The organism is Leifsonia araucanica (genome assembly GCF_051161895.1).
GTDB lineage: Bacteria > Actinomycetota > Actinomycetes > Actinomycetales > Microbacteriaceae > Leifsonia.
Genome location: NZ_JBMBTW010000002.1, coordinates 2,145,177 through 2,200,236 on the forward strand (window position 1 = coordinate 2,145,177; position 55,060 = coordinate 2,200,236).

59 protein-coding genes and 3 tRNA genes (2 of these 62 only partly in view) are annotated in these 55,060 nt (G+C 69.2%); 29 read left to right on the plus strand and 33 right to left on the minus strand.

Features of this window, described 5'->3' with window-relative positions; all coding sequences use genetic code 11:
* On the plus strand, positions 1-543 hold the final stretch of the coding sequence (gene radA / locus ACN6M5_RS10260; protein ID WP_434949565.1) for a DNA repair protein RadA. It extends 819 nt beyond the left edge of the window; only the last 543 of its 1,362 coding nucleotides appear in the window; the start codon falls outside the window, past its left edge; the stop codon is at positions 541-543.
* A 497-nt stretch (positions 544-1,040) separates the two neighbouring features.
* Here radA and ACN6M5_RS10265 read toward each other — a convergent pair whose 3' ends face one another.
* From ACN6M5_RS10265 to ACN6M5_RS10280, 4 genes are all read right to left on the minus strand, one after another.
* Entirely contained in the window at positions 1,041-1,673 is a 633-nt protein-coding gene (locus tag ACN6M5_RS10265; RefSeq protein ID WP_434949566.1) for a hypothetical protein, read from the minus strand.
* Positions 1,674-1,717: 44 nt separating this feature from the next.
* Positions 1,718-2,236 carry an amino-acid N-acetyltransferase gene (locus ACN6M5_RS10270; RefSeq protein WP_085368986.1) on the minus strand — a complete coding sequence of 173 codons (519 nt, stop codon included), beginning with the start codon at positions 2,234-2,236 and terminating at the stop codon, positions 1,718-1,720.
* A 134-nt stretch (positions 2,237-2,370) separates the two neighbouring features.
* Positions 2,371-4,896, minus strand: a complete 2,526-nt coding sequence (locus tag ACN6M5_RS10275) for an ATP-dependent Clp protease ATP-binding subunit (protein ID WP_085368987.1) — start codon at positions 4,894-4,896, stop codon at positions 2,371-2,373.
* A gap of 129 nt (positions 4,897-5,025) precedes the next feature.
* On the minus strand, positions 5,026-5,457 hold the full coding sequence (locus tag ACN6M5_RS10280) for a hypothetical protein (protein WP_247597154.1): 432 nt from the start codon (positions 5,455-5,457) through the stop codon (positions 5,026-5,028).
* Between the two features lie 58 nt (positions 5,458-5,515).
* Here ACN6M5_RS10280 and ACN6M5_RS10285 point away from each other — a divergent pair, with 58 nt between their 5' ends.
* On the plus strand, positions 5,516-6,496 hold the full coding sequence (locus ACN6M5_RS10285) for a pirin family protein (RefSeq protein ID WP_434949567.1): 981 nt from the start codon (positions 5,516-5,518) through the stop codon (positions 6,494-6,496).
* Between the two features lie 75 nt (positions 6,497-6,571).
* Here the strand turns inward: ACN6M5_RS10285 and cls are convergent, their stop codons facing one another.
* Both cls and ACN6M5_RS10295 read right to left on the minus strand, forming a co-directional pair.
* On the minus strand, positions 6,572-8,035 hold the full coding sequence (cls, locus tag ACN6M5_RS10290) for a cardiolipin synthase (RefSeq protein WP_085368990.1): 1,464 nt from the start codon (positions 8,033-8,035) through the stop codon (positions 6,572-6,574).
* Positions 8,036-8,139: 104 nt separating this feature from the next.
* Entirely contained in the window at positions 8,140-8,313 is a 174-nt protein-coding gene (locus ACN6M5_RS10295; RefSeq protein WP_179150758.1) for a hypothetical protein, read from the minus strand.
* 127 nt (positions 8,314-8,440) lie between these two features.
* On the opposite strand from ACN6M5_RS10295, the gene ACN6M5_RS10300 reads away from it, so the two are divergent.
* Positions 8,441-9,238 carry a cytochrome c oxidase assembly protein gene (locus ACN6M5_RS10300; protein ID WP_434952373.1) on the plus strand — a complete coding sequence of 266 codons (798 nt, stop codon included), beginning with the start codon at positions 8,441-8,443 and terminating at the stop codon, positions 9,236-9,238.
* A gap of 18 nt (positions 9,239-9,256) precedes the next feature.
* On the opposite strand, the gene lysS is transcribed toward ACN6M5_RS10300, so the two are convergent.
* From lysS to tilS, 13 genes are all read right to left on the minus strand, one after another.
* Positions 9,257-10,771: a lysine--tRNA ligase gene (gene lysS / locus ACN6M5_RS10305; RefSeq protein WP_434949568.1), complete on the minus strand. Its 1,515-nt coding sequence runs from the start codon at positions 10,769-10,771 to the stop codon at positions 9,257-9,259.
* 31 nt (positions 10,772-10,802) lie between these two features.
* On the minus strand, positions 10,803-11,690 hold the full coding sequence (panC, locus tag ACN6M5_RS10310; RefSeq protein WP_434949569.1) for a pantoate--beta-alanine ligase: 888 nt from the start codon (positions 11,688-11,690) through the stop codon (positions 10,803-10,805).
* Positions 11,691-11,750: 60 nt separating this feature from the next.
* Positions 11,751-12,509: a Rossmann-like and DUF2520 domain-containing protein gene (locus ACN6M5_RS10315; RefSeq protein WP_210724098.1), complete on the minus strand. Its 759-nt coding sequence runs from the start codon at positions 12,507-12,509 to the stop codon at positions 11,751-11,753.
* Positions 12,509-14,293, minus strand: coding sequence for a PH domain-containing protein (locus ACN6M5_RS10320; protein WP_434949570.1), 1,785 nt, complete (start codon positions 14,291-14,293; stop codon positions 12,509-12,511). The genes ACN6M5_RS10315 and ACN6M5_RS10320 overlap by 1 nt, the downstream gene beginning before the upstream one ends.
* Positions 14,290-14,775 (minus strand): PH domain-containing protein, encoded by a 486-nt coding sequence (locus ACN6M5_RS10325; protein WP_085368994.1) that lies wholly within the window; start codon positions 14,773-14,775, stop codon positions 14,290-14,292. Before ACN6M5_RS10325 ends, ACN6M5_RS10320 begins: the two co-directional genes overlap by 4 nt.
* The gene (locus tag ACN6M5_RS10330) at positions 14,759-15,238 is read right to left on the minus strand and encodes a DUF3180 domain-containing protein (RefSeq protein ID WP_434949571.1); all 480 of its coding nucleotides are present in this window, start codon (positions 15,236-15,238) and stop codon (positions 14,759-14,761) included. Before ACN6M5_RS10330 ends, ACN6M5_RS10325 begins: the two co-directional genes overlap by 17 nt.
* Positions 15,235-15,765 (minus strand): 2-amino-4-hydroxy-6-hydroxymethyldihydropteridine diphosphokinase, encoded by a 531-nt coding sequence (gene folK / locus ACN6M5_RS10335; RefSeq protein ID WP_434949572.1) that lies wholly within the window; start codon positions 15,763-15,765, stop codon positions 15,235-15,237. Before folK ends, ACN6M5_RS10330 begins: the two co-directional genes overlap by 4 nt.
* Before the next feature lie 11 nt (positions 15,766-15,776).
* Positions 15,777-16,163 (minus strand): dihydroneopterin aldolase, encoded by a 387-nt coding sequence (folB, locus tag ACN6M5_RS10340; RefSeq protein WP_085368997.1) that lies wholly within the window; start codon positions 16,161-16,163, stop codon positions 15,777-15,779.
* Complete coding sequence (gene folP, locus ACN6M5_RS10345) at positions 16,156-16,959, minus strand: dihydropteroate synthase (protein WP_434949573.1); 804 nt, start codon at positions 16,957-16,959, stop codon at positions 16,156-16,158. The genes folB and folP overlap by 8 nt, the downstream gene beginning before the upstream one ends.
* Positions 16,956-17,531 carry a GTP cyclohydrolase I FolE gene (gene folE / locus ACN6M5_RS10350; protein WP_434949574.1) on the minus strand — a complete coding sequence of 192 codons (576 nt, stop codon included), beginning with the start codon at positions 17,529-17,531 and terminating at the stop codon, positions 16,956-16,958. The genes folP and folE overlap by 4 nt, the downstream gene beginning before the upstream one ends.
* 13 nt (positions 17,532-17,544) lie before the next feature.
* Positions 17,545-19,551, minus strand: a complete 2,007-nt coding sequence (gene ftsH, locus ACN6M5_RS10355; protein ID WP_434949575.1) for an ATP-dependent zinc metalloprotease FtsH — start codon at positions 19,549-19,551, stop codon at positions 17,545-17,547.
* Between the two features lie 96 nt (positions 19,552-19,647).
* Complete coding sequence (hpt, locus tag ACN6M5_RS10360) at positions 19,648-20,199, minus strand: hypoxanthine phosphoribosyltransferase (protein WP_055899140.1); 552 nt, start codon at positions 20,197-20,199, stop codon at positions 19,648-19,650.
* A gap of 16 nt (positions 20,200-20,215) precedes the next feature.
* The gene (gene tilS, locus ACN6M5_RS10365; RefSeq protein WP_434949576.1) at positions 20,216-21,307 is read right to left on the minus strand and encodes a tRNA lysidine(34) synthetase TilS; all 1,092 of its coding nucleotides are present in this window, start codon (positions 21,305-21,307) and stop codon (positions 20,216-20,218) included.
* Between the two features lie 11 nt (positions 21,308-21,318).
* Here tilS and ppa point away from each other — a divergent pair, with 11 nt between their 5' ends.
* Complete coding sequence (ppa, locus tag ACN6M5_RS10370; protein WP_256921931.1) at positions 21,319-21,843, plus strand: inorganic diphosphatase; 525 nt, start codon at positions 21,319-21,321, stop codon at positions 21,841-21,843.
* 87 nt (positions 21,844-21,930) lie between these two features.
* On the opposite strand, the gene ACN6M5_RS10375 is transcribed toward ppa, so the two are convergent.
* Together ACN6M5_RS10375 and ACN6M5_RS10380 are read right to left on the minus strand one after the other, a co-directional pair.
* Complete coding sequence (locus tag ACN6M5_RS10375) at positions 21,931-23,217, minus strand: C40 family peptidase (RefSeq protein ID WP_434952375.1); 1,287 nt, start codon at positions 23,215-23,217, stop codon at positions 21,931-21,933.
* Positions 23,218-23,251: 34 nt separating this feature from the next.
* Positions 23,252-24,556, minus strand: coding sequence for a M23 family metallopeptidase (locus tag ACN6M5_RS10380; protein WP_434949577.1), 1,305 nt, complete (start codon positions 24,554-24,556; stop codon positions 23,252-23,254).
* A 427-nt stretch (positions 24,557-24,983) separates the two neighbouring features.
* On the opposite strand from ACN6M5_RS10380, the gene ACN6M5_RS10385 reads away from it, so the two are divergent.
* The 3 genes from ACN6M5_RS10385 (at position 24,984) to ACN6M5_RS10395 (ending at position 25,322) form a co-directional block, all read left to right on the plus strand.
* Positions 24,984-25,056, plus strand: a tRNA-Glu gene (locus ACN6M5_RS10385).
* 51 nt (positions 25,057-25,107) lie between these two features.
* Positions 25,108-25,184, plus strand: a tRNA-Asp gene (locus tag ACN6M5_RS10390).
* A 62-nt stretch (positions 25,185-25,246) separates the two neighbouring features.
* Positions 25,247-25,322, plus strand: a tRNA-Phe gene (locus tag ACN6M5_RS10395).
* A gap of 79 nt (positions 25,323-25,401) precedes the next feature.
* Here the strand turns inward: ACN6M5_RS10395 and ACN6M5_RS10400 are convergent.
* Positions 25,402-25,986 (minus strand): dihydrofolate reductase family protein, encoded by a 585-nt coding sequence (locus ACN6M5_RS10400; RefSeq protein ID WP_434949578.1) that lies wholly within the window; start codon positions 25,984-25,986, stop codon positions 25,402-25,404.
* Between the two features lie 27 nt (positions 25,987-26,013).
* Positions 26,014-27,237 carry an MFS transporter gene (locus ACN6M5_RS10405; protein ID WP_434949579.1) on the minus strand — a complete coding sequence of 408 codons (1,224 nt, stop codon included), beginning with the start codon at positions 27,235-27,237 and terminating at the stop codon, positions 26,014-26,016.
* Between the two features lie 80 nt (positions 27,238-27,317).
* Here ACN6M5_RS10405 and pdxR point away from each other — a divergent pair, with 80 nt between their 5' ends.
* Positions 27,318-28,703 (plus strand): MocR-like pyridoxine biosynthesis transcription factor PdxR, encoded by a 1,386-nt coding sequence (pdxR, locus tag ACN6M5_RS10410; RefSeq protein ID WP_434949580.1) that lies wholly within the window; start codon positions 27,318-27,320, stop codon positions 28,701-28,703.
* Positions 28,704-28,765: 62 nt separating this feature from the next.
* Positions 28,766-29,323 carry a hypothetical protein gene (locus ACN6M5_RS10415; protein WP_434949581.1) on the plus strand — a complete coding sequence of 186 codons (558 nt, stop codon included), beginning with the start codon at positions 28,766-28,768 and terminating at the stop codon, positions 29,321-29,323.
* Here the strand turns inward: ACN6M5_RS10415 and ACN6M5_RS10420 are convergent.
* Positions 29,283-30,263 (minus strand): hypothetical protein, encoded by a 981-nt coding sequence (locus tag ACN6M5_RS10420; protein ID WP_434949582.1) that lies wholly within the window; start codon positions 30,261-30,263, stop codon positions 29,283-29,285. The genes ACN6M5_RS10415 and ACN6M5_RS10420 overlap by 41 nt on opposite strands.
* A gap of 135 nt (positions 30,264-30,398) precedes the next feature.
* Here ACN6M5_RS10420 and ACN6M5_RS10425 point away from each other — a divergent pair, with 135 nt between their 5' ends.
* Positions 30,399-30,917, plus strand: a complete 519-nt coding sequence (locus ACN6M5_RS10425; RefSeq protein ID WP_434949583.1) for a DUF2127 domain-containing protein — start codon at positions 30,399-30,401, stop codon at positions 30,915-30,917.
* On the opposite strand, the gene ACN6M5_RS10430 is transcribed toward ACN6M5_RS10425, so the two are convergent.
* Together ACN6M5_RS10430 and ACN6M5_RS10435 are read right to left on the minus strand one after the other, a co-directional pair.
* Positions 30,907-31,926 carry a cation diffusion facilitator family transporter gene (locus ACN6M5_RS10430; protein ID WP_434949584.1) on the minus strand — a complete coding sequence of 340 codons (1,020 nt, stop codon included), beginning with the start codon at positions 31,924-31,926 and terminating at the stop codon, positions 30,907-30,909. The genes ACN6M5_RS10425 and ACN6M5_RS10430 overlap by 11 nt on opposite strands.
* A complete protein-coding gene (locus ACN6M5_RS10435) occupies positions 31,923-32,303 on the minus strand; it encodes an ArsR/SmtB family transcription factor (protein ID WP_434949585.1) in 381 nt (126 codons plus the stop codon). Before ACN6M5_RS10435 ends, ACN6M5_RS10430 begins: the two co-directional genes overlap by 4 nt.
* A 106-nt stretch (positions 32,304-32,409) precedes the next feature.
* Between ACN6M5_RS10435 and ACN6M5_RS10440 the strand changes: the two genes are divergently transcribed.
* Positions 32,410-33,081: a Type 1 glutamine amidotransferase-like domain-containing protein gene (locus tag ACN6M5_RS10440; protein ID WP_434949586.1), complete on the plus strand. Its 672-nt coding sequence runs from the start codon at positions 32,410-32,412 to the stop codon at positions 33,079-33,081.
* A gap of 9 nt (positions 33,082-33,090) precedes the next feature.
* Here ACN6M5_RS10440 and ACN6M5_RS10445 read toward each other — a convergent pair whose 3' ends face one another.
* A complete protein-coding gene (locus ACN6M5_RS10445) occupies positions 33,091-33,705 on the minus strand; it encodes a TetR/AcrR family transcriptional regulator (RefSeq protein WP_434949587.1) in 615 nt (204 codons plus the stop codon).
* Between the two features lie 138 nt (positions 33,706-33,843).
* On the opposite strand from ACN6M5_RS10445, the gene ACN6M5_RS10450 reads away from it, so the two are divergent.
* On the plus strand, positions 33,844-34,278 hold the full coding sequence (locus ACN6M5_RS10450) for a DUF6069 family protein (RefSeq protein ID WP_434949588.1): 435 nt from the start codon (positions 33,844-33,846) through the stop codon (positions 34,276-34,278).
* Here ACN6M5_RS10450 and ACN6M5_RS10455 read toward each other — a convergent pair.
* Together ACN6M5_RS10455 and ACN6M5_RS10460 are read right to left on the minus strand one after the other, a co-directional pair.
* Positions 34,251-34,925, minus strand: a complete 675-nt coding sequence (locus ACN6M5_RS10455; RefSeq protein ID WP_434949589.1) for a phosphatase PAP2 family protein — start codon at positions 34,923-34,925, stop codon at positions 34,251-34,253. The genes ACN6M5_RS10450 and ACN6M5_RS10455 overlap by 28 nt on opposite strands.
* A gap of 107 nt (positions 34,926-35,032) precedes the next feature.
* Complete coding sequence (locus ACN6M5_RS10460) at positions 35,033-35,746, minus strand: SDR family NAD(P)-dependent oxidoreductase (RefSeq protein ID WP_434949590.1); 714 nt, start codon at positions 35,744-35,746, stop codon at positions 35,033-35,035.
* A gap of 74 nt (positions 35,747-35,820) precedes the next feature.
* Here ACN6M5_RS10460 and ACN6M5_RS10465 point away from each other — a divergent pair, with 74 nt between their 5' ends.
* Entirely contained in the window at positions 35,821-36,360 is a 540-nt protein-coding gene (locus tag ACN6M5_RS10465; RefSeq protein ID WP_085369031.1) for a TetR/AcrR family transcriptional regulator, read from the plus strand.
* A gap of 25 nt (positions 36,361-36,385) precedes the next feature.
* On the opposite strand, the gene ACN6M5_RS10470 is transcribed toward ACN6M5_RS10465, so the two are convergent.
* The gene (locus ACN6M5_RS10470; RefSeq protein WP_434949591.1) at positions 36,386-36,853 is read right to left on the minus strand and encodes a hypothetical protein; all 468 of its coding nucleotides are present in this window, start codon (positions 36,851-36,853) and stop codon (positions 36,386-36,388) included.
* 263 nt (positions 36,854-37,116) lie between these two features.
* On the opposite strand from ACN6M5_RS10470, the gene ACN6M5_RS10475 reads away from it, so the two are divergent.
* The 10 genes from ACN6M5_RS10475 to ACN6M5_RS10520 all read left to right on the plus strand — a co-directional run bounded on the left by ACN6M5_RS10475 (position 37,117) and on the right by ACN6M5_RS10520 (position 48,032).
* A complete protein-coding gene (locus tag ACN6M5_RS10475; protein WP_434949592.1) occupies positions 37,117-37,362 on the plus strand; it encodes a hypothetical protein in 246 nt (81 codons plus the stop codon).
* Positions 37,363-37,450: 88 nt separating this feature from the next.
* Entirely contained in the window at positions 37,451-37,888 is a 438-nt protein-coding gene (locus ACN6M5_RS10480) for an Hsp20/alpha crystallin family protein (RefSeq protein WP_085369034.1), read from the plus strand.
* Positions 37,889-38,057: 169 nt separating this feature from the next.
* Positions 38,058-39,314, plus strand: a complete 1,257-nt coding sequence (locus tag ACN6M5_RS10485; protein ID WP_434949593.1) for an ABC transporter substrate-binding protein — start codon at positions 38,058-38,060, stop codon at positions 39,312-39,314.
* Positions 39,311-40,261 carry a carbohydrate ABC transporter permease gene (locus ACN6M5_RS10490; protein WP_434949594.1) on the plus strand — a complete coding sequence of 317 codons (951 nt, stop codon included), beginning with the start codon at positions 39,311-39,313 and terminating at the stop codon, positions 40,259-40,261. Before ACN6M5_RS10485 ends, ACN6M5_RS10490 begins: the two co-directional genes overlap by 4 nt.
* Positions 40,251-41,105, plus strand: coding sequence for a carbohydrate ABC transporter permease (locus ACN6M5_RS10495; protein ID WP_434949595.1), 855 nt, complete (start codon positions 40,251-40,253; stop codon positions 41,103-41,105). The genes ACN6M5_RS10490 and ACN6M5_RS10495 overlap by 11 nt, the downstream gene beginning before the upstream one ends.
* Positions 41,102-42,427, plus strand: a complete 1,326-nt coding sequence (locus ACN6M5_RS10500; RefSeq protein ID WP_434949596.1) for a family 1 glycosylhydrolase — start codon at positions 41,102-41,104, stop codon at positions 42,425-42,427. Before ACN6M5_RS10495 ends, ACN6M5_RS10500 begins: the two co-directional genes overlap by 4 nt.
* A 2-nt stretch (positions 42,428-42,429) precedes the next feature.
* Positions 42,430-44,259, plus strand: coding sequence for a glycoside hydrolase family 2 protein (locus ACN6M5_RS10505; protein ID WP_434949597.1), 1,830 nt, complete (start codon positions 42,430-42,432; stop codon positions 44,257-44,259).
* Between the two features lie 49 nt (positions 44,260-44,308).
* Positions 44,309-45,415, plus strand: coding sequence for a LacI family DNA-binding transcriptional regulator (locus tag ACN6M5_RS10510; protein ID WP_434949598.1), 1,107 nt, complete (start codon positions 44,309-44,311; stop codon positions 45,413-45,415).
* A gap of 106 nt (positions 45,416-45,521) precedes the next feature.
* Positions 45,522-47,435, plus strand: a complete 1,914-nt coding sequence (locus tag ACN6M5_RS10515) for an arabinofuranosidase catalytic domain-containing protein (protein ID WP_434949599.1) — start codon at positions 45,522-45,524, stop codon at positions 47,433-47,435.
* 81 nt (positions 47,436-47,516) lie between these two features.
* Positions 47,517-48,032, plus strand: a complete 516-nt coding sequence (locus ACN6M5_RS10520) for a hypothetical protein (RefSeq protein ID WP_434949600.1) — start codon at positions 47,517-47,519, stop codon at positions 48,030-48,032.
* A 10-nt stretch (positions 48,033-48,042) separates the two neighbouring features.
* On the opposite strand, the gene ACN6M5_RS10525 is transcribed toward ACN6M5_RS10520, so the two are convergent.
* Complete coding sequence (locus ACN6M5_RS10525) at positions 48,043-50,619, minus strand: winged helix-turn-helix domain-containing protein (protein WP_434949601.1); 2,577 nt, start codon at positions 50,617-50,619, stop codon at positions 48,043-48,045.
* Positions 50,620-50,808: 189 nt separating this feature from the next.
* On the opposite strand from ACN6M5_RS10525, the gene ACN6M5_RS10530 reads away from it, so the two are divergent.
* From ACN6M5_RS10530 to ACN6M5_RS10545, 4 genes are all read left to right on the plus strand, one after another.
* Positions 50,809-51,021: a DUF8691 family protein gene (locus ACN6M5_RS10530; protein ID WP_434949602.1), complete on the plus strand. Its 213-nt coding sequence runs from the start codon at positions 50,809-50,811 to the stop codon at positions 51,019-51,021.
* A gap of 117 nt (positions 51,022-51,138) precedes the next feature.
* Positions 51,139-51,270, plus strand: a complete 132-nt coding sequence (locus ACN6M5_RS10535; RefSeq protein WP_434949604.1) for a hypothetical protein — start codon at positions 51,139-51,141, stop codon at positions 51,268-51,270.
* Positions 51,267-51,668: a DUF7144 family membrane protein gene (locus ACN6M5_RS10540; protein ID WP_085369044.1), complete on the plus strand. Its 402-nt coding sequence runs from the start codon at positions 51,267-51,269 to the stop codon at positions 51,666-51,668. The genes ACN6M5_RS10535 and ACN6M5_RS10540 overlap by 4 nt, the downstream gene beginning before the upstream one ends.
* Before the next feature lie 2 nt (positions 51,669-51,670).
* On the plus strand, positions 51,671-52,051 hold the full coding sequence (locus ACN6M5_RS10545) for an SHOCT domain-containing protein (protein WP_085369106.1): 381 nt from the start codon (positions 51,671-51,673) through the stop codon (positions 52,049-52,051).
* On the opposite strand, the gene ACN6M5_RS10550 is transcribed toward ACN6M5_RS10545, so the two are convergent.
* Complete coding sequence (locus ACN6M5_RS10550; RefSeq protein ID WP_434949607.1) at positions 52,048-52,713, minus strand: HxlR-like winged helix-turn-helix transcriptional regulator; 666 nt, start codon at positions 52,711-52,713, stop codon at positions 52,048-52,050. The two genes, ACN6M5_RS10545 and ACN6M5_RS10550, sit on opposite strands and share 4 nt — an antisense overlap.
* Before the next feature lie 78 nt (positions 52,714-52,791).
* Between ACN6M5_RS10550 and ACN6M5_RS10555 the strand changes: the two genes are divergently transcribed.
* Positions 52,792-54,297, plus strand: a complete 1,506-nt coding sequence (locus tag ACN6M5_RS10555; protein ID WP_434949609.1) for a DHA2 family efflux MFS transporter permease subunit — start codon at positions 52,792-52,794, stop codon at positions 54,295-54,297.
* A 77-nt stretch (positions 54,298-54,374) separates the two neighbouring features.
* A complete protein-coding gene (locus ACN6M5_RS10560) occupies positions 54,375-54,770 on the plus strand; it encodes a dihydrofolate reductase family protein (RefSeq protein WP_434949611.1) in 396 nt (131 codons plus the stop codon).
* On the opposite strand, the gene ACN6M5_RS10565 is transcribed toward ACN6M5_RS10560, so the two are convergent.
* On the minus strand, positions 54,748-55,060 hold the 3' portion of the coding sequence (locus tag ACN6M5_RS10565; RefSeq protein ID WP_434949613.1) for a VOC family protein. 101 nt of this gene lie beyond the right edge of the window; only the last 313 of its 414 coding nucleotides appear in the window; its start codon lies off the right edge, out of view; the stop codon is at positions 54,748-54,750. The genes ACN6M5_RS10560 and ACN6M5_RS10565 overlap by 23 nt on opposite strands.

Consider the following 55,060-nt stretch of genomic DNA (forward strand, 5'->3'; position numbering starts at 1 on the left):
GAGGTCGCCGACCCGAGCGGGCTGTTCCTCAGCCGCACCAACACGCCGGTCTCCGGCACCTGCGTCACGGTCGCGATGGAGGGACGCCGTCCGCTCCCGGTCGAGGTGCAGGCCCTCGTCGTGGCCACCACGGCCCCCAACCCGCGCCGCGTCACGAACGGCGTCGACTCCTCCAGGGTCGCCATGCTGCTCGCCGTCCTCGAACGCCGAGCCGGCATCCGCCTCGGCGACAAAGACGTCTACGTCTCCACGGTCGGCGGCGTGCGCCTCACCGAGCCGGGTGCCGACCTCGCCATCGCCCTCGCCATCGCGTCCGCCGCCAACGAGAAGGCCATCCCGCACACGCTCGCGGCGTTCGGCGAGATCAGCCTGGCGGGCGAGATCCGTCCCGTCGCCAGCGGCAAGCAGCGGGCGGCGGAGGCCACCCGCCTCGGCTTCACCACCCGGGTGGATGCGCGCAGCGAGAGCATCCGCGAAGCCCTCCGCGTGGCGTTCACGGCCGCGATCTCCGACCGCGAGCGGGAGCTCGACGCCGCGTTCTGACCCGCGGGGCGCGCGCAGTTTCGGCGAGATGCCACTAACTGTCGCGAAACGCCCGGGATGCACGACAGTTCCTGGCATCTCGCGAACGCGAGCGGGCGCTCGACGCCGCACCCTGACCCGAGGGGCGCGCAGGTGCGCGAGATGCCAGTAACTGCAGCGAAACGCCCGGGATCGGCCACAGTTCGTGGCATCTCGCGACCGCGAGCGGGCGCTCGACGCCGCATCCTGACCCGAGGAGCGCGCAGTTTCGGCGAGATGCCAGTAACTACAGCGAAACGCCCGGGATCCGCCACAGTTCGTGGCATCTCGCGACCGCGAGCGGGCGCTCGACGCCGCATCCTGGCCCGCGGGCGCGCGCAGGTTCGCGAGATACCAGTAGCTGTCGCGAAACGCCCGGGATGCGCGACAATTACTGGCATCTCGCATTCGCAACAGCGACCCCAGCCGCCACCGCCGCCCCAACCGCAACCGTCACGGTCACCGCAACCGGCGCGGCCTCAGTTCAGGATGAACTGCTTCGACTCCGCCGACTCGATGCCGGACACCGACGTGGTCAGGTGGTACGACGCTCCTCCGGCCGGAACCTGCTCGCGCGTCTGCTGGCAGGTGGCGGGGTCGGAGCGCGTCCTGTCCCACTCGATCGGCGTCTGCGACGACACCGTCTTGCCCGGTTGCAGCAGCACTTCCGCATCCACCTTGTCCGACTGGCAGTCTGTCGACTTCCAGTACGTCTCGGTGCCGCTGGTGATCGTGAACACCTGCTGCGCCGTTCCGGCGTCGATCTTGCAGGACACCGTGCCCGTGTTCGTGATCGACACTGTCAGTTTCGGCAGCTCGCCGGCGGCGTACGTGCTCGCGTCGGTGTTCGCCGTCACCTTCACGTTCGCCGGTTTGCAGGGCTGGCCGCTCGCCGTCGTGTTCTCCGTCGGGATGCTCGTGCCGTCCGCGCCCGGGGTCGCCGGCTTCGAGTTCGTTGCGGCCGGCGTCGGCGTGCCCTGGGAGGAGCCGGGCCGCACGACGATCAGCACGACGACGACGATCACGGCGATCACGCCGAGGGCGAGGATGAGCCGGCGTCGCCAATAGACGGTGCTCGGCTGCGGGCCGACAGGATGCTTGAACGTCGACATGCCTGCAGGATAGCGGCGGCCGCGACGAATGCCGCGGCAACGCGCTAGAGCCGCTTTAACATACGAGTATTTCCCAAGGTGTTGGGCTTCACCCGAGCCAGGTCGAGGAACTCCGCGACACCTTCGTCGTGCGAGCGGACCAGCTCCGCATACACCTCGGGGTCGACCGTCTCACCGCCCATGTCCTCGAACCCGTTGCGCTCGAAGAACGCGACCTCGAAGGTCAGGCAGAACAGGCGGCTGAGGCCCAGCTCCCTGGCGTCGTCCTCCAGCCGCCGCAGCAGCGCGTGGCCGATGCCCCTGCCGAGCCAGTCCTCGGAAACGGCCAGCGTGCGCACTTCGGCGAGGTCGCGCCACATCACGTGCAGCGCCCCGCAGCCGATCAGCTCGCCATCCGGCGTCTCCGCGACCCGGAACTCCTGCAGCGACTCGTAGAACACCACCGCATCCTTGCCGAGCAGGATTCGTCGCTGTACCAGCGGCTCCACGAGCTCCTGGATGCGCACCACGTCACTGGCACGCGCCCGGCGGATGACGAACCCGGCGCTGTCTGAACCACTCACCCGCCCAAGCCTAGCGACCCGCCGCATCCGGATGCGCACACACGAACACACGCACACACGAACACACGCACACACGAAAGCGGGGCCGCCCATTCAGGCGACCCCGCTCCCGGGATACAACAGGTTCGGCTACCTCACTCGGAGGATGCGGCCAGGTCCGGCGTCGCCGGCCCCGTGCCGATGGCGGCCGCGGCGTTGACGCCGGCGCCGATCGGCTCCTTGCGGGCCTCCGTGGTGAACACGAACTCGCCGTCCTTGAAGTCGACGTGCACGTGGTCGCCGGCGTTGAGCTCTCCGTGCAGGATGCGCTCGCTGAGACGGTCCTCGATCTCGTGCTGCACAGCGCGGCGCAGCGGACGGGCTCCGAGGGTGGGGTCGAAGCCGACCTCGATCAGGCGCTCCTTGGCTGCCTGCTCCAGCGTGATCGTCATGTCACGGTCGAGCAGCCTGTCGGAGAGGCGCTTGATGAACAGGTCCACGATCTGAAGCAATTCCGGCTTGGACAGCTGCGGGAACACGATGATCTCGTCGACGCGGTTCAGGAACTCGGGCTTGAAGTTCTTCTTCAGCTCCTCGTAGACCTTGCCGCGCATCCGGTCGTACCCGGTGGTCGGGTCGCCCTCGATCTGGAAGCCGACGGGGCCGCCGGAGATGTCCTTCGTGCCGAGGTTGGTCGTCATGATGATGACTGTGTTCTTGAAGTCGACGACGCGGCCCTGACCGTCTGTCAGACGTCCCTCCTCCAGGATCTGGAGCAGCGAGTTGAAGATGTCGGGGTGCGCCTTCTCGATCTCGTCGAACAGCACGACGCTGAACGGCTTGCGGCGGACCTTCTCGGTGAGCTGGCCGCCCTCTTCGAAGCCGACGAATCCGGGAGGAGCACCGAACAGTCGCGAGACCGTGTGCTTCTCGCCGTACTCCGACATGTCGAGGGAGATCATGGCCGACTCGTCGTCGAACAGGAACTCGGCGAGCGCCTTGGCCAGCTCGGTCTTTCCGACACCGGTGGGGCCGGCGAAGATGAACGAACCGGACGGACGCTTCGGGTCCTTCAGACCGGCGCGCGTACGACGGATGGTCTTGGAGAGCGCCGCGATGGCCTCCTCCTGACCGATGACCCGCTGGTGCAGCGCCTTCTCCATGAAGACGAGACGTGCGGACTCCTCCTCGGTGAGCTTGAACACCGGGATGCCCGTGGCCTGGGCCAGCACTTCGGCGATGAGTCCCTCATCCACCTCTGCCGTGGTCTTCACGTCGCCGGAGCGCCACTGCTTCTCGAGGCGCAGACGCTCGCCGAGGAGGTTCTTCTCTTCGTCGCGCAGCGATGCGGCCTTCTCGAAGTCCTGGTCTTCGATGGCGGCTTCCTTCTGGGAGCGCACGGCGGCGATCTTGTCGTCGAACTCGCGCAGCTCCGGCGGGGCCGACAGGATCGACAGCCGTAGACGTGCTCCGGCCTCGTCGATCAGGTCGATGGCTTTGTCCGGCAGGAAGCGGTCCTGGATGTAGCGGTCGGCGAGGTTCGCCGCCGCGACGATCGCGCCGTCGGTGATGGACACCTTGTGGTGCGCCTCGTAGCGGTCGCGAAGCCCCTTGAGGATGTTGATCGCGTGGGGCAGCGACGGCTCGGCCACCTGGATGGGCTGGAAGCGGCGCTCGAGGGCCGCGTCCTTCTCGAAGTGCTTGCGGTACTCGTCGAGCGTGGTGGCGCCGATGGTCTGCAGCTCACCGCGGGCGAGCAGCGGCTTCAGGATGGAGGCCGCGTCGATCGCACCCTCGGCCGCGCCTGCGCCGACGAGGGTGTGGATCTCGTCGATGAAGGTGATGATGTCGCCGCGGGTGCGGATCTCCTTGGTGACCTTCTTCAGGCGCTCCTCGAAGTCACCGCGGTAGCGGGAGCCTGCGATGAGCGAGCCGAGGTCGAGCGTGTACAGCTGCTTGTCCTTCAGCGTCTCCGGCACGTCGCCGCGGACGATCGCCTGAGCGAGCCCTTCGACGACAGCGGTCTTTCCGACGCCGGGCTCACCGATCAGCACGGGGTTGTTCTTGGAGCGGCGCGACAGGATCTGCATGACGCGCTCGATCTCCTTCTCGCGTCCGATCACCGGGTCGAGCTTGTTGTCGCGCGCAGCCTGGGTGAGGTTGCGGCCGAACTGGTCGAGGATCTGGCTGCCTGCCTGCGCGGTGGCCTGATCGTTGCCTCCGACCTGGACCTGCTCCTTGCCCTGGTATCCGCTGAGCAGCTGGATGACCTGCTGGCGCACGCGGTTGAGGTCGGCGCCCAGCTTCACGAGCACCTGGGCGGCGACGCCCTCTCCCTCACGGATGAGGCCGAGCAGGATGTGCTCGGTGCCGATGTAGTTGTGGCCGAGCTGCAGCGCCTCGCGCAGGGACAGCTCCAGCACCTTCTTGGCACGCGGGGTGAACGGGATGTGCCCTGTCGGCTGCTGCTGGCCCTGGCCGATGATGTCCTGGACCTGCTCGCGAACGGCATCCAGCGAGATGCCGAGCGACTCGAGCGCCTTGGCGGCGACACCCTCACCCTCGTGGATCAGGCCGAGCAGGATGTGCTCCGTCCCGATGTAGTTGTGGTTGAGCATCTTGGCTTCTTCTTGGGCCAAGACGACGACGCGGCGGGCTCTGTCGGTAAATCTCTCGAACATGTCTACTCCTCGGACGCCGTTGCAGGGTTGGCGTCGATACAAAGAGAGTAACCACCGGAGGGCGCCGTTATAGCCCCTGTTCGCCGTGGGCGTGACAGTGTTTCCCCCGACTGTCCGGGATGCGCAGCCTCAGCCCCGCAGGCCGGGCAGGGTGAGCGTCGTGTCCGGCAGAGTGATGGTCACGTCGGAGGTGGTGGTCACGCCGGACGGCGTCTCGAAGATCGTGGTGTGCGGCACGTAGTCGCGCGTGCAGACGCCGCCGGGGGCCGGCTCGAGCATCGCCTTCAGCTGATTGCTGGCGGTGACGGACACCGATGCGACGGTCGGCGGGCAGGTCGAGCTGCCGTAGAGCACGATCGCGAACCGGTCGCCGTCCTTCATCCAGACGGCCCATGCGGCACCGCCCGCGCTGCTCGCGGGGGCCTCGACACCCTTCGGTTCGCCCGCGTAGTCCTCCACGGGTTTCGAGGACGCTGCCGTGCATCCGGTCAGTGCCAGGCCGGCCAGGAGCACGCCGACGACGGCCACGGTTGCGCGGCTCGCCGCGAGAGTTCGATGCACGCTCTCATTCTAGGAAGCCGGAGGTGGTTCGTGGCTGTGCGCGTTCTAGGATGCACGTGTGAGCAACCTGGAACGCGACCCGGCGGAGGTGCTCGTCGACGACGAGCCGCGCATCGGAGACGATGCCGTCGAGATCCTCGAACCGCGGGATGTGCCGCTCGGCGGCCCGCGTGCGATGAATGTGCGCCGCACGCTCCCCCAGCGCCGCCGCTCGCTGATCGGCGGCTGGTGCTTCATCGACCACTACGGACCGGACGACGTCTCGGCGACCGGCGGGATGCGCGTCCCTCCGCATCCGCACACCGGCCTGCAGACCGTCAGCTGGCTGTTCGAGGGCGAGATCGAGCACAGGGACAGCGTCGGCAGCCACGCGATGGTGCGGCCGGGCGAGCTCAACCTGATGACGGCCGGGCGCGGCATCAGCCATTCCGAGGTCTCGACGCCGGAGACGACCCGCCTGCACGGCGTGCAGCTGTGGGTCGCGCTGCCGGACCGGTCGCGCGCGACGGAGCCGTTCTTCGAGCACCACGTGCCGGTCGCCGGGCAGCTCGGCGCCGCGGAGGTGCGCACGTTCGTCGGACAGCTCGCGGGGAGCGGGACGGACGCCACCGTGTTCAGCCCGCTGCTCGGCGCCGAGCTGCTGGTCCGCGGCGCCGGGGAGATCGTGGTGCCGCTCGACGCGTCGTTCGAGCACGGCATCCTGGTGGATGCCGGGGACGTCTCCGTGGCTGGCGTGCCTGTGCCGCGCGCACACCTCGCCTACCTCGCGCCCGGACGCGACGCGGTGACCGTGACCGTCGGCGACGGCGGGGCACGGCTGGTGCTGCTCGGCGGTGAGCCGCTCAACGAGCAGATCGTGATGTGGTGGAACTTCATCGGGCGCGGGCACGACGAGGTCGTGCAGTTCCGCTCCGAGTGGATGCGCGACGTCATCGACGACGAGGACGGCCACGGCCGGTTCGGCACCGTCGCCGGCTACGACGGCAGGCCGCTCCCCGCTCCCGAACTCCCCACCGTGCGCCTCAAGCCGCGCGGCTAGCGCGAGATACCAGCAACTGTCGCGAAACGCCCGGGATGCGGCGCAGATAGTGGCATCTCGCCGTCCCGGATGCAGCTACTGCAGCGCCGAGGTCAGCCGGGCGAGGTTGTCCAGCACCGTGGACCGCAGCGGCTGCTTCATCCACTCGTCGAGCGTGAGTTCGCGGCTGTCCCGGCGGTAGCCGTCCTCGACGGCCCGCATCTCGTCCACGAACGAGCGGCCGCGCACCATCAGCGACACCTCCATGTTCAGCTGGAACGAGCGCATGTCCATATTGCTCGACCCGATCACGGCCACGTCGTCGTCGATCGTGAAGTGCTTGGCGTGCAGGATGTACGGCTTCTTGTACATCCAGATCCGCACGCCGGCGCGCAGCAGCGCCTCGTAGTACGACCGCTGCGCGTGGTAGACGAGCGCCTGGTCGCCGACCTCCGACACGAACAGGTCCACCGCGATCCCGCGCTGCGTCGCCGTCGTGATCGCCATCAGCATGGCGTCGTCCGGCACGAAGTACGGCGACGTGATCACGATGCGTTCCTGCGCGTAGTAGAGCAGCGCGAGGAACAGGCGCAGGTTGTTCTCGCCGGGGAACCCCGGCCCGGACGGCACCACCTGGGCATCCAGCGCGTTCGCGGTGAGGTCATCGGTGATCGGCTCCGTCTCGCGGCGGAGCAGTTCGTCGGTCTCGCTGTACCAGTCGGTGATGAAGATCGCGTTGAGACCGGCGACGATCGGCCCCTCCAGGCGCACGATCAGCTCTTTCCACTTCAGTCCGCGCCGGATGTTCGACTTCTTGTTGTAGCTGCGGTCGATCACATTCTGAGAACCCATGAAGCCGACGCGGCCATCCACGATCAGCAGCTTGCGGTGGTTGCGCAGGTCGGGCCGCTGGTACTTGCCGCGGAACGGCTGCACCGGCAGCATCAGGTGCCAGGATGCGCCCATGTCGGTGAGGCGCTTGGTCGTCTGCTTGTAGTCCCTGGTGCGGTACGACGCGATGTGGTCGAGCAGCACGCGCACCGAGACGCCGCGCTTCACGGCATCCTCCAGCGCGTCGAAGAACGGCTTGGTGGTCTGGTCACAGCTCAGGATGTAGAACTCGACGTGCACATAGCGGCGGGCCGCCCGGATCTCCTCCGTCATCGCATCCAGTGACGCCTGATAGTCGCCGTTGAGGCTGGCCGTGTTGCCGCCGACGAGCGGCATCGCCCCGAGATTGCGGTTGAGGGCGACGACGGACTCCAGCCACGGCGGCCACGGATGGTCGCGGCTGACCCGCTCGATGCCCTCCGTGCTCTCGATGATGAACTGGTTGATCTCCGCCTGCTTGTCTCGACGGCTCTTCGGCAGCTTGTACGAGCCGATCAGCAGGAAGAACAGCACGCCGATGTACGGGATGAAGAAGATGGCGAGCAGCCAGGCGGTCGCCGATGTCGGCTTGCGGTTGCGCGGCACGACGATCACGGCGATGACGCGGATGATGAAGTCGACGAGCAGCAGCAGCACGACGATCGCGGTGGTGAGGAACCCTGCGTCCATCGGCGCGCATCCCCTCTACCGATTGTGTGGGCGCGCTGAGGTGCAGGCCCTATCGCTTACCGTATCGAAGGGAAGGCCGCGAGGGTACTCACGACGCGGCGCAGCTACGCCTTGGGCGCGAGGCCGCGGCGTGCGCGCTCTTCGGCCTCCATGCGGGAGTACGCCTTACGCTCGGTGCGGTCGGCGCGAACGATGGAGCGCATGATCAGCCAGAAGAGCAGACCGACGAGGACGGTCGGTGCGAGCGACCACACGATCCCAGCTACGACATCATTCATAACTTGATAATGGTAGCTCCTGCACCTGAGAACGGAGACCATCACGCCACCCGTCACCGTCTTCCTCGCCACCTGGCGCTTCGACCCGGTCGCCGCCGTCGCGCTCGTCGCCGCTGCCGGACTGTACATCGCCGGCATCCTGGCCCTCCGCCGCCGCGGTCATCGCTGGCCGGTGGCGCCCACCGTGTGGTTCTTCGCCCTCGGCCTCGGCGCGTACGCGTGGGTGTCGTTCGGGTTCCTGGGCGCGTACAGCTCGGAGCTGCGCTGGGCGTTCACAACCCGCATCGCCCTGCTGCTGTTCGCCGTTCCCGCACTGATGAGTCTGGGACGCCCCGTCGCCCTGGCCCGCCTGGCTCTCAGCGGACACCGGGCGAGCAGGCTGGAGGCGACCCTGCGCTCGCGCGCGATCCGCCTGTTCGGGAACGCGATGTTCGCGCCGCTGTTCGCCTGCGCGGTGTTCCTCGTCTTCCTGACACCGCTCGCCGCCGTGCTGCGCGACAACCCGTGGTCGGAGTGGTCGATCACGGTCGTCGTGCCACTCGCCGGGATGCTCATGGTGCTGCCGATCGCCGCCCACTCGATCATCCGCACCAGCTTCTTCGTGACGGTGGAGTTCCTGCTCGCGTTCGTCGAGATGCTGCTGGATGCGGTGCCCGGGCTGCTCCTGCGGCTCAACGACGGGATCCTGGATCACGCGCCCGCTGTGCGGGGTCCGCTGCCGTTCTGGTTCCCGAACGCGCTCCACGACCAGCATCTGTCCGGCGACTTCCTGTGGTTCATCGCAGAAATCGCGGACGTGCCCGTGCTCATCATCCTGTTCGTGCGCTGGATGCGCCTCGACCGCCGAGAGGCCAACCGGATCGACGCACTCAGCGACGACGAGCTGGATGCGCTCACGCGCGACCACCTGCGCCAGCGGCCGTGAGGGGCGGGGCGGAAGCCGCTACTTGACGAGCGGGAAGAGGATCGTCTCGCGGATGCCGAGGCCGGTGAGCGCCATCAGCAGGCGGTCGATGCCCATCCCCATTCCACCCGACGGCGGCATGCCGAACTCGAGAGCACGCAGGAACTCCTCGTCGAGACGCATCGCCTCGACATCGCCCTGCGCCGCCAGCTTCGCCTGCTCGACGAACCGCTCGCGCTGCACGACGGGGTCGACCAGCTCCGAGTATCCGGTCGCCAGCTCGAAGCCGCGGGTGTAGAGGTCCCACTTCTCGACGACGCCCTCGCGCGAACGGTGTGCGCGCACCAGCGGGCTGGTGTCGACGGGGAAGTCCATCACGAACGTCGGCCGCACCAGGGTGTCCTTGACGAAGTGCTCCCACAGCTCCTCGACGTACTTGCCCGGCAGGGGATGCTGGATCTCGATCCCCTCCACAGCCGCGATCTCGCGCAGTCTCTCCACAGATGTCGCGGGAGTGATCTCTTCGCCGACCGCCTCGGACAGGCTGTCGTACATGCGAATTCGATCCCACTCCCCGCCGAGGTCGTACTCGGTGCCATCGGCCCAGGTCACGACGTGCGAACCGGAGATCGCCTGCGCGGCGTTCTGGATGAGGGTTTGAGTGAGGTCGGCGATCGAGTTGTAGTCGCCGTACGCCTCGTACGCTTCGAGCATGGCGAACTCGGGCGAGTGCGTGGAGTCCGCGCCCTCGTTGCGGAAGTTGCGGTTGATCTCGAACACGTGATCGATGCCGCCGACCACGGCGCGCTTCAGGTACAGCTCGGGTGCGATACGCAGGTAGAGCTCGGTGTCGAACGCGTTCGAGTGGGTGACGAACGGGCGCGCGGACGCCCCGCCGTGCATGACCTGCAGCATCGGGGTCTCCACCTCGATGAAGTCGCGCTCCGAGAACGTCTTGCGGAGGCTGGCGACGGTCTTGGCGCGATCGATGACGTTCTTGCGGGCCTGGTCGCGCGCGATCAGGTCGAGGTAGCGGCTGCGGACGCGCGTCTCCTCGTTGAGCTCGTTGTGCAGGTTCGGCAGCGGAAGCAGGGCCTTGGATGCGATGGTCCAGCTCTCCACCATGATCGACAGCTCGCCGCGGCGGCTCGAGATCACTTCGCCGGAGACGAAGAGGTGGTCGCCGAGGTCGACGAGTTCCTTCCACTCCGCCAGCGACTCCTCGCCGACGGCCGCGAGCGACACCATCACCTGGATGCGCGTTCCGTCGCCGGACTGCAGCACCGCGAAGCACAGCTTGCCGGTGTTCCGGAGGTGCACGACGCGCCCTGCGACGCCGACGGTCTCTCCGGAGACCTCGTCGGCCTGCAGGTGGCCCCACTTCGCGCGCACGGCGGGAATGGTCGTGGTGATGGGCACAGCGACCGGGTACGCGCCGCCCGCGGGAGTCTTCGCCTCGGCGATCAGGCGCTCGCGCTTGCCGAGGCGGACGGCCTTCTGCTCGCTGATCTCGTCAGCGGAGAGTTCAGGCTCGGGGGTCTGCTCGTCGGTCATCAGTGTCTTTCGTTCGTGCGGAGGAGGCCGCTCAGCTGATGCTGATGCGCTCGTTGTCGATCAGCCTGGTCGTTCCGACACGGGCTGCCACGAGCACCACGGCTGGGCCGTGGTGGCCTTCGGCGACGGCGAGGAACGAGTCCGGGTCGACGACCACGAGATAGTCAAGCTTAACGGCTGGTTCGGTGTCGAGACGCGCGCGGGCGGCGGCGAGCACAGCATCCACTCCGCCTGCTGCTCCCGTTGAGGCCGCGGCCTTCGCGGCGGCGAGCGCCTGGGAGAGTGCGACGGCGGCGGCGCGTCCCGCCGGGTCGAGGTAGCTGTTGCGGCTCGACAGGGCGAGCCCGTCGGATTCGCGGACCGTGTCGACCACGGCGATCGTGACCGGCAGGTTCAGCTCGTCGACCATCCGGCCGACGAGGTGCACCTGCTGCGCGTCCTTCTGGCCGAACACGGCCACGTCGGGGCCGACGATGTTGAACAGCTTGGCGACGACCGTGAGCATGCCGTCGAAGTGGCCTGGCCGGGATGCGCCCTCGTACAGGGAGCCGATCGCGCCGGCGGTGACGCGGGTCTCCGTCGCGCCGTTCGGGTACATCTCCGCCGGGCTCGGCGCGAAGACGATGTCGGCGAGGCCGGAGAGTTTGGCGACGTCGGCGTCGAGGGTGCGGGGGTAGCGGTCGAGGTCCTCGCCCGGCCCGAACTGCAGCGGGTTGACGAAGATCGAGACGACGACGATCCCGCCGAGGTCTTTGGCGTGCGAGACCAGCCGGAGGTGCCCGTCGTGGAGGGCGCCCATCGTCGGCACGAGCACGACGCGACCGGATGGCGCGTCAGCGCTGCCTTCGAGGGCGGCGTCCCTGCGACCGGAGGCGATCCGTGCGCGCAGTTCGGGAATGGTGGTCACGACGTCAGGCATCTGCTCCCCTAACGGCCGGTGCGCCTGGCGGGCGCGGAGTTGAACGGCCAGTCATCCAGGCTACTCGCCGCGGAGGAACCAGCCGCGATCGTCCCCCTGCTGCTCGTCGAACACCTCGGACAGGTCGATGGCTGCCGGTGCCGAGGCCGTGGTGATGGCGTTGTCGACGGCGGAGCGCAGCAGCGAGCTGAGGAAGGGTCCAGGGTTGTCGACCCCGATGTCCCGCAGGATGCCGGTGGACTGCTCGACGATCGCCCGGGAGAACGACGTGGCGGTCGCGACGGCCTCTGCGTACGCCTCGCGGTCCTTCTCGGCGATGACCACCGGCTCCCCACCCATCTCGACCACCAGTGCCTGAGCGATCGGCAGCACGGGAGCGGGCGCGGTGACGGCGAAGTAGCTCTCGGCCAGCCTGGCGAGGTCGAGGCTGGTCCCGGTGAACTCGACGGCGGGATGCACGGCGATCGGGATCACGCCCGCCGCAGCGGCCGGCTGGAGCACAGACACGCCGAACCCGGGTGCGGTGTGCATGACGATCTGGCCGGGCTGCCAGCTGCCGGTGGCGGCGAGCCCGGCGACCAGGCCGGGCAGTTCGGCGTCCGGCACGGCGATGACCACCAGCTCGCTCCGCTCCACCAGCACGGGAACATCCAGGATGGGCGCGTTCGGCAGCATCGCCCCGGCCCGCTCCCTGCTCGCCTCCGACACGGCGGAGACCCCGACGATGGCGTGACCAGCGCCCGCGAGCGCCGCGCCGATCACCGGCCCGACGCGCCCAGCGCCGATGATGCCGAGACCGAGTCGTCCGGAACGCTGCATCAGGGGTGCTCCTCGGGGGTCGTGGTGGGGGTCGTGGTGGGGGTCGTGGGCGGCGTCGGCGCATCCAGCGGGGCCGCCTGCTCGAACGGGAGCTCCGCCCAGCGGTGGCTGCGGTCGGACTGCGCGGAGGCGATGGCGCCGGCGGCGACGTCGTCGAAGAGGTGGACGCTCTGGGGCGCGTCCAGCGCTGCCAGTCGTGGTCGCACCGGACCCGAGACCGTGTGCAGGCGGGCGCCGGCGAGGCCGAGCATCCTGTCGATCGGGCCCTGCTGGATCTCGAGGCTCTGCAGACGCGCGAGCGGGACCATCGCCAGACTGCGCCACACTGCGCCGCGCCTCAGCAGGATCACCCCGTCGACGATGCTGTACCCGTTGCGCTTCCAGGAGAGCGGCCGCACCCAGGCCGCGCGGCGCGGGCTGCCGATGTAGGAGTCCCGTCCGCGCGATGTCATGCCTGCGACGATCAGTTCGCGGTGGGCGTCCGTCGCGAAATCGGGGAGCACGAGGCCGAGCACCCGTGCGACGTCGGCCGCGTCGCCGACCGGGAGCATCGTGGTGTTCGGCTGCCCAGCCGCGCCCTTCTCCTTGGAGTGGCCGGCCGTGTCGATCCGGATCTGCCACCAGCCGAACGGACGCCACAGCAGCGGCTGCAGCACCTCGACCGCGTGGATGCGGCCGGGCGGCAGCGTCTCGTTGCTCAGGCTGAGCAGGCCGAAGCCGACGCGCACACCGTCCGGCGTGCCCGCGATCGAGTAGCGCAGCGACTTCGTGAAGCGGTTGATGTAGAAGCTCGCCGACCCGAGCAGACCGGGCAGCACCACGAACAGCAGCCACACCCGGCCCGTGGATACGCCGATCACCAGCAACGCGACCACCACCAGCAGGAAGATGGTGAAGCCGCTGAGCACCAGCGAGCCGAGCAGGCGCAGCGGCGGAATCTTCACGACGGACTGCGGCGGAGCGACGGTGGGGTCGAGTTCCGGTGCGATGAACTCGTTGACGCGACGGGTCACCAAGCCGGACACCGCGCCTCCGGCCGCGGCAGCACCCTGCACGCCGGCCGGCGAACCAGGAGCACCAGGAGGCACACCGTCCAGACCGACCGTGCCGCCGGGAGAGCCAGGCCACCCTGGCGCACCGCCAGGACCGACCACCCCGCCAGGCGCAGCGGCCACGCTGTCCGGCGCTCCGGCGACCCCAGGCGCACCAGGCGCACCACCCGGCGCCTCGCTCGCCCGCACCCCCGATGCCAGCCGCAGCACGTCGCCGCGCAGCCCGTCCGCCAGCGACGAGCCGAGGTACGCCAGCTGCACATTGGCGTCGTGTCCTGCCACGCTGATGTCCAGCTTCGCGGCGCCGAAGATCCGCGCGAGCACCGGGCGCACGATGTTGATGCCCTGGATGCGGTCCAGCCGGGCTTTGCGCTGCGTGCGGAAGAGGATGCCACTGCGCACCTCCACCGCGTCGCCCGTGATGCGGAAGCTGTGCATCCGCCACGACAGGTAGAACGCTCCCAAGCAGAGCAGCAGCACCACCACGATCGCGAGGAGGGCCCAGCCTTCCCAACCGTGGTCGTAGATCTGATCGATCGGGTCTCCGCCGTAGTCCGGCGTTCCGATGAAGATGCCGACGATGCGTTCGCGCAAGTTGGAGAGCACGAAGCCGAGGATCGCCACGAAGACGATGCCACCGCGCAGCAGAGGCGTGGCCGGATGCAGGCGGTGCCATTCGCCGTCCGTGAACCGTTCGGCGGCGCGTTCCGCTGCGCTGAGCGGGGCGCTCACAGTCCTGCCCGCCTGCTCTCCGCGAGTTCGACGAGACGGTCGCGCAGGTCGGCGGCGACCGGTTCGGGGAGTCCGGGGATGACCACGCCGGTGGAGGCGGCCGCCGTCACGAACTTGAGGTCGGCCAGGCCGAGGATGCGTCCGACCGGGCCGCGGTTGATGTCGATGAGCTGCATCCGGCCGTACGGCACGGACACGAAGCGCTGGTACATGATGCCGCGGCGGAAGAGCAGGTCGTCCTCGCGCATCCGGTAGCCGATGGAGCGCGCACGGCGGGGCGCGATGATGAGGCTCACGATCGTGATGACCACCACCGCCGCCAGCAGCACCCAGCCCCAGCTCCACTGGGCGACCAGCCACAGGAAGGTCGCCGCCGCCGCAAGCACCACGCCGCTGACGACGGCGCTCACGATCACGACGACCACGTATTTCGGGGAGACGCGCTGCCACTCCCCGACGCTCAGGTCAAGACGATTCGACATGGACATTCTCCGGATCGCCGTTCTTGTCGTCGGGTGGGATGGTGCAGAGGTATTCGGCGACCAGCCCGGCGATCAGCAGCACGATGGCGCCGACGGTCGTGGAGACGGTCAGCCAGATCGTGCCGCCGGCCGGGATGACCGCGCGGCTCAGCAGATAGACCAGGAGCCCGGCGCCGAGGCCGGTGAGCAGGGCGCCGGACAGGCTGCACGCCTTCGCGAGCACCACGATCCGCATCGCCTGGAACGGGTCGATGGGCCGGGCGTTCCTGCCGCGGACGGCCCGGCGGATCGGCACGGCGAACGCGACGACGATGATCGAGACCGCCACCAGCGTGATCGGCAGGGTGAGCGGAGGCACGAACACCGCGAGCCCCGACCCGGCCAGCGCCAGTTCGATGAGGAAGCCGGCGACCGCGGCGACGACGCCGAGGACGATCAGCGGGACGGGAGTGGTGCGTTTCACGATGCGCTCCCCTCGTACGTGCGGACAGGGTCGGTGGCGCGAGCGGCGAGAGCCGCGACCGGTCCGTGGCCGGTGAGCTGCGCATCCGGTGCGATGTCGAGCCAGGGCACCAGCACGAACGCGCGCTCGGCGGCCCGGGGATGCGGCAGCGTGACGCGCTCGTCGTCGGAGACGATGCCGTCGTAGTCGACGATGTCGATGTCGATGGTGCGGTCGCCCCAGCGTTCATCGCGCACGCGGCCGAGCCGGTCTTCGACGGCGTTGACGGCGTCGAGGAGGGCGAGAGGGTCGAGGATCGTGTCGACCAGGGCGACCGCGTTCAGGTATGCGGGGGCGTCGTGGTCGATGCCGTCGAGTTTGAGGGCGGGCGTCTCGTAGAGCGGGGAGACCGCATCCACCCGGATGCCCGGCGTCTCCTCGAGAGCGGCGACGGCGGCGCGGATGGTCGCCTCCCTGTCGCCGAGGTTGCCGCCGAAGGCGAGCACGGCCGGATGGCCGACGCGCATCCGCTGCGGCCTGGGCGTCACGCCTCCCGGTGTCACGATCGCTCCCGCAGGATGCGCACGGCCACGTCGCCGAACGGCACGCTGATCGGGGCGTCCGGCTTGTGCACCGTCACCTCGACCGCGTCGACCGGTGGATGCGCGAGCACGACGGCGGCGACGCGCTCGGCCACCGTCTCGATCAGGTCGACCGGGTCACGGCGCACGGCGTCGGCGATCTCCTCGGCCAGCTCGCCGTAGTGGACCGTCTGCGCCACATCGTCGGACGCCGCCGGTGCTGCCAGGTCGAGCCAGGCGGTCACGTCGACCACGAAGTCCTGCCCGTTCTGCCGTTCGAAGTCGTAGACGCCGTGGTGCGCACGCACGCGCAGGCCGGTGAGGACGATCGCGTCGGACGGTCGGGTCGCAGCTGGCCTAGTCATCGCTTCCAGCTTGCCACGCCCGCACGACATCGAGGGCGATCCTGGTGGATGCGACATCGTGCACGCGCACGGCCCACGCCCCGTCTCGGGCGGCGAGCGCGCTGATGACGGCGGTGGGCGCATCCCGGTCGGTGGCGGAAGCGCGGTCGGGCAGCAGCGCGCTCAGGAACCGCTTGCGGGAGGCGCCGATCAGGATCGGGTACCCCAGCGTCTCGAACGCGCGGAGCCCGGCGAGCACCTGCCAGTTGTGCTCGCCCGTCTTGGAGAAGCCGAGGCCGGGGTCGAGGATGAGCCTGCTCGGGTCGATGCCGACGTCGAGCAGCGCGGTGACGCGCGCAGACAGTTCCGCGCGCACCTCGCCGACCGTGTCCGTGTAGCGGGCGAGGGAGTCCATCGAGTCGCTCTGGCCACGCCAGTGCATCACCACGTACTGCAGGCCGGTGTCGAGCAGGGCCTGCGGCATGCCGGGGTCCGCGAGGCCGCCGGAGACGTCGTTGATGATCGCGGCGCCGACATCCGCCGTCGCCCTGGCCGTCTCCGCGTTCATCGTGTCGACGCTCACGGTGATGCCGCGGGAGGCGAGCTCGCGCACGACGGGAACGACGCGTGCCTGCTCCTCTGCGGGGTCGACCCGGAGGGCGCCAGGCCTGGTGGACTCACCGCCGACGTCGATCATGTCCGCGCCCTGCTCCACCAGGTCGATGGCGTGCGCGATGGCGGCGTCCGGTTCGAGCCAGAGGCCGCCGTCGCTGAAGGAGTCCGGTGTCACGTTGAGGACACCCATGATGAGCGTCACGCGATGCCACGCCCGATCAGTGCCACGAGTTCCGCGCGCGCGGCCGGGTCTGTGAACGCGCCGCGGGCGGCCATCGTGACCGTCGTGCTCGCGGTCTGCCTGGCACCGCGCGTGGTCACGCAGGTGTGCGCAGCATCGAGGACCACGAAGACGCCGCGCGCCTCCGTGCCGCGTTCGATGGTGTCCGCGATCTGCTCGGTGAGCCGCTCCTGCAGCTGTGGCCGGGCGGCGAGCGTGTCGACCACCTTCGGGATGCGCCCCAGGCCCACCACCTTCTCCCCCGGCAGGTATGCGACGTGCGCCATGCCGAGGAACGGGAGCAGGTGGTGCTCGCAGACGGAACGGAACGCGATGTCGCGCAGCAGGATCGTCTCGGCCTTGTCCGTCTCCAACGGCACGGCGTCGCCCAGCTCGGCGGCAGCATCCTTGCCGAGGCCGGAGAAGAACTCGGCGTACGCGTCGGCGACCCGCGACGGGGTCGCCGCCAGTCCCGGACGCGCAGAATCCTCGCCGATGGCGGCGAGGATCTCTGCGACAGCTGCCTCGATGCGCGGACGATCGAAACCGGTCATGCGCGCGCCGGCTCTACGCGGTGGCCGGGCGCGGCTTGCGAACGGGTGCGCGCTTGGGCTTCGACGGCGGCTCGGAGTCGACGCCACCGTCCACGGCGCCGGCGTCGATCGGCGCCTTGGCCTTGGGGTAGTCGATCGGAGGGAGGTCGGAGATCGGGCGCTTGTCGCTGGACAGCCACTGCGGGCGCTCCGGCAGCTTCACCACGTCTTCGAAGATCTCGGCGATCTGGTTGTGGTCGAGCGTCTCCTGCTCCAAGAGGGCTGCGGCGAGCCGGTCGAGCACGGCGCGGTTCTCGTTGATGACCTGCCAGGCCTCGTCGTGCGCCTTCTCGATCAGGGTGCGCACCTCGGCGTCGACCTGCTCGGCGATGCGTTCGGAGTAGTCGCGCTGGTGACCCATGTCGCGGCCGAGGAACATCTCGCCGTTGGCCTGGCCGAGCTTGACGGAGCCGATGTCGGCGCTCATGCCGTATTCGGTGACCATCTTGCGGGCGATGGAGGTGGCCTTCTCGATGTCGTTGGATGCGCCGGTGGTGGGGTCGTGGAACACGATCTCCTCCGCGACACGGCCGCCCATCGCGTATGCGAGCTGGTCGAGCAGTTCATTGCGGGTGACCGAGTACTTGTCTTCCAGCGGCATGACCATCGTGTATCCGAGGGCACGGCCACGCGGGAGGATCGTGATCTTGGTGACAGGGTCGGTGTGACGCATCGCGGCGGCGGCGAGAGCGTGGCCGCCCTCGTGGTAGGCCGTGATCAGCTTCTCCTGGTCCTTCATCACGCGGGTGCGCTTCTGGGGACCGGCGATCACACGATCGACGGCCTCATCCAGCGCACGGTTGTCGATCAGCTGCGCGTTGGAGCGGGCGGTCAGCAGGGCGGCCTCGTTGAGCACGTTGGCCAGGTCTGCACCGGTGAAGCCCGGCGTCTTGCGCGCCAGCACTTCGAGGTCGACGGAGGCGGCGAGCGGCTTGCCGCGTCCGTGCACCTCGAGGATCTTCTTGCGGCCGACCATGTCGGGGGCGTCGACGCCGATCTGGCGGTCGAAGCGACCGGGACGTAGCAGCGCAGGGTCGAGGATGTCCGGACGGTTGGTGGCCGCGATCAGGATGACGTTGGTCTTCGGGTCGAAGCCGTCCATCTCCACGAGCAGCTGGTTCAGCGTCTGCTCGCGCTCGTCGTGCCCGCCGCCGAGACCGGCGCCACGGTGGCGACCGACCGCGTCGATCTCGTCGACGAAGATGATGGCCGGAGCGTTCTCCTTGGCCTGCTGGAACAGGTCGCGGACACGGCTCGCGCCGACGCCGACGAACATCTCCACGAAGTCGGAACCGGAGATCGAGTAGAACGGCACGCCGGCCTCACCGGCGACGGCGCGGGCGAGCAGGGTCTTACCCGTTCCTGGAGGGCCGTACAGCAGCACGCCCTTCGGGATGCGGGCGCCGACCGCCTGGAACTTCGCCGGCTCCTTGAGGAAGTCCTTGATCTCCTCGAGCTCTTCGATGGCCTCGTCGGAGCCTGCCACGTCTTCGAAGGTGACCTTGGGGCTCTCCTTCGTGACGAGCTTGGCCCTGGACTTGCCGAACTGCATGACCTTGTTGCCGCCGCCCTGCATCCCGGACAGCATGATCCAGAAGAACACGCCGATCAGCAGCACGGGGATGAGGAAGCCGAGCGCGGAGAGCAGCCAGTTGGGCTGCGGGACCTCGTCGTCGTAGCCCTTCGGCAGGTTGGCGTTGTCGACAGCCTTGACCACGTCGGCGCCGCGCGGCGTGACGTAGTAGAACTGCACCTGGCTGCCGAGCGTCTTGTCGGCCGTCTTCAGATTCAGGTCGACGCGGTTCTCACCGTCCACGATCTTCGCGCTCGAGACCTTGTCGTCTTGCAGGAGCTCGAGGCCCTTCTGCGTCGACACTGCCTTGAAGCCCGACATGGTGATCAGGCTCGAGCCGATCCACACTGCGACGATGGCCAGCACGATGTAGAGAATCGGCCCGCGGAAGATCTTCTTGACGTTCATGGTGCAGCCAGAGTACCGCCACGGGACTGTGCGCCGCCTGCGTGTTCGCTCTGGGCGCGCCGGGCGTTCAGAACGCCCGTGATCGCCCGGTCGGGATCAGCTGTAGACGGAGGGCGCGAGAATGCCGACGCCCCGCAGATTGCGGTACTTCTCCGCGTAGTCGAGGCCGTAGCCGACCACGAACTGGTTGGGGATCTCGAACCCGACGTACTTCACGTCGATCTCGACCCTGGCAGCCTCCGGCTTGCGCAGCAGGGTGCAGATCTCGATGGACTCCGGGCCGCGCGAGCGCAGGTTGGCCAGCAGCCACGACAGGGTGAGGCCGGAGTCGATGATGTCCTCGACGATCAGGACCGTCTTGCCGTCCAGGTCGGTGTCCAGGTCTTTCAGGATGCGCACGACCCCGCTCGACGCGGTGCCGGAGCCGTACGAGCTCACGGCCATCCAGTCCATCGTGACCGGGATCTTCAGCTCGCGCGCCAGGTCGGCCATGACCATGACGGCGCCCTTGAGCACGCCGATCAGGAGGACGTCTTTACCGGCGTAGTCGCGTTCGATCTCGCGGCAGAGCTCGGCGATACGGGAGCGGATCTGCTCCTCGGTGATGAGAATCTCGGTCAGGTCGTCGTGAACGTCCGTGAGTTCCATGAGGGAGGTGCTGTCCTTAAGAGTTGGGGGAAAACATGAGCAGCCCGTTCTGCCTGACAACTCTAACGCCTGGGAGGCTGAGCGGACCCTGGCCGTGCCAGTCGGTGATCAGCTCGGCGACCGCGAGCGTGTGCGCGCGGCTGAGCGACACCCCGAACTCGGCGGAGACGACCAGCCGGATGATCCGCTGGCGCAGGGCGGGAGGGTCGGCCGCGAGCCCGCGCACGTCGAGGGCGACCGCTCCGTCGTCGGTCTGGGTCACCAACTCGAGCGCCCATTCGAGGGCGAGGCCGTCGAGCGCGTCGTCGTCCTCGCGCAGCTGCTCCGCCGTGCGGGCGAGCGCCTCGGCGATGCCGGGACCCAGCTCCCGTTCGAGCACGGGGAGCACGGTCGAGCGCACCCGCACCCTCGCGTACGACGGGTCGGCGTTGTGCGGGTCCTCCCACGGGGTCAGCCTGCTGTCCGCACAGAAGGCGTGCGTGGTCTCCCTGCGCAGCGCGAGGAACGGGCGCAGCAGTGTGCCGGTGTCCGCCGCCATGCCTTGCAGGCTGCCCGGGCCAGAGCCGCGGGCGAGCCCGAGCAGGACCGTCTCCGCCTGGTCGTCGAGCGTGTGCGCCAGCAGGATGCGCTCAGCGCCGGTGGATGCGCGTGCCCGGGAGAAGGCGGCATGACGGGCGGCGCGGGCGGCGGCCTCCGGACCGGAGCTGTCCGCATCCACTGTCACCGTCTCGACGATCACGGGGTCGAGGCCCAGGCCGCGGGCGGTGGTGGCTGCTGCTGCGGCCACGTCGGCGGAGCCCGGCTGCAGGCCGTGGTCGACGATCACGGCGCCCGCCCGGTATCCGGCGCGCGGCGCCACGAAGGCGGTCGCGGCCGCGAGGGCGAGCGAGTCCGCTCCCCCGCTCAGGCCGACGAGCACCAGCGCGCCGGCGGACAGTGGATGCGGTCGCTCCGGCCCGTGGTCGTCGTGCCCATCCGGGGCTTCGAGCGCCGCCGCCGCTGCCAGTGCGGTGCGCACCGCACGCCGCGCGTCCGCGATCGGCGGAGTGAGACGGGGGCGGCGTTCGGCGCGGGCCGGTTCGGCGCCTGGAGAACCGTTGAGGTGCATCCAGTAACGTTATTGCAGACTTTTCGACACAAGGAGAGAACACCATGGCCGAATACGATGCGATCATCGAAATCCCCAAGGGGAGCCGCAACAAGTACGAAGTGGACCACGAGACCGGCCGGGTGTACCTCGACCGCGTGCTCTACACCGGGTTCGTCTACCCGACCGACTACGGGTTCTTCGAGAACACGCTGGGCCTCGACGGCGACCCCGTCGACGTGCTCGTGCTGCTCGAGTACCCGGTGTTCCCCGGCGTCGGCATCAAGGTGCGCCCGGTCGGCGTGCTCAACATGAGCGACGAGGCCGGCAGCGACGCCAAGGTGATCGCCGTGCAGTACAAGGACCCGCGCTGGGCGCACATCCAGGACGTCGATGACATCCCGGAGGGCACCCGTGCCGAGATCCAGCACTTCTTCGAGCACTACAAGGACCTCGAGGCCGGCAAGTGGGTCAAGGTCGACGGCTGGGGCGACGCCGCAGAGGCGAACGCCATCATCGAGGCCGGCATCGCCAAGCTCGCCGAAGAAGGCCACTAGCCCCCACGCAATCGAGTCCGGACTTATGCACGCCCGCCGCGGCGTGTCGCGTGCATACGTCCGGACTCGATTATTTAAGGAGCGTGGTCAGGCGCTGGGGCGGGCGACCTGGTACCAGGGGGAGCCCCAGACGGACTGGATCTTGACGACGTCGCCCTCGGTGGGGGCCGCGATCATCATGCCGCCGCCGATGTAGATGCCCACGTGGTAGAAATCGCCGGGAGCGTCGCCCCAGAAGATGAGGTCACCCGCCTGCTTGTCGCTGTACGAGACCAGCTGGCCGCGGTTGGCAGCGGTGTAGTACTGGTTGTTGACCGAGTGGCTGCCGATGTAGACGCCGGCGTACCCGTAGGCCTTCATGGTGAGGCCGGAGCAGTCGTAGCCGCCAGGGCCCTCTCCACCGAAGATGTACGGTTTGCCGAGCTGGGCGCGCGCGTAGGCGATCGCCGTGTCGACGACGTTGCCGTTCGGCGGCGCGACCGGGCCGCCGCCTCCGCCGCCGCTGGGGGCCGTACCGCCACCGCCGCCACCGCCGCCTCCGCCGTTGCCGCCACCTCCGCCGCCTCCGGAGTTCTGCGCCTGCTCCTGCCGCTGGCGCTCTGCCTCCGCAGCCGCTGCGGCAGCAGCCGCCTGCGCGGCCCTGACCTGCTCGCCCTGCAGATACGCGGCCTCGGTCTGGGTCGACGTGTTCTTCAACGTGGCGAGCTGGGCGACCAGCTCGGTGGACTTGCTCTGCTGGGTGGCGAGGGCCGCCTGCGCCTGAGCCTGCGCATCCTGAGCGGCCTTGAGCGCGTCGTCGGCCTTCGCGGCCAGCGACTGGCGCTCGGTCTTGGCGACCTTCGCCTGCGCGGTCAGCGACTCCGCGTTGTTCTTGTCTTTGGTGGCCTGCTCGTAGACGTCCTTGGACTGGGCGGTGAGCTTGCTCATCGTGCCCAGCTGGTAGAGCAGCTTGTCGGCGGCGGAACCGGAGCCGCCGCCCTTCAGCATCAGGTCGACGGAGAGGTCGCCGCCGCCGCTCGACTTCGCCAGGTGGGAGGCGAGCAGACCGGCGCGCATCTGCGAGGTCTTGGCCTTCTCCGCCGCGGCAGACGCCTGCTTCTGCAGGTCGGCTTCCTTCTTGGTGGCCGCTGTCAGAGCGTCCTTCGCCTGGAAGTACGCCTCTGCCGCCTTCTCGGAGGCGACGCGGGCCGCATCCACCGAGGACTGCAGCCCGGAGATCAGCTGGGTGATGTTGTCGATCATCGCCTGCTGGTTCTGGACGTTCGCTTTGGCCTGCTGCACGTCGTTCCACGACGGGTAGTCGTCTGCGAATGCCGGTGCGGCGATGACGCCGACGGATGCGGTGACCACACCCATGACGCCCGCGCCGATCATGACGCCGGGGCGAACCCGCGGCCTGTCGTTCTGGCTAGCCAAGTGGTGCCTGCCTTTCCCTCATGAACGGAATCCCGTCGATCTTCACACCGCCGAGGCGCACCTCGAAGTGCAGGTGGCACCCCGTGGATGCGCCGGTCGTGCCGACGCGTGCGATCGGCTGGCCGGCACTGACCGACTGGCCGATACCAACGAGGATCCCTCCGTTGCGGATGTGCGCATAACCGGTCTGCACACCGCTTCCGTGGTTGATCAGGACGAAGTTGCCGTACGAGCCGTTGGGACCCGCGTACTCGACCACGCCCGGATACGCGGCGTAGATCGGCGAGTTGCATCCGGCGCCGATGTCGATGCCCTGGTGGTATGTGCTGCCGACGCCGCCCGGCGACGGGCGGGAGCCGAAGCCGTCGGTGATCGGGCCGGCGGCGGGGACGGCCCAGCCCTGCGGGCCGACGTAGCCGCCCGGCAGTCCGCCGGAGCCCTGCGCGGCCGCGGCTGCTGCCGCTGCCGCGACACCGGCCTCGTAGCCGGCGACGGTCTTGCTGACGGTGTCGCGCAGAGCGGCGAGCTGCGCCTGCATCACGACGATCTGCTTCTGCTGCTCCGCGAGCTTGTCCTGGGCGGCCTTCGCGGCCTCGGCCGCTGCCTTCAGCGCTGCCTCCGCGGCGATCCGCAGCTTCTCGCGCTCCGCCTTGGCGACGACAGCCTGCTCGGAGAGCGCCTTCGCGGTGTTCTGCGCGGTCTTGGCGTCGGTGTAGACCCTGTTGGACTGCTCGACCAGCTTCGACATGCTGCCGAGGTCGGAGAGCAGCTTGTCCGGGCTGGTGCTGGAGGCGCCGTTGCCGCTCAGGAACAGGTTGGCGGTGAGGTTGCGACCGCCGGTGCGGTAGAGCTGGGCGGCGAGCTTGCCGGCCTGAACGCTCGCGTCGTCGGCCTTCTTCTGGCTCTCGTCGGCCTGCTTCTGGATGAGGTCGGCCTTGATGTTGGCGTCGTCGAACGCGGCCTCCGCCGCCTGCAGCTCCTGGCCGCGCTTGACGGCCTCGGCCTGCGTGGCAGCCACCTCGCCCTTGAGCTGGCTGATGAGCCCGTTGATCCTGTCGACCTGAGCGGAGGCCGCGCCTGCATTGGCCTTGGCGTTCTGGACGTCCTGCCAGCTCGGGTACTGGTCCGCGTACGCGGGGGCAGCGACGGCGCCGACCGCGAAGACGGTCGCGACGCCGATGGCGGCGACGAGGGCGCGCATCCGGTGCCTGAGCGAGCCTGGGCGGCCGAGCAGGCCGGCGCGCCCGGCGGCGGGGGCTCGTCGGGGGCTGGGTGAGACCGGTTCAGTGCGCTTCATCGTTTCCTCGAACCCGTTCGCTCGTGCTCGTTTGAGTCACATGAGTCACACGGGTCCCGCTGTCAACGTGTGCAACTTTAGCAACAAGCACTCCGAGAGCCCAGGGTCGGTGGGCTGTGGATGCTCGAAGACACGGAGATCGACGGGGGCGGCGCGCGACTGCACGGACAGCCCGGGCGGCCGTCGAGAGCGAATCTAACCCGCGATCGAGAGGAAACCGTGACCATTCGCTGGCTGGTCGTGGGATGGTCGCGGGATGGCGGGAACGGGCGGAATGCGGGCCGCGTGGTGCGCGCGCGGGCCGGCCCCGTGCATCCCGAACAGCCGGACCCGCCCGGGATGCACGCAGGATTCGCTTTTGCCCGGGGGTTTCCGTATGCTTGTTCGTCGGTGGTCATCGGAAAGTGAAAGCGATCCGTGACGTTCCGGCCCCATCGTTTAGCGGCCTAGGACACCGCCCTTTCACGGCGGCAGCACGGGTTCGAATCCCGTTGGGGTCACTGTCCGTTGAAGGTAACGGCGTCCTATATAATTGAATAGCTTCACATTGAGGCCCTGTAGCGCAGTTGGTTAGCGTGCCGCCCTGTCACGGCGGAGGTCGCGGGTTCAAGTCCCGTCAGGGTCGCCACGACGAGAAGCCCTTCCCTTGGGAAGGGCTTCCGTCTAGAGGCGGCATCGGTCGTCTCGAGAGGCTCTGTAGCTCAGTTGGTAGAGCGTTCGACTGAAAATCGAAAGGTCACCGGATCGATGCCGGTCGGAGCCACCAGAGAAAACCCCCGGTTCGCCGGGGGTTTTTTGTTGGCCTCGCGAAGTGGCGGACGCGTGACCGTTGCTCTCCCCTCGCCTCAGTCGCCCTCCCGCGCTTCCCGCCCCGCGTCATAGTCGAGCAGCAGTGCGCCGGTGTCGAGCTGGCGGGAGCCGACCAACGTCAGGTCGGTGGCGGGGAGTCCGTCGGCGAAGATGGAGCGGCCGGCGCCGGCCAGGCGCGGCATCAGCAGCAGGCGGTAGTGGTCGACGAGGCCCGACTTTGCCAGGGCAGCGACGAGGGAGATGCCGCCGACGGCCACGATTTCACCGTCGTGGCGCTGCGTGATGCGGGTGACCGCCTCGTCGAGTGGGCCGCGCTCGACGGTGGCGTTCCATCCCGGCTGCTCGAGAGTGTCCGAGATGACCACCTTCGGCAGGCGGTTCATGGTGCGGGCGAACGCCCGGTACTCGTCGCCGTTCTCGGCGGTGTCCGCGGTCGGCCAGTACGCCGCGTTGAACTCGAAGGCGGTGCGTCCGTACACGAGCAGCTGGCCGTCGTGCGCGTTCGCGCCCGACCAGTACTGCTGCATTTCGTCAGACCAGTCCGGCGAAATCAGGCTGCCTTCCGCTGTCTCGGTGAATCCGTCGATGGTCATGAACATCGCGACGGTGAGTGTTCCCATTGTCATTCTCCTTCTGTCGGTGGTGCGTTATCGGGTGGGACCGGTGGTGGATGCGCTGGTGGATGCGCTGCGCCGCACGAGCGTGAGGACCAGCGGCAGCGCCACGGCGAGCGCGAGGAAGGCGACGGCCGGCCCGACCAGGGCGGCGAGGGCGCTGACCGCAAATGCGCCCGCCGCCATTCCGCCGTCGTATCCCGCGTTCCAGAGGGCGCTGACGGTGGCGAACTGCCGTTCGTCGGCGCGCTCGTACATGGCCGAGATGGTGCTGTTCTGCAGGGCGCCGAAGCCGAGGCCGAAGACCACGCCGCCGGCGAGCACGAGGGGAGCGCTGGCGGTCGCCGCCATCGCGGCCATACCGACGGCCGAGAGTGCGATGCCGGGGAGGAACAGGCGGCGGTGCCCGAGACGGTCGCCGTACCGGCCGGCGAGCCAGCGTCCCAGCCCCGCCGCGGCCGGCTGCACCAGCAGCAGGGCGGGAGCGAGAGCGGAGGCGGAGCCGGTCAGCGCACCGGGGACACAGGTGACGACCACCCCGGCGACGGCAGCGGAGGCCGCGAACACGAGCGCCGGCCGCAGCAGCTCCGGGGAGCGCAGACCCACGAGGATGCCGGTCCCCGACCGTCCGGAGGTTCGCGAGGAGACCTGCGCCGTCTGCGCCCCTGCTGCGCGCCCGGGCAGCCCGCCGACCGACGCCACCGCGAACAGAGGCACCGCCCCGGCGATCGCGAACACCCATCCGGGACCAGCCACGGCGCTGAGCGTCACCCCGAGCGGCAGCGCGAGCAGGGAGGGAACGGCACTCACCAGCCCGGCGAGCGCGAGGCCCTCGCCGCGGCGATCGGCCGGGACGATCGCAGCGGTCACCGCGCCTCCCGCGACGATCGCCAGCGCGAAGCCCAGGCCCCGCAGCACGCCCGTGGTCACCAGAACGGGGAGGGACACCGAGAACAGCAGGACGAACGTCGGCGCTCCGAGCAGCACGAGCCCCGCCGCGAGGACCGCCCGGACGCCGACCCGCTGCATCAACCACGGCGAGGCCAGCTCGCCGGCGACGGTCGCCGCGAGCAGCGCGCCGTTGGAGACGCCGCCGCCGACCGGTGAGGTCGCGTCCGCAAGCAGCGGCACGGCGGCGAGCGGGAGGAAGAATCCGACAGAGCAGGCGACGATCGAGACGAAGCGCAGCAGGAGCGGGCGCGTCACCAGCGGGGAACGCTGCGGAAGGGCGGTGGTGCTGAGGCTCGTCGTGGTCATGGGAACGACCCTAGATTCGGGGTGGCATGGCGGTAAGATCCATTCGCATGGCGGTGGAGTGGTCCAATTCGAGTCCCGAGTTGCTGGTCCGGCTGGACCGCGACTCCGGCGTTCCCCTGCGCACTCAGCTGCAGTCGCAAGTGCGGGCCGCGATCCAGGATGGGCGGCTCGCGACGGGCGAACGACTCCCCTCCTCGCGCGATTTCGCAGCGAGCCTCGGCGTGGCCCGCGGAACCGTCCAGGACTGCTACGAGCAGCTGCGATCAGAGGGCTACCTCGTCGCGCAGACCGGGTCGGCGACGCGCGTCGCCGCAGTTCAGGTCGAGCCGGTCGGGGGAGTCGGAGAGCCGCCGACCGCCGGGGTGCAGCACGACCCACCCGCCCGGGTCGCCGACTTCGCGTCCGGAGTCCCCGACCTCGGCACGATCCCGCGCGACGACTGGACGTGGGCCATCCGCGAGGCGACGAGGAGCGCCCCGAACGCCGCCTTCGACTACGGCGACCCGCGCGGAGACCCGAGCCTGCGGGAGGTGGTCGCCGCGTACCTCCGGCGCGTCCGGGGGATGAACGCACGGTCTGCCCAGATCGTCGTGTGTGCGGGATTCGCGCAGGGTGTCGCGCTCACGTTCCGCGCGCTCGCCCGGCGCGGCATCGGCACGATGGCGGTGGAGGATCCCGGCTCGATCGGCACGGTCACGCGCGCGGCGGAGGCGGTCGGCGGCTCGGCCGTGCCGGTGCCGGTCGACGAGCTCGGCATCGACGTGGCGGCGCTCGACGCGAGTGGAGCACGCGCGGTGGTGCTGACCCCCGCGCACCAGTGGCCGACCGGCGTCGTCCTCGCCCCCGAACGCCGCCGCGAGCTTCTCGACTGGGCTGTGCGCCGCGACGGCATCATCGTGGAGGACGACTACGACGCCGAGTTCCGCTACGACCGTGAACCGGTCGGATCGTTGCAGGGGCTGGCGCCGGACCGGGTGGTCACGCTCGGGACGGTGAGCAAGTCACTCGCGCCCGCCCTGCGCCTGGGCTGGACGGTGGCGCCGGCCTGGCTCGCAGACGAAGTGGCGGCTGCGAAGGAGTCCGCCGACCGCGGCGCACCGACACTCGACCAGCTCGCCCTCGCCCGTCTCATCGAGTCCGGACGCTACGACCGGCACCTCCGCCGGATGCGCACCCTCTACGCCGCCCGCCGCGACGCGCTCGCCTCTGCGCTGCTGGCGCACGCGCCGACGGTGAGACTGACCGGCCTGGCGGCGGGATTCCACGCGGTCGCGCACCTGGCACCGGATGCGGACGAGCAGCAGATCATCGACGAGGCCCGCACGCGCGGGGTCGCGCTCTACGGCATGAGCACGTACCGCTCGACACGCAGCCCACACCCGCCGCAGCTGGTGTTCGGCTTCGGCAACACGTCGGAGGAGTCGATCCGCGCTGGGATCGCGGCGGTCGCGGACCTGCTGCGCTGACGTGGGTGTGTCGGTGCGTTTTGGCCTGAACTCCCCCGCCAACCCCGCGCTATGCTCCCGCCATGAGTAGCGCGCGCCGGACGGTCACCGCATCCGCCTGGGTGTTGCTGGTGCTCGGCATCGTCGCGGGCGGCGGAGCGCTCCTCCCGCTCTCGGCGAGTGTCAGGTTCCGACCTCTGCTCCTTCTGCTCGCGGCTTTCCTCGTCCTGTGCGCGATCTTCCTTTTCATCGCTGTCACCCGACACCCGTCACGGCGAACGACGGCCGGCGGTTTCGGGCAGGTGGCGACGACCCACACGTTCTCCTTCTCGGTCGGCGAGCGCGAGAAGCACACGATCGTCTACCTCTTCGATCAGTGGTGGGGATGGCTGACGATCACCGTGGACGGCACGATGGTCGTCGAGAAGTTCATCACCCTGAATTTCCGGCTGCGCCAGGTCTTCGAGTTCACCGTCGGAGTCGACGAGCGCCACGTCGTCCGCATCGAGAAGTCGCGGCCGTTGCTGGTCGCCTTCGCCAGGCCTCAGCCCACGCGCGCATTCTGTGATGGCGTGCTCGCGGCGGAGGACAGCGGCGTCGCTACGGGCCCGACAGGTCGAGCTTCGGGGGATGGGTCATGATGGGGAACTCCGGTGGGGGCGGCCAGACGGTAGGACGCCGGCCGCTGCCGGACTCGCCGGAGGAACCGGAGGACTCGCTCCTGGACTGAGCCGCTTCGCGGGCCGCCTCTTCCGCTGCGGCGCGAGCCGCGGCTTCGGCGGCGGCGCGATCGGCGGCCTCCTGCGACGTGGCCAGGTCGTGGGCGCGCGCGACGAAGGCGAGCAGTTCCGCTTCGACCGTCGCCCCCGCGTTCGCGGCGGTCCGTGCTTCGCCGGCGGCCGTCGTCAGCGCGGCACGGGATGCGGCGTCCGCGCGCGGAAACGCCGCGAGCAGTGCCGTACCGGCGGTCTCCAGCGGGTCGATGGCGGGACGGTCGTCGGAGTGCTTCGCACCCGTGACGAGCTGGGCAAGCAGGACGTTCGTGGCATCGCGCTGTTCCTCCGCCGAGTCGATGGCAACGCGGGTGGCGTCGAGCCAGCCTGCCTCGCGTCGCGTCTGGCGTTCCACCGTGACGGCCGCCTCCGTCAGCTCCTCCGTCGTCGAGTCGGCGGACGCTGTTGCTTCCTGCTCCCCTGGCGCCTCACCCGATCTCTGAGCCAGGGCCTTCTCGATGTCGCCCGCAACCGCATCCAGGACGGTGTGGTGCGTCGCCGGCAAGACACCGGCAGGACTGGAGCGCAGGGTCGCTACCGTGCCGGAAAGGCTGACGAGAGCGTCGCTCGCGCTGGCGAAACGGGACTGCGCCGCCGCGAGTTGGTCGGTCAGCCGATCCAAGCGCACGCCGGCGGCCTCGTAGCGGTCGACGGCGGCGGCGTGCGCGGCGGCCGTCGAGATGGGCACAGCGACCACTGCTGCCGCGAGTACGAGAGCAGCGACAATGGTCGAGGTCGCCCGGAGGGGCGAGCCGAAGAACCGCCGAGCGGACGCGCGCAGCGCATCCCCCGTTGCGAACGATGCCACCTCTGCCTCCCGGGAGACGGACCGCCCGTCGTCGTTACTGTGTCAGATCCCTCCTGCGGCAGCAACTCCCCCGAACGCCCGCCCGGCCATCCCCGACAATGGTTCAGGACGGCACGTGCGGGAGGCGGAGGAGCGATGAGGGAGCGAGTGCTCGACCTGGTGTTTCTCGTCGGGGTGCTCTTCAAGGGGATCGACGGACTCTTGGAGACGATCGGCGGGATCGTGCTGCTCTTCGTGACGCCCGGCCAGGTGAAGTCCGCCGCCCACGCGGCCACGTCGAAGGAGCTCACCGAGGATCCGCACGACCTCGTCGCCACCCTTCTCGTGCACGGCGTCTCCCACCTGCACACCGGGAGTCAGATGTTCATCGCGGCCTACCTGGTGCTGCACGGTGTGGTGAAACTGGCGATCGTCGTCGCGCTGCTGGTCGGATCCCGGCGCGTCTACCCGTGGGCGATGGCCGCGCTCGGTGCGTTCGTGGTGTTCCAGGTGTACGAGCTCGTCACGGCGCCGTCCGTCGGGGTGGTCGTCCTGACCATCCTGGATGTGGTGATCATCTGGCTCACCTGGCGCGAGTGGCGCCGCAACCGCGAGCTGCGGAAGACCTGGCGGGGCACCGTCGACTGGATCTTCCGGCGGCACGTCACGAGCTGAGAGCCGAGCGCCTCTCGGCGACGGGTGTGACGACGAAGTCGTCCAGGGTGCGCAGCTCCCCGCGCACCAGCTCGGCGGCACGCTCGGCCACGTGCGTCGCATCGTGCAGGCTCACGGCGTCCGTGATCACGACCGCCGAACCGAGCAGACGGTGGCCGGACCAGCGGAGCTTCACGCTCTGGACCCCGGTGACCCCGTTGGCATGCTCCAGGCGGTGTTCCACGCGCTCCACGAGCCGCGGGTCGACCCCATCCATCAGGCGCGCGCCGACGGACTTCACGGTGCCCCACAGCAGGATCAGGATCGAGACCGAGATCAGCAGGCCGATGACCGGGTCCGCGATCGGGAAGCCGAGAAGGACGCCGATCGCGCCGAGCACGACGGAGAGGGACGTGATCCCGTCCAGGCGCGCGTGCACGCCGTCGGCCACGAGGGCCGCAGAACCGATCCTGCGGCCGACCCGGATGCGGTAGACGGCCACGAGCTCGTTGCCCGCGAAACCGATCACACCGGCGGCGATCAGCCACCACGCGTTCTCCACCGGCCGCGGGTGGATGAACCGGTCGATCGCCTCCCAGCCGGCGATGACGGCGGAGAGAGCGACGACGAAGACGATGAACAGCCCGGCCAGGTCCTCCGCCCGCCCGAAACCGAACGTGTACCGGCGGGTCGCGACACGGCGGCCGAGCACGAAAGCGATCCACAGAGGCACGGCTGTCAGCGCGTCGGCGAAGTTGTGGATGGTGTCGGCCAGCAGCGCGACAGAACCCGTGACGAGGACGAGCCCGAACTGCAGGATGGTGGTGCCGAGCAGGATGAACATGGATACCTTGACCGCGGTGACGCCGGCCTTGGACGCCTCCAGCGCGTCGTCGACGGAGTCTGCGGCATCGTGGGTGTGCGGGACGAAGAGGTCGTAGAGGAAGCCCTTCACGCCGCCATGCGGGTGGTTGTGGTCGTGTGAGTGGTCGTGGTCGTGCTCGTGCTCGTGCGTGCGGAGACCGCTCACGCGCCGACGCCCTCCGCCGCACCGGCCTCGGCGTGGTGATGACGCGGAACTCCGCCGAGGGCGTGCTCCGCCTGGAAGATCGCATCCGACACGAGGCGGCTGGTGTGCTCGTTCTCGAGCCGATAGAACACCCGCTGCCCTTCCTGCCTGGTCGCCACGATCCGCGCGAGGCGGAGCTTGGCGAGATGCTGCGACACCGCGGACGGCTGCTTGTCGAGGATGTCGGCGAGGTGGTTCACCGACAGCTCGCCGGCATCCTTGAGCGCCAGCACGATCCTGACCCGCGTGGCGTCGGCGAGCATCCCGAACACCTCGACGGCGAGCTCCACGAACTGGCTGTCGGGAAGACGGCCGCATATTGCCTTATCTGCATCCATACGCAGATTAAAGATCACCTCATCGGCGAACGCAAATCAGCGAGGCGAGCGAGAGCCCCACCGCGCTATGGTGGGGCCGACTCCAGGCATCGGACGGGGGACGAGGATGAAACTGCTGCTCACATCGGGCGGGGTCACGAACGACAGCATCCGCGCGTCGCTGATCAGGATGCTCGGCAAGCCGATCGCCGACAGCCGCGCTCTCATCATCCCCACCGCGCAGTGGGGGCAGCCGCTCTGCAGCCCGGAGAGCGTGTGGAGATCGACGGCCGACCGCTGGGAGGGCGAAGGCGGGCTCGTCGGGCTCGGCTGGAAGTCGGTGGGCGTGCTCGAACTGACCGCGCTGCCGAGCATCGCGGAGGAGCGGTGGATGCCGTGGGTGCGCGATGCCGACGTGCTGCTGGTCGACGGCGGAGAGGCGAGATACCTCTCCACCTGGATGCTCCAGTCCGGCCTGGCCGGGATGCTGCCCGAACTCGTCGACACCGTCTGGGTGGGGGTGAGCGCCGGGAGCATGGTGCTGACACCGCGCGTGGGGACGGAGTTCCTCGACTGGCAGCCGGAGGGGACGGACGAGACGCTCGGGCTGGTCGACTTCTCGATCTTCCCGCACCTGGACTACCCGGGCTGGACGGAGAACACGCTCGAGGCCGCGCGGCGCTGGGCCGAGCGCATTCCGGGCCGGTCGTATGCGATCGACGATCAGACCGCGATCGCCGTGGTCGGCGACCGTGTCGAGGTGATCAGCGAGGGGCACTGGGAGCAGTTCGACCGCTGACGCCGCGGCTCACGGGGTCGAGCGCTCCGCCGATCCGGGCGGCTGCCCCAGTGCGGGAAGGACCACCCGATCGATGAGCTCGGTCACCGCATCCTCGTCGAGGTACTGCTTGCGCAGCACGACGCTGCCGAACGCGGCGGTGGGCACGAGCCCCGCGATGAGGGCGACCGGGACGTCGGCGGGCACGACCCCTCTGGCGATCCACCGCTCGATGACCTCCCTCAGCGCAGCGGCCGGCGGACTGCCGACGTCGCGGTTGGCGGCCTGATAGAGGTCCGGGTCACTGCCGAGGGCGCTGAGCAGGCTGGCCAGGATGCGGCCGGAGCGTTCGTCGGAGCCGGCGAAGTGCATCGCGGTGCGGCGGAGGTCCTCGCGCAGCGAGCCGGTGTCCTGCGGGTCGAGCCTGGTCTGCGTCGCGCGCACGGCGGCGACGACCAGATCGACCTTCGTCTCCCAGCGGCGGTAGATCGCAGACTTGCCGCAGCGGGCACGCGCCGCGACAGCGGCGATCGTCGTGCCGACGTACTCCCGCTCGATCAGCAGATCCTGGGTCGCCTCGATGATGCGGTGCTCGAGCCCGGAGTCCCGGGGTCGACCGGAGGGCTGCGTCGCGTCGGCGGACATGGGAGAGGAGTCTACCTTCCGGGTTCGGGTGTTCCCGTAAATCGCTTGCCGATTTACGGTACTTAAGAGTACCGTAAGCAATTACGAGAACGGCGTATCCGTAATAGACGCCCGTTCCCCCGACCGTTTGGAGGAGTCATGGCAACAACCTCGGCCACCGCAGCACCGGTGGCGACACTTTCGAAGCCGCGCGTCGCGGTCATCCTCGTCGTCGCGGTCGCCATCGCGATCGCGCTCAACGCCGTCGTGGCGACCATCGCGAAGGCGGCGGGCGCCCCGGCCGACTTCGGCGGGCTCTCCGTGCCCGCATACGTCTCGATGACGATCCTCGGCGTCCTGGCGGGGTGGATCGGCTGGCACCTGGTGGAACGTCACGCGCGCGATCCGCGCAGGGCGCTCACCATCCTCGTCCCCGTGGTCCTGCTGCTGTCGTTCATCCCGGACATCCTGCTGGCGGTACTCCAGTTCATGCCGGGCGCGACGGGCACCGCGATCCTCGCGCTGGTCGTGATGCACATCGTGGTGGCCGCGGTCGCAGTGCCGGCCTACGTGCTCGCATCCCGTTCGCGCTGACGGGCGGACGGCCTCCAGCGCAGAACCAGTGCGGCGCAGACCAGGGCGACCACGACCATCCCGAGGCCGAGAACCGCGCCGGCCGCGACGTCGTGGAGGTAGTGGGCGCCCTGCGCGACCCGGTCGAACGCGACGAGGACCGCGCATCCGAAGGCCGCAGCCATCACGGCGAAGCGGCGGGACAGCACTGCGATGACGGCGGCGGCCGCGAAGGCGAGCGTCGCGTGGTTCGACGGGAACGACCAGTCGCCGAGCGGCGCGCACTCCTCCGCCAGCGGCCACCGCTGACAGGGGCGCAGCTCCGTGACGAGCAGCTTGATCGACTCGCTCGCCGCGTACGCGATCCCGACCGAGACGACCAGGGCGACCACGCGGACCCGGTTGGCCGGCTGCCGTCGCCAGCCCAGGACGATGGCTGCGGCCACTCCGGCGGCGAGCGCCACCAGCGCGACCTCCGAGAGGAGGCCCACGCCGGGCACGCCCGCCGAGACGGCGACGAGCCACCTGGTGGCGACGACGCTCAGGCTTCCGGGGAACGGCATCACCAGCACGAGCGCACTGAGGGCGACGGCGGACGCGAACAGCACACGCTGTGGCACGGTCGGGAGGGCGGCGAGCACGGCGGTGCGGAGGGGAACGGTGGGCATACCCGGACGCTATCCGGGCGGCTGCGTGGCCCTCATCCGTCGCTCGACGGGTCTTGCTACACAGAACGAATGACTTCTCCGAAGCGTCCGAGCACCCAGTGACCCGGTCACCACGGCACCGTCTCCCCGTTCCTGTCGAGGTACTGCAGGCCGGCCGCGCCGCGTTGCGCATCCACCGTGTCGACCAGCGGCGGGATGCTCTCCTCGATGCGCAGCGTCGCGCCCGAGCCGCCCATGTCGGTCTGCACCCAGCCGGGGGCTGTCAGCAGGAGCGCGCGATCCTCGCCGTCGTGCCGGGCCGCGTAGCTGCGCATCAGCTGGTTGAGCGCCGCCTTGCTGGCGCGGTAGACCTCGAATCCGCCGGTGCGGTTGTTGGCGACGCTCCCCTGTCCGGACGACATGACGGCGATGGTGCCGTCCGGCGCGACCAGGTCGTCCAGCGCCTCGACGGTGCGGATCACGCTGAGCACGTTCGTGTACATCATCCGCTCGAACTCGTCGTCCAGGATGTCGGCGGCGATGGCGTTCCGGGGGACGAGCGCGATACCGGCGACGACGAACAGCAGGTCGAAGGTGCGCCCGGAGAGACGCCTGCTCAGCGCATCCACCTCGTCCCGTTTGGTGATGTCGACGTGCTCGATCTCGACCGCGTCTCCCGCCCGCTCGGCGAAGGCGTGCAGGGGCGTCGGCGCGTCGCCGCGCACGGTTCCCACGACCCGGGAGCCGCGGGCGACGTACTCCTCGACGATCGCCTCCCCCAACCCTCGGGATGCGCCGATCACGAGCACGGTCCTGTTCGGGCTGGTCATGCGTGTGTCCATGTTCTTCTCGTTTCACTCAACTGTTGTTGAGCGAAACAGTACCACTTTCACTCAACCGTTGTAGAGTGAATGCCGTGGATGAGCCGATGACGCGGGCAGAGCGACGAGCGGCGACCGCCGCGAAGATCCTCGAGGCAGCACAGACCGAATTCGGCGAGCGCGGCGCCGACGGCGCGACCGTGCGCGGAATCGCGCAGCGCGCGGGCGTCGACCCGTCGCTCGTGCTGCAGCACTACGGCTCGAAGCAGGCACTGTTCGCCCTGGCGGTCCGGCCGGCGCCCGACCTGAGCGCCGAGCAGGTGCCGCAACACCTGGCGGAGGTCCTGGATCTCCGGCTGCGCGAGCTGCCGCCGCACACCAAGGCACTCGTGCGCTCCATGCTCACCTCGCCGGAGGCAGCGACGGTGATGCGCGACTACCTGGAAGACCGGGTCGACAACCTGGCGCGCACGAGCGACCGCGACGACGCCCGCCTGCGCGCGGCCGTGCTGGTGTCGAGCATCCTCGGGATGACGATCGCCAGGCACTTCGTCGACCTCCCCGAGCTCGACATCGACAGCGACGACATCGCCGCGGTGGTCGAGCCGTGGTTCGGGATGCTGCTGGCGGACTGACCAGAGGCCGCAGGCCGCGTGAGCGTCACGGGTGGTGCGTGACCGTCAGCTCTGGCGAGCCGAACGGGAACGGGAAGACGATCGCGCCGCCATCGGCGAGCGTGTCGATCGGCAGCAGCATCATCCACGTCAGCCCGATCGCGCCGGAGACCAGCGCGATGACGATGATCAGCCCGGCGGCGCGGTCGAGGAGACGCAGGGCATCCGTGACGGTCGCCGAGTTGCGGGCGATCCTGCCGATCACGACGAACAGGATGACCGCGAAGGCGGCGTAGACCACCCAGCTCGGGCGCAGCGCGATGTTCCTGCAAGTGGTCTGCACCACACCATCCGATGCACCGCTGTCCGAGCAGGCGCCGACACTGCCCGTGCAGAGCATCGTGTAGACGACCGCCGCGATGCCCGTCGTGATCAGCACGCGTCTCAGCCGGACCAGGATGGGTCCGGCGGGGAGCCGTGAGAGCTCCCCCAGTTCGACCTTCGGTCCCGTCACTGTCGGCATCACAGTCCCCCCCGTCTCGATGTCGATCGCCATTCTGCCCGAACCCACAACCGCTCGTCGAGCGCCGCCGCAGGGACGCGTTCTCCCCCGGTTCCGGCCGGGGTGAGGAGGCGCGCTCGGAGCACTTGCGAGCCATCGAACAGTGTTGTAAAACATATGCATCAACTGATCCACATCCTCTCTGGGTCGCGGGGTCGGGCCTCGGCATCCGGCTTCGCGGCGGCACGCGACGACAGGTATGGAGGTGATGAACCGTGACAGTGGCGGACGTGGTCGAGCAGACGGCGGACGAGTTCGCGGAGATCCTCTGCTCCGATCAGGAGTGGGTGGACGCGGAGTTCGAGCAGATCGTCTCCGGCTTCTGGGATGCGCCGGCGACGACGGCCGACGCTCCTCGGTCGCGGGACGCGGCCGCGCATCCCGATCGGCGGACGACGTCGCATCCGCGCGGCGGACCGCGAGCACCGGAGCCGCGCGCATCGATCCGGTCACCACCGTGACACCGGGCCAGGACGCCTGGCCATGCCGACACCACGAACACAACCCGGCGGCACCGTGCCGCCACACCGATGGAAGGAGAATCTCACCATGTCGATGTCATTTGATCCTTTCAGCCAGCTGGACAGGATCGCCCAGAGCGTGTTCGACACCAGCAGGCAGCCGCGGCTGATGCCCGTCGACCTGTTTCGCGAGGGTGACCAGTACGTGCTCAACGCCGACCTCCCCGGCGTCGACCCCGGTTCGGTCGACGTGGATGTCGACGGTCACCTTCTGACGATCAGGGCGCAGCGATCGGCCGCCAACCGGGAGAACTCGCGCTGGCTGGCCCAGGAGCGGCCGTTCGGCTCATACCTGCGCCAGTTCACCATCGGCGACGACGTCGATGCTGAGCGCATCAGCGCCAGCTACGACAACGGCGTGCTCAGCGTCGTCATCCCGGTCGTCGAGCGGGCCAAGCCGCGGAAGATCCGCGTCGACTCGGCCGCCGACCACCAGAACGAGAACCAGAAGGCGGTCGTCGCCTAGCAGTGCCATCGGGGCGGGGTGGTTGCCGCAACCACCCCGCCCCGTCACGTCTCTCCCCCACCGCAGATCGACTGCATTGTGCTCTGTCGCATTCCTCGTCTACTATCTGCTTTAACGATGAAGCACCATTCATCCGATCATCGTTACCTTCGCTCAAGGGAGAGACTCCATGCGCTACAAGAAACAGCTCGCGGTCGTCGCGGTCGCGACCGCGGTCGGCCTGCTCGCCACCGGATGCTCCGGTGGCGGCTCCAACTCCGGCGATCCCGTCAAGCTCACGGTGTGGACAGGATTCACCGGTGGAGACGCACCGGGCTACGAACAGATCGTCAAGGACTTCAACGCCTCGCAGAAGAAGATCACGGTCAGCATGTCGGCCGAGCCGTGGGACACCATCCAGCAGAAGCTGCCGTCCGCGTGGATGACCGGACAGGGCCCGGACATTGCCGCCCCGGCCTCCGACCCCAACGTCATCGCGCAGTACGTCAAGACCAAGTCGGTGCTGCCGATCACCAAGACCGGTGACTCCGCGACCACGATCAACGTCTCGAAGTTCGCGCCGGCGCTCGTCGACGAGTTCACGTACGACGACAAGCTCTACGCGGTGCCCGCCAACTACGCCACGCTCAGCCTCTACTACAACAAGGCGCTCTTCACCGCAGCGGGCGTCACCCCGCCCACCACGGTCGACGAGCTCAAGGCGGCGGCCAAGAAGCTCACCACGGACGGAAAGTACGGGCTCGTGCTCGCCGACAACAACACCATCCAGATGTGGCCGGTGCTGCAGTGGCTGGAAGGCGGCGACATCGTCGACGCGAAGAACTGCAGCGTCCTTTCCAGCGCCAAGGGCCGGGACAGCCTGAAGCCGTGGGTCGACCTTGTCGTCAACGACAAGATCTCGCCCGTCGGCCTCACCGGGGCCGAAGCGGACGCCCTCTTCTCCGCCGGCAAGGCCGCGATGGAGATCAACGGGCCATGGGCGGCGCCCGGATACAAGAAGGCCGGCATCGACCTCGGCATCGTGCAGGTGCCCGTCGCCGCGTCCGGCAAGCCGGTGACCCTCGGCTCCACGGCGCCGCTCGCGATCTCGGCCAAGACCAAGCACCCGGAGGAGGCGCAGGAGTTCCTCGCGTACTGGACGGGCAAGGTCGCGCAGAAGAAGTTCTCGCTCTCGACCGGCTTCCCGTCGCTGCGCACCGACCTCGCCGACGACTCGGAGCTCGCGGCCAACCCGGTCGTGAAGGTGTTCTCGTCGCAGGTGCCGGACTCGCGGCTCTACCTCCCGCAGGTGCCGAACGCGACCCAGGTCGACTCCGACGCGTACGTGCCGCTGATCGGCAGCCTCACCAGGGGCACCAGCCTCGACGACGGCACATCCATCGCATCCAAGAAGATCGACGAACTCACGGGCTGCTCCAGCAAATGACCGTCATCACCAGGGCCCGGGAGTCGCACGACGGCTCCCGGGCCCGTCCCACCGCACACGGAGAGCAGCCGCGGAAGCGCAGGCGCTTCCGCGCAGGCCCAGCCCTGCTCTTCATCGCCCCCAGCTTCCTCATCCTCGGTGTCTTCGTGCTCTGGCCGATCCTGGTGTCGTTCTGGTACAGCCTGCACGACTGGACCATCGGCGCCGACGACCAGCCCTGGGTCGGCTTCGACAACTACATCAAGCTCACCCAGGACCCCCGATTCTGGGATGCGCTCGTCCACACCACGCTCATCACGGTCATCTCCGTGGTCGGGATCGTCGTGGTCGGCCTCGCGCTGGCACTCGCCCTCGCCGCGGAAGGACTCGGCACCCGCATCATCCGGTCGGCGTTCTTCTTCCCCACCGTCGTCTCGCTGACCTCGATCGGCCTGGTCTGGCGGTTCCTGCTCGACCCCGAACTCGGGCTCATCGGCGGGATCACGTCGGCGCTCGGCCTCGGCAAGGTCGGGTTCCTGCAGTCGCCGGAGCTCGCCCTGCCGACGATCATCTTCGTGAACATCTGGAAGAACGCCGGATTCGTCATGATCATCCTGATCGCCGGCCTCAAGGGCATCCCGTCGGAGCGTTACGAAGCGGCCAGGCTCGACGGCGCAGGCGCGGTGAACCTGCTGCGCTACATCACCCTCCCCGCACTGCGGCCGACGATGCTGTTCGCGACGCTCATCATGACCATCCAGTCGTTCCAGCTGTTCGACCTGGTCTACGTGATGACGGGAGGCGGTCCGCTGTTCTCGACGGAGACCCTGGTCACCCTGCTGTTCCGCGAGGGTTTCGTGAACTTCCACACCGGATACGCGGCGGCGATCTCGTGGGCGCTGTTCCTCGTGATCGTCGTCATCTCCGCCCTCCAACTCAGAATCTTCAGGTACAACGATGTCGACTGACACGCTGCGCCGGCGCACGGTCCGGCCATCCACCCGCTTCGCGGACGTCTCGAAGTGGATCTTCGTCGGCGTGGGGCTCGTGCTCGCCCTCGTCCCCTTCATCTGGATGCTGTCCACCTCGTTCCGCACCGAGAAGGACCTCTTCAGCAACCCGGCCAGCCTGTTCCCCACCGAGTGGACGCTGCACGGCTACCAGGGCGTGTGGGAGCAGCTGCCGTTCCTGCTGCTGGTGTTCAACACGATCGTCTTCGCCGGAGTCACCACCCTGCTGACCCTGCTGTTCGACTCGATGTGCGCGTATGCGCTCGCCAGGATCGACTTCCCGGGCAGGAACATCGCGTTCTGGCTGGTGCTCGTCACCCTGATGGTGCCGTTCCAGGTCACCCTCATCCCGGTGTTCCTCGAGCTGTTCCACCTCGACTGGCTGAACACCTACCAGGGGCTGATCATCCCGCGCGCCACCAGTGCGTTCGGCATCTTCCTGTTCCGTCAGTTCTTCGTCTCCATCCCGCGCGACCTCGACGAGGCCGCCAGGATCGACGGGGCAGGACACCTCCGCATCTACTGGCAGATCATCCTGCCCCTGGCGAAGCCGGCCATCGCGACGGTCGCCGTGCTCAACTTCACCGCGCTCTGGAACGACCTGCTCTGGCCGCTCGTCGTCACCAGCACCTCCGAGATGCGCACCCTCCCCGCCGGGCTCGCGCTGTTCGGCGGACAGCACGTGACCGACCACGCCGTGCTGATGGCCGGAGCCGTGATCTCGCTGCTCCCCATCGCCATCGCCTTCTTCCTCGCGCAGCGATACTTCGTCGCCGGCGTCGCAACGACAGGACTCAAGTGACCACATTCATCGAAGGCTTCCCCCACGACCGGCTGCGTTGGCTGATCGGCATCGAGGACACCTGCGTCTATCCGGCCCCCGGTTCGTCGATGGGCGCGCTCAACGAGTTCGCGCTCACCGGGCACGACGAGCACTGGCGGGAGGACCTGGCCACCGCATCCGGGCTCGGGGCGACCGGCCTGCGCTACGGGGTCAGCTGGCCGCTCGTGCACGTCGCTCCTGGCCGCTTCGACTGGAGCGCGCTGGACGAGCGGATCGACGTCGCCGTGAACGAGCTCGGCCTCACGGTGATCGCCGACCTGGTGCACTACGGGACGCCGACCTGGCTCGACGGCTCGTTCGCCGACCCGGTGTTCCCGGAGGCGCTCGCGGAGTTCGCGGGGGCGTTCGCGGAACGCTACCGCGGAGTGGTCGACCACATCACGCCGCTCAACGAGCCGATCACCACGGCGTCGTTCTGCGGGCTGCGCGGCGTCTGGCCGCCCGCGCTGACCGGCTGGGACGGCTGGACGACCGTGGCGGTCGGGATCGCCAGGGGCGTGCAGCGGGCGGTCGCCGCGATCCGGGATGCGAACCCCGGCGCCGTCGTGGTCCACGTCGAGGCGTCGCAGCTCTACGAGACGACGGACGACGCGCTGCTGGCCGAGGTCGAGCTGCTGCGCTCGCTGTCCACGTTGCCCAGCGACCTCATCCTGGGCAGAGTGGATGCCGCGCACCCGCTGCACGACTGGCTCACCGGCAACGGGGCGGCAGAGGAGCACCTGGCCGAGCTGCTTTCCGGCGCTCCCGCCATCGACATCCTGGGCGTCAACTACTACCCAGACTTGACCCCGCGCATCCTGGAGGTGGTCGACGGGGCCACCAGGCAGGTCACCGCGAACCGCTGGGCGGACGGGCTCCGCACGGTGCTGCTCCGCTGGGAGGAGCGGTACGGGATGCCGATGCTGGTGACGGAGACGAGCATCGAGGGCACCCAGCGGGTGCGCCGCGACTGGCTGGAGGCCGCGACCGAGACCGTGCGCACGCTGCACGGCGAGGGCGTGGACATCCGCGGCCTCACCTGGTGGCCGCTGCTCGACTTCGTCGACTGGTCGTTCGCCTCCGGCGGGCGCAACGTGGAGGAGTTCGTGCTGCATCCGGAGACCTCGCACGACGCGACATCGGAAACGTTCGCCGACCCGGCAGCCGGGGTTACCCCCTTCCTGCGCAGGATGGGGCTGATCGAGCTGAGCGAGGGCGACGACGGGTCCCTCCTGCGCACGCCGACGGAGGCAGCGCCGTCGTTCCCGCGCGAAGCGGCAGCACTGCCGGAAGGTCTCTGAACGTGGCGGGGACGCTCCGGGCGAGCGCGCTGACCGTCGCGCGGCCCAGGCCGCAGCTACTCAGGGAGGATTGGGCCGAGCTCGACGGCACCTGGGGGTTCGCGTACGACGATACAGAGGTCGGCGAGCGGGAGGGCTGGCACGCCGCCGGCCACCGGCTGGCAGGGACCATCGCCGTGCCGTACCCGCCGGAGAGCCCTGCATCCGGGGTCGGAGACGACCGTTTCCACGACGTGGTCTGGTACCAGAGAGAGGTGTCGTGGGAGGACGTGCTCGAAGCGGGCTTCTCCTCCGGCCGGCCCCGCGTGCTGCTGCACTTCGGTGCTGTCGACTACCGCGCGAGCGTGTGGCTGAACGGCATCCCGGTCGGCAGCCACGAGGGCGGCCACACGCCGTTCACCCTCGACATCACGACCGCGATCGTCGACGGCGGCGTGCAGCTCATCACGGTGCGGGCCGAAGACAGGGCCGCCGACGTGGAGCAGCCGCGCGGCAAGCAGGACTGGCAGGAAGACGCGCACATCATCTGGTACCGGCGCACCACCGGGATCTGGCAGCCGGTCTGGCTCGAAGCGACGCCCGAGGTGTTCGTCGAGCAGTTGCACCTGACCCCGGATGTGCCGAGTGCAGCGGTCGCGTTCGAGGTGAACCTGAACCGGCCTCCGGCGCCCGGCACACGCTGCCGCATCCGGTTGCTGCTGGGCGACGAGACGATCGCCGAGCTCACCACCGCGGTGGGCAGCCAACGCCATGTCGGCGAGATCACGGTGCCCCGGCTGCGGAACGGGCAGGACCGCGACCGCATCCTGTGGTCGCCGGATTCGCCTGTCCTGGTGGATGCGACCGTCACCGTCGAGACACAAGGCGGCGACTCCGACACCGTGTACAGCTACCTCGGGCTGCGGTCGGTGGATGCGCGCGACGGCAGCTTCCTGCTCAACGACCGTCCCGTCGTCCTCCGTTCCGTGCTCAGTCAGGGCTACTGGCCGCAGTCGCACCTGGCCGCACCGGATGAACGGGCGCTCCTGCACGAGGTGGAGCTGATCCTGTCGCTCGGCTTCAACTCCGCCAGAGTGCACCAGAAGATCGAGGACCCGCGCTTCCTCTACTGGGCGGACAGGCTCGGGCTGATGCTGTGGGCGGAGGCGCCGGCGGCGTACGTGTTCTCCGCGACGGCGGTCGAGCGGCTGACCAGCGAGTGGATGCGCGCGGTCGACCGCGATCGGTCGCACCCCTCCGTGATCACCTGGGTGCCGCTGAACGAGAGCTGGGGCGTGCAGGACATCGCGCACTCGCCGGCGCAGCGCGCGTTCGCCCGCGGCCTGGCCGACCTGACCAGGGCACTCGACCCGACGCGTCCGGTGATCACGAACGACGGCTGGGAACACCTCGAATCGGACATCCTCTCCGTGCACGACTACGACGCGGACCCGGAGACGGTGCGATCACGGTACCTCGACGGAGCCGCCCGCGACGCCCTCCGGCACGGCATCGGCCCGTGCGGGCGGGCGATGGTGCTCACCGACGCGCTGCGCGACGACGCCCCGCTGATGCTGACGGAGTTCGGCGGCATCGAGTTCGCCGCGGGAAGCGGCCCGGCCGCGGAGGACAGCTGGGGGTACTCGACGGCAGACACGCACGAGCAGTTCGAGGACCGGTTGCGCTCCCTCTACCGGGCGGTGCAGGCCAGCACCGTGCTCGCCGGCACCTGCTACACGCAGCTGACGGACACGATGCAGGAGGCGAACGGACTCTGCAGGGAGGACAGGACGCCCAAGCTCGCCGCGCGCACCATCCGGGAGATCGTCACCGGGGCCGCAGAACCGTCATGAGATACGGTAAGGATCGCACGGGCGAGGCCCCCACGGGAAGGAACCGGACATGCCAGAACGGGCGAGCGCCAGGCGCGTCACCCTTCGCGACATCGCCGAGAAGGTGGGCATCACCCCGTCAGCCGTCTCGATGGCCCTCGCCGGGAAGCCGCGCATCGGGGACGACACGCGCAAGGCCGTGCTCGCCGCCGCGTCGGAGCTCGGTTACGTGCCCAGCTCGGCCGCCCGCGCCTTGCGCAGCCAGCACGCAGGCACCATCGCGCTGATCGTCCCCACCACGGCGACGCACGTGTTCGGGCACAGCTACTTCATGCTGGTGCTCGAGGGCACCTCCTCCGTCGCCAACGAGAACGACGTGCAGCTGCTCGTCTCCACGAACCCGGACAACGAACACGGGCTGGCCGCGTACGAGCGCGTCATGCGCTCCAACAGCGCGGACGGCGCGATCCTCACGAGCGCGGCGATCGACGACCCGACCGTCGAGCGCCTGATCGCGAGCGGCCTGCCCGTCGTGATGATCGGCAACTTCCCGTACCTTCCGTCGGCGGTGACCGTCGGCATCGACGACCGTGGGGCATCCCGTGCGATCACCGAGCACCTGATCACGGCGCACGGCAGGAGCAGACTGCTCCACCTCTCCGGTCCGCTCGATCACCAGACCGGCGCGGACCGGCGCGACGGATTCCTGGATGCGGTGCGCGCCCACGGCGTGGAGGATGCGTCGCTGGTCATCGAGGGAGACCTCAGCGAGGCCTCCGGCGTGGCAGCGGTGCGTGAGCTGGGCGACGGCGTCTCCGCGTTCGACGGGATCGTCGCCGCCAACGACGACATGGCGTTCGGCGCGCTGACGACGCTGCGGAGCGCATCCATCGACGTGCCGGGCGCTGTCGCGATCGTCGGCTTCGACGACTTCGGGCTCGCGCGGGTGACCACACCGAGCATCAGCACCGTGCGCGTGCCCGCGCAGCGGATCGCCCGGATCGCGAGCGAGCGGCTGTTCGAGATCATGGCGGGGGTCGACGGCTGGCAGCGGCACGAAGTGGGCGTCGACCTGGTGCTGCGGCAGTCCTGTGGATGCACGGCTCAGGACGCGACGGAGGCCGACGCGGTCGTGGTCCCGGTCGCGCCGGCCGGCACGGGAGGGGTAGCGGGCTGACGCTCGCGGGCCATACACTCTGTTTAATCGTTAAAGCACTCGTTTTCGCCGATGCTTTAACGATGAAGCTCCTGCAAGCAACGACGCTGGAAAGGAAGGAAACACCGTGCACACCGTCTCAACGACGACCGGCAAGCGGTATCTCACCGCCGCGCTGGGCCTCTTCACCCTCGTACTCGCCCTCGTCTTCTCCCCTCTGGCGGCCCCCGCCCCCGCTTCGGCGGCCGGCGACGGTCCGTGCGACATCTACGCGGCGGGCGGAACGCCCTGCGTCGCGGCGTACAGCCCGGCGCGCGCCCTCTACGCCTCGTACAACGGCCCGCTCTACCAGGTGAAGCGCGCCTCCGACGGCGCCACCAGGAACATAGGCGTGCTCTCGGCAGGCGGATACGCCGACGCGACGCAGCAGGACACCTTCTGCTCCGGCACGACCTGCGTCATCCCGATCGTGTACGACCAGTCCCCCAACCACAACGACCTCACGCCCGCCCCGGCCGGCGAGCAGGGAGCGGCCAACGCCCCCGCGGACGCCGGCGCGCTGCCCATCACGGTCGCCGGGACGAAGGCATACGGCCTCTACCTTCCACCGGGGGTCGCATACCGCCGGTCGAGCACGGTGACCATCGGCACGGCACGCGGCGCGAGCCCGGAGTCGATGTACATGGTCGCCAGCGGGACGAACGTCAACAGCGCGTGCTGCTCCGACTTCGGGAACGTCGAGACCGACACCGTCGACACCGGCGCAGGGCACATGGACACGCTCAACCTCTCCACCCTCGGCGCGAACGGAGCCACCGGGCACGGCCCGTGGGTGCAGGCCGACCTCGAAGAGGGCGTCTTCCAGGGCAAGACCGCTGTGTGGACGCCCAACCAGGGCAACGCATCCAAATTCGTCACCGCCGTGCTCAAGAACAACGGCGTCGACACGTTCGCGCTCAAGGGAGGCAACGCGCAGTCCGGCGGACTCTCCACCTGGTACAACGGCGCCCTGCCGGACGGCACAGACCGGTTCGGCAGCACCTGGAAGCCGATGAAGCTCGAGGGCTCGATCGGGCTGGGAGCCGGCGGCGACAACTCCAACCGCGGCACGCAGTCCTTCTTCGAGGGCGTGATGACCAGCGGATACGCGACGGACGCCACCGAGAACGCCGTGCAGACGAACATCGTCGCCCAGAACTACCAGGGCGTGAGCACGGGCGGCGGTCCGGGCAGGACCATCGTCGGGCCTGGCGGGAAGTGCGTCGACGTGGCAGGGGACGACGTCGGGGGCAACCTCGCCACGGTGCAGCTGTGGGACTGCAAGACCCTCGCCGCCGATCAGCACTGGGTCGGCAGCGCGCTGCGTGAGGGAACGCTCAACACGCTCGGCCGCTGCCTCGACGTCGACGGCAACGTGACGACCCTCGGAACGGGCGTCGAGCTCTACGACTGCAACGGTGCTGGCGGCCAGCAGTGGATCCCGCAGGCCGACGGCTCGATCAAGAACCCCGCATCCGGTCTCTGCCTGGATGCGCCGAACGGCAACACGGCCAACGGCACGCCGCTGAGGATCTGGACCTGCAACGGCGCCGCCGCGCAGAAGTTCACCGTCGCGACCCCGATCCTCTATCCGGTGGCCGGCGCCGCGTCGAAGTGCGTCGACGTCGCCGGCGACGACGTGAACGGCAACGGAGGGGTCGTGCAGCTCTGGACCTGCCAGAACGTGGTCACCGGCGCACCGGGCGGCCGGGCGGAGGCGCGCGACCAGCAGTGGACGTACAACCCCGCCGACCAGAGCGTGCGGACCATCGGCCGCTGCCTCGACATCGACGGCAACTCCACGGTGATGGGCACCGGCGTCGAACTGTACGACTGCAACAACGTCGGCGGCCAGCACTGGGTGCCGCAGGCAAACGGGGCTCTGCTGAACCCCGCATCCGGATACTGCCTCGACTCCCCGAACGGCGCGACCGCCAACGGGACGGCGCTGCGGATCTGGGTGTGCAACGGGGCTCCAGCCCAGCGGTTCGTCCTGAACTGAGCGGCGGTGGGTGGCCTGGACGCGATGCGCATCCGGGCCACCCACTAGCCCGCCGGCGCCGCGCGCGTACGATGACCCGACATGAACACAACCGGATGGATCATCCTGATCGTCGTCGTGGTGGTGGTGATCGCGATCATCGTCGTGATCGCCATGACAGCGGGACGGCGACGGAAGCAGGAACTCGACCGGCACCGGGCGGAGGAGCTCCGGGTCGCCGCCCGCGACGACGACCTCGCCGCGCGCGAACGGGAGGCCAAGGCGTCCCAGGCCGAGGCGGACGCGAAGCAGGCGGAGGTCGAAGCCGAACGGCGACGCCGCGACGCTGAGGCGCACGCCGCCGAGGCGCGCGACGCCCGCGCATCGGTCGACGAGAAGCTGTCGAAGGCCGACGCGGTCGACCCCGACGTGCGCACGGATAAGAACGGTGCGAGGACCGTGGAGGCCGACCGGACCGTGGAGGCCGACCGGACAACGGCAGCCGACCGGGCCGTCGACGACGACCGCCGCGAGCCGCGCCACAGCGAGCCGCGGATGGACATGGGCGGCAGCGACGGCACGACGAGCACACCGCCGCCCCCGCCGCCGGCGCGCTGACCGGCGAACGTCAGCGCGACGCCTCGAGCACGGTCGCCGCTCTGTCGATCAACCCGTACTGCGTCGCCTTCGCAATGGCGTCGCGGCGATTGGCCACGCCCAGCTTGCGATAGATGTGCGCCATGTGGGTCTTCACGGTGTTCACAGAGATGACGAACCTCGCCGCCAGCTCGGTGTTGGTCAGCCGGGTGGGCAGCAGGGCGATCAGCTCCAGCTCGCGACCGGTGAACGCTCCGGCCGGTTCGAGCTCGCCGGACGCATCCGGATGGTCGCCGGCTGCAGCGAGCACGGCGAGGCAGGTGGGGTGGAACAGCCCGTCGGCCAGGTGCTCCACGCGCCGGACGACCACCGTGCCTGCCTGGAGGAAGACCCGGACGAGCCCGTGCCTGTCCGCGATGTCCATCGCCTCGGACAGCAGGCCGTCGGCCCTGTCGTCCAGCCCGACAGCCGCCGAGCACCACGACTCGAGGATGAGCGCCCTGGCCTTGCCGAGCGGTTCGGCAGCATCCGGCAGGTCGGAGAGATGCCGTACGAACTCCCTGGCCGCATCCGGATGCCCGAGAGCGAGCTCGGCCGCCGCCTCCTCGAACACCACGGACGTGGTGGTCACGCCGGAGCGGTCCGAGAGTCTCCTCGCGCTGTCCGGCGCCCCGCTCAGCCGGAGCGACCTGCTCTGCCTGGCGAGGAGTCGGTCGGCGACGACCGGCGGCGACGGACCCGTCGGCGGCCCGGGGAGCCTGTCGTTCTCCGCCAGGTCGACCACGTCGCAGATCGCCGCGTATGCGACCCAGGAGAGCTGGCGGCGACCGGTCGCCGCGATGCGGGCGAACCCCTCACGGTATTCGGCCTTCGCACGGCCGGGCTCCACACGCTCGATCGCGGTCAGCGCCAGTGCGAGGTGCGCCTCCGCCGTGCTCGGATGCCGCCAGTTGTTCGTCTCGCGGGCGAGGGCGAGGGCGTCCTCTGCGTAGCGGTCGGCGATGCCGGTGCGGCCGCACCACGCACTCAGCAGGGCGAGCGAGCCGAGCACCGCGATGCGCCAGACGGAGTGCCCCGCGCCGTCCGTCGCGAGAGCCGCGGTGAGCCAGTGGCGGGCCTGGGCGAAGTTCCCGACGAGGAAGTGGGCGCGGCCGAGCGAGAGCATGGCGATCGTGGTCATGGCGTCGACGCCGGGAAGCCTGCTCGGCCTCTGCGCGTCCCCGATCCGCTCGATGGATGCCAGGGCCTGCTCCGCGCAGGCGATGGCCACCTCGGGCCGGTGCCCCCAGTGCACCAGCGCGGAGAGGAACGTCTGTGCGCACGCCCGCTCGAACAGCGTGCTCTCCGGCCGGTCGGCGATGGCGCGCAGGCGGTTCTCCGCCAGACCGGCGTCCCCGCTCATCCCGGTGAGGATGCCCAGCAGCAGTTGCACATCCACCCGCTCGGCGAGCACGTCGGCGGGCAGCGCACCCAGCCAGCGCGCGAGGGAGCCGACGTCCGCCGCCTCGATCGCCTCGACCGCCGAGTCGAGGATGACGTCGATCGCGCTCTCCCAGTCGTGCGCCCTGAGCAGGTACTCGACCGCGATGCCCTCGTCGCCGTGAGCACGGTGCCACGCGGCGGCGCCCTCCAGGATCCTGGCCTCCGTGCCCGGCGCCTCCGACCGCATCCGGTAGCGGAGCAGGTCGCGGAACAGCTGGTGGAACCGGAACCACTCGCGGGAGTCGCGCAGCGGCACGAGGAAGAGGGACTGGCGTTCGAGCCTGCCCATGAGGTCGGAGCTGCGCTCGCCCAGGCCGAGGTCGGAGAGCAGTTCGGCGCTGAAATAGTCGAGAGCGCACAGCTCGAACAGCGTCTCGCGGTCGCCGGGAGGCAGCGCGCCGAGCACTTCTCCCGTGAGGTAGTCGGCGACGAGCCGGTCCGAGCCGCCGAACTCGGCGATGAACTGGGTGGAGTCTCGACGGAGCCGCAGGGTCATCGCGGCCATCTGGATGCCGGCCACCCACCCCTCCGTCCTGTCCAGCAGGGTCGCGACGCTCGCTCTGTCGAGTTCGCGCCCGGTGATCGTGGCCACCAGCTGCGCGGACTCGTCGTACGACATCGCGAACGCGGCCTGCCGCAGCTCGGGGACCTCGTAGCGCAGTCGAACGCCCGTCCACGCCACGGGAGAGTCGGAGCGGCTGGTGATCAGCAGGTGGATGTTGGGCGGCAGCAGCGCGACCGCCTCGCCCAGCTCGGCCAGCAGCGCCGGCTCGCTCAGGTGGTGCAGGTCTTCGAGGACGATCACGATCTGCGCCGTCGCGCTGAGCTTCGGGACGAGCGCCGTGACGAACGCGCGGCCGAACGGGGTCCCGGCACCCAGGACGATGGCGGCGATGTCGCCGCACGCCGGGCTGCTCTCGACCAGCGCGTCGATGAGGTGAGCGCCGAAGACGGTGGCGTCCCCGTCGGCCCCGACCACATCCATCCAGGCGAAACAGACCTCGGGATGCGACTCGACCCACTGACTTACCAGCACTGACTTGCCCGAGCCGGCCTGGGCGACCAGCAGAGTCAGCGGGTGATCGAGGGCGACATCGAGTTCATGCAGCAGCTGCGGTCTGTCCACAGCGTATGTCGGTACGTATCGGCCTGCGAGCATGTCGCCGCCCTCCTGGGGATCCTCTCAGTGTGGCACGCGGCGCTGCTCCCGGCCAGCGCAGGCATCACCCTCCGAGGATGATGACGCGAACGCCGGACGCGCGGACCATGAGGGGGACGTGACGATTCCGGCCGACGCCCGTTGGGAGGGTCAGCGGTGCACACCGAGGTTTTCGAGATCGTGGTGAAAGGCACACTGAGCCTTCCGCTGATCGAAGCGCTGGAAGGATTCACGGTCACCCGTGTCGAGGACGGCAACACGTACCTGCTCGGGGAGGTCCCCGACCAGGCACGACTCCAGGGCGTGCTCGCGATGCTGGCCGACCTGACGGCGGAACTGATCTCGGTGAACAGGGTGGATCAGGTGTGAGAAGAAGAGGAGCGAGTAGACGGCCGATCTCATCCCCCGGGGGTGATGCCGCCCGAACCGTGCCCCACTACTTTCGGCACCATCAGTTCGCTCGAACTGCGGTCATCGGAGGAATCCATGTCACACATCGACCCGGCAGCGGTCAGCACTCCGGCAACGCACTCCATCGACATCACGGCGGCCCTGCAGAGCGCCGCGCCCGTCCAGCGGCCCACGAACGGCCCGGCAGCCAGAGGAGTGGCAGCATGACGACGGCCGACCGGAGCATGAACAGCTCCTGGGGCGTCTTCGCCTCGGTCGTCGTGCTGCTGTCCGGCCTGTTCAGCGTGCTCCAGGGCATCGTCGCGATCTTCGCGCCCGACCCGTACTACGTGGTCTCGCACGGGACGCTGTTCATGCTCGACATCTCCGGATGGGGATGGTGGAACCTCATCATCGGCATCCTCATCGTCCTCACCGCCGGCGGCCTGTTCGCCGGTCAGACGTGGGCGCGGATCGTCGCCATCATCCTGGCCGTGCTGAGCGCGCTCGGCCAGCTGGTGCTCATCCCGGCCCAGCCGTGGTGGTCGGCGATCGTCATCGCAATGGACGTGCTCATCATCTACGCCGTGACAACCCACGGCGGTCGCCAGCACACGGAGGCATGATCATGAACTTCTGGGATTTCGTGGTGTATTCGTTCTGGATCTTCGTCTGGATCTCGTACCTGATGGTGCTCTTCTCGATCATCGCCGACATCTTCCGCGACCACGAGCTGAACGGCTGGCTGAAGGCGATCTGGATCATCTTCCTGGTCTTCGTGCCGTTCATCACCGCGCTGGTCTACCTCATCGCGCGCGGACCGAGCATGGCCCGCAGGAAGATGGCCGAGGTCCAGAGTGCGCAGGGGGAGACCGACGCGTACATCCGCACGGTCGCCTCCACGTCGTCGCCCGCCGATGAGATCGCGAAGGCGAAGACGTTGCTCGACAACGGGACCATCAGCCAGGCGGAGTTCGACTCGCTGAAGGCGCGCCTGCTCGCGGCTTAGGCCGCGTTCGGGCTGTACGGCACGCGCAGCGTCGCCGCGAACCGCTCGAACAGCGACGCATCGCCCTCGAGCTGCACGACGCCGGTGGCGACGGCCGTCGGCGCGTCCAGCTCGCCCGCCATCACATCCCGGATCTGCGGGCCGGCCGTGATCACGAGGTCCGGCTGCTCCGCCGGGCCCTGGCCGACTTCGATGGCGCCGTCGCGCATGACGACGTGCGCCTCGATGTCGCCGACGCGCACCGTGTACGCGCTGTTCCAGTCCTGCGGGACGACGCCGTCCCCTGCTGCCACCCGCAGTGCGGCCGTGATGGATGCGGTGGTGACGATCTCTCCGTCGCGCGGGGTCCGCATCCCTGCGGCTCCCCAGCGGGACAGGGCATCCAGCACCGGGCGCAGCTCGTCGCCGCGCGGCGTGAGCTCGTAGACGATGGAACGCTCGGCCCCCGACGGCGCCACGCGGGCGACGATCCCCTCGTCCTCCAGGTCTTTCAGCCGGGAGGCCAGGGTGTTGGTCGGGATGCCCGGGAGGCCGCTCGCCAGGTCGGAGTATCGGCGGGCCCCGACGCTGAGGTCGCGCAGGATGAGCAGCGTCCAGCGCTGGCCGACGATCTCCGCCGCGCGCGCCAGACCGCAGAACTGCCCGTAGTGCTGGTTCGTCATGAATGTCACTCTACCACTTGACTTCATTAATTGCAGTGTGCTTTATTTTTTGCAGCACATCAATCAAGGGAGTTTGACATGACCGACACCATCGACCGGGCGGAGGCGACCACATCGTCGGCCACCGCTCCACTGGCCGCCGCCTCACAGGCCTCCGCTCCACTGGCCGCCCGCAACCGCACAGCGCTCGCCCTCCTTCTCGCCGCCGTCTTCGTCGTGTTCCTGAACGAGACGATGATGGGTGTCGCCCTTCCGCGCATCCAGGAATCCCTGCACATCGACGCGACGCAGGGGCAGTGGCTGACCACCGCGTTCGCACTCACGATGGCCGTGGTCATCCCGATCACCGGCTGGCTGATGCAGCGGCTCGACACCCGTCCCGTCTTCACGGTGGCGATGTCGAGCTTCGCACTCGGCACGCTGGTCGCCGCCCTCTCCCCCGCCTTCGAGCTGCTCGTGGTCGGTCGCGTCATCCAGGCGGTCGGCACCGCGATCATGATGCCGCTGATGATGACCACGGTGATGACGGTCGTGCCGGCCGACGACCGCGGACGGATCATGGGGCGCGTCTCGATCGTGATGTCGGTGGCGCCCGCCGTCGGTCCCATCGTCTCCGGCGCCCTCATCCAGGTGCTGCCGTGGCAGGGACTGTTCTGGGTGATGCTGCCCATCGCGCTGGTCATGCTCGCCATCGGCGTTCGCAAGGTGCCGAACGTCTCCGAGACCAGGAAGGTGCCCCTGGATGTGCTGTCGGTGATCCTGTCCGCCGTCGCGTTCTCCGCCCTGGTGTTCGGACTCAGCCAGATCGGCGCGGCAGCCGTCGGCGGGGCGGCGGTGCAGCCCTGGATCCCGGTCGCCGTCGGCCTTGTGACGCTCGGCTTCTTCGGCTGGCGGCAGCTCGTGCTGCAGCGCACGGACTCGGCCCTGCTCGACCTGCGCACGTTCCTGTCACGTGACTTCGCGGTCTCCGTCTCGATGATGACCGCAGCGATGGTCGCCCTGTTCGGCGCGTTCATCGTGCTCCCCCAGTTCGCCAGGTATACGCTCGGTCTCGAACCGCTCTGGATCGGCGCGATCCTGCTCCCGGGCGGCCTCCTGATGGGCCTCGCCGGCCCGACCGTCGGCCGCCTCTACGACCGCTTCGGCCCGCGCCCGCTGGTCATCCCCGGCTCCATCGGCCTGGCCGTCGCGCTGTGGACCCTCGCCTTCGGACTCGGCGAAAGCTCATCCTGGGTCGTGCTCCTCGGCGCCCACATCGTGCTGATGCTGTCGCTCGCGTTCCTCTTCACCCCCGCGTTCAGCGCATCCCTCGGCGCGCTCCCTCCCCGCCTCTACTCGCACGGCAGCGCAACCATCGCCACCCTGCAGCAGGTCGCGGGAGCCGCGGGGACCGCGATCTTCGTCGCCCTCTACGCCACAGGAGTCGCCTCCACGACGAACGCCGACCCCGACCTGCCGTCGCCCGCCGCGGCTGCCGCCGGATCGCACCTCGCGTTCCTCGCCGGAGCCATCCTGTCGCTCGGGGTGATCGTGCTCGCCCTGTTCGTCCGGAAGCCCGCCAGCGCGGAACAGCAGGCTGACTGACAGCCGTTCATCCGTGACGCCGACCCCGCCTGGACAGCGCCTTGACGGCCCCGACCGCCCCCAACAGGATGGGTACCATGAGCACGGTCATCGTGAATCAGACCATCACCGCCGACGGTTATGCCGCCGGGATCCACCAGACGGAGGAGCGCCCGTTCGGCGAGGACGGCGGCGACGGATGGGGCAACAGACTCCACGGGTGGATGTTCGACCAGGGCGACGAGAACCGCGCCGAAGTCGAGCAGATGGCCGAGGCGGCCGGCGACGGCGAGATCTCGATCCAGGGCGGTGCGAACACGATCAACCAGTACCTCGCCGCCGGTCTGGTCGACGAGCTGCGACTCCACATCGTCCCCTTCACGCTCGGGGCCGGAGCGCGCCTGTTCGACGGCGTTCCCGCGCTCGATCTGGAGCGGGTCTCCGCCCGAGTTGCGAGCACGGTGATCCACGTCACCTACCGGGTGCTGCCGTGAACGCGGCGTCGGTGGGCGGGTCGGACTCACCCTGCCAGAAGTTCCACCGGTAACCCCACGGGTCGACGATGGTGAAGGTGAGCGGCCCGTACGGTTGTTTCTGGACGGCGCTGATCGGAGCATTGCCGTCGGCTGCTGAGACGCGTGCCCGATAGGCGTCGATGTCATCGACATGCACGATGAGCAGTGCGCCGGCGCCCTCTCCGACACGCGGCGGCCGGCCCGAGACCGAGATACGGCTCTCCCCGACGAGGATGTCGGCCTCTTTGGTGGACGGCCCGCCCAGGCGC

Coding starts and splice junctions, on each gene's coding strand:
- ACN6M5_RS10265 (WP_434949566.1), bottom strand. CDS start 1,673: ATGTCGACGTTCAAGCATCCTGTCGGCCCGCAGCCGAGCACCGTCTAT.
- ACN6M5_RS10275 (WP_085368987.1), bottom strand. CDS start 4,896: ATGTTCGAGAGATTTACCGACAGAGCCCGCCGCGTCGTCGTCTTGGCC.
- cls (WP_085368990.1), bottom strand. CDS start 8,035: ATGGACGCAGGGTTCCTCACCACCGCGATCGTCGTGCTGCTGCTGCTC.
- ACN6M5_RS10295 (WP_179150758.1), bottom strand. CDS start 8,313: ATGAATGATGTCGTAGCTGGGATCGTGTGGTCGCTCGCACCGACCGTC.
- lysS (WP_434949568.1), bottom strand. CDS start 10,771: ATGACCGACGAGCAGACCCCCGAGCCTGAACTCTCCGCTGACGAGATC.
- panC (WP_434949569.1), bottom strand. CDS start 11,690: ATGCCTGACGTCGTGACCACCATTCCCGAACTGCGCGCACGGATCGCC.
- ACN6M5_RS10315 (WP_210724098.1), bottom strand. CDS start 12,509: ATGCAGCGTTCCGGACGACTCGGTCTCGGCATCATCGGCGCTGGGCGC.
- ACN6M5_RS10325 (WP_085368994.1), bottom strand. CDS start 14,775: ATGTCGAATCGTCTTGACCTGAGCGTCGGGGAGTGGCAGCGCGTCTCC.
- folB (WP_085368997.1), bottom strand. CDS start 16,163: ATGACTAGGCCAGCTGCGACCCGACCGTCCGACGCGATCGTCCTCACC.
- folE (WP_434949574.1), bottom strand. CDS start 17,531: ATGACCGGTTTCGATCGTCCGCGCATCGAGGCAGCTGTCGCAGAGATC.
- ftsH (WP_434949575.1), bottom strand. CDS start 19,551: ATGAACGTCAAGAAGATCTTCCGCGGGCCGATTCTCTACATCGTGCTG.
- hpt (WP_055899140.1), bottom strand. CDS start 20,199: ATGGAACTCACGGACGTTCACGACGACCTGACCGAGATTCTCATCACC.
- tilS (WP_434949576.1), bottom strand. CDS start 21,307: ATGCACCTCAACGGTTCTCCAGGCGCCGAACCGGCCCGCGCCGAACGC.
- ACN6M5_RS10375 (WP_434952375.1), bottom strand. CDS start 23,217: ATGATCGGCGCGGGCGTCATGGGTGTGGTCACCGCATCCGTCGGCGTC.
- ACN6M5_RS10380 (WP_434949577.1), bottom strand. CDS start 24,556: ATGAAGCGCACTGAACCGGTCTCACCCAGCCCCCGACGAGCCCCCGCC.
- ACN6M5_RS10400 (WP_434949578.1), bottom strand. CDS start 25,986: ATGGGAACACTCACCGTCGCGATGTTCATGACCATCGACGGATTCACC.
- ACN6M5_RS10405 (WP_434949579.1), bottom strand. CDS start 27,237: ATGACCACGACGAGCCTCAGCACCACCGCCCTTCCGCAGCGTTCCCCG.
- ACN6M5_RS10415 (WP_434949581.1), top strand. CDS start 28,766: ATGAGTAGCGCGCGCCGGACGGTCACCGCATCCGCCTGGGTGTTGCTG.
- ACN6M5_RS10425 (WP_434949583.1), top strand. CDS start 30,399: ATGAGGGAGCGAGTGCTCGACCTGGTGTTTCTCGTCGGGGTGCTCTTC.
- ACN6M5_RS10435 (WP_434949585.1), bottom strand. CDS start 32,303: ATGGATGCAGATAAGGCAATATGCGGCCGTCTTCCCGACAGCCAGTTC.
- ACN6M5_RS10440 (WP_434949586.1), top strand. CDS start 32,410: ATGAAACTGCTGCTCACATCGGGCGGGGTCACGAACGACAGCATCCGC.
- ACN6M5_RS10445 (WP_434949587.1), bottom strand. CDS start 33,705: ATGTCCGCCGACGCGACGCAGCCCTCCGGTCGACCCCGGGACTCCGGG.
- ACN6M5_RS10450 (WP_434949588.1), top strand. CDS start 33,844: ATGGCAACAACCTCGGCCACCGCAGCACCGGTGGCGACACTTTCGAAG.
- ACN6M5_RS10455 (WP_434949589.1), bottom strand. CDS start 34,925: ATGCCCACCGTTCCCCTCCGCACCGCCGTGCTCGCCGCCCTCCCGACC.
- ACN6M5_RS10460 (WP_434949590.1), bottom strand. CDS start 35,746: ATGGACACACGCATGACCAGCCCGAACAGGACCGTGCTCGTGATCGGC.
- ACN6M5_RS10480 (WP_085369034.1), top strand. CDS start 37,451: ATGTCGATGTCATTTGATCCTTTCAGCCAGCTGGACAGGATCGCCCAG.
- ACN6M5_RS10485 (WP_434949593.1), top strand. CDS start 38,058: ATGCGCTACAAGAAACAGCTCGCGGTCGTCGCGGTCGCGACCGCGGTC.
- ACN6M5_RS10490 (WP_434949594.1), top strand. CDS start 39,311: ATGACCGTCATCACCAGGGCCCGGGAGTCGCACGACGGCTCCCGGGCC.
- ACN6M5_RS10495 (WP_434949595.1), top strand. CDS start 40,251: ATGTCGACTGACACGCTGCGCCGGCGCACGGTCCGGCCATCCACCCGC.
- ACN6M5_RS10510 (WP_434949598.1), top strand. CDS start 44,309: ATGCCAGAACGGGCGAGCGCCAGGCGCGTCACCCTTCGCGACATCGCC.
- ACN6M5_RS10520 (WP_434949600.1), top strand. CDS start 47,517: ATGAACACAACCGGATGGATCATCCTGATCGTCGTCGTGGTGGTGGTG.
- ACN6M5_RS10535 (WP_434949604.1), top strand. CDS start 51,139: ATGTCACACATCGACCCGGCAGCGGTCAGCACTCCGGCAACGCACTCC.
- ACN6M5_RS10540 (WP_085369044.1), top strand. CDS start 51,267: ATGACGACGGCCGACCGGAGCATGAACAGCTCCTGGGGCGTCTTCGCC.
- ACN6M5_RS10545 (WP_085369106.1), top strand. CDS start 51,671: ATGAACTTCTGGGATTTCGTGGTGTATTCGTTCTGGATCTTCGTCTGG.
- ACN6M5_RS10550 (WP_434949607.1), bottom strand. CDS start 52,713: ATGACGAACCAGCACTACGGGCAGTTCTGCGGTCTGGCGCGCGCGGCG.
- ACN6M5_RS10555 (WP_434949609.1), top strand. CDS start 52,792: ATGACCGACACCATCGACCGGGCGGAGGCGACCACATCGTCGGCCACC.
- ACN6M5_RS10560 (WP_434949611.1), top strand. CDS start 54,375: ATGAGCACGGTCATCGTGAATCAGACCATCACCGCCGACGGTTATGCC.